Source organism: Proteus sp. fly-1067, assembly GCF_040139345.1.
In the GTDB taxonomy this organism is placed as follows: domain Bacteria; phylum Pseudomonadota; class Gammaproteobacteria; order Enterobacterales; family Enterobacteriaceae; genus Proteus; species Proteus vulgaris_B.
The window spans coordinates 1-55136 of record NZ_JBEEUL010000003.1 but is presented as its reverse complement, the minus strand read 5'-3'; the positions used below and the strand labels follow the sequence as shown (position 1 = coordinate 55136).

73 protein-coding genes and 1 pseudogene (1 of these 74 running past the window's edge) are annotated in these 55136 nt (G+C 37.1%); 44 read left to right on the top strand and 30 right to left on the bottom strand.

The window, feature by feature from the left end; genetic code table 11:
- The 4 genes from ABN217_RS06540 to ABN217_RS06525 form a co-directional block, all read left to right on the top strand.
- On the top strand, window positions 1-732 hold the 3' portion of the coding sequence (locus ABN217_RS06540; protein WP_196554905.1) for an IreA family TonB-dependent siderophore receptor. The gene continues 1305 nt to the left of window position 1, outside the view; 732 of the gene's 2037 nt are visible here — the last part of the coding sequence; its start codon lies off the left edge, out of view; the stop codon is at window positions 730-732.
- Window positions 733-846: 114 nt separating this feature from the next.
- Window positions 847-1704 (top strand): alpha/beta hydrolase, encoded by an 858-nt coding sequence (locus ABN217_RS06535; protein ID WP_349459240.1) that lies wholly within the window; start codon window positions 847-849, stop codon window positions 1702-1704.
- Window positions 1705-2101: 397 nt separating this feature from the next.
- Complete coding sequence (locus ABN217_RS06530) at window positions 2102-3271, top strand: MFS transporter (protein WP_349459239.1); 1170 nt, start codon at window positions 2102-2104, stop codon at window positions 3269-3271.
- 203 nt (window positions 3272-3474) lie between these two features.
- Window positions 3475-4062, top strand: a complete 588-nt coding sequence (locus ABN217_RS06525; RefSeq protein ID WP_231619272.1) for a DUF1287 domain-containing protein — start codon at window positions 3475-3477, stop codon at window positions 4060-4062.
- Between the two features lie 462 nt (window positions 4063-4524).
- Here the strand turns inward: ABN217_RS06525 and ABN217_RS06520 are convergent, their stop codons facing one another.
- Both ABN217_RS06520 and ABN217_RS06515 read right to left on the bottom strand, forming a co-directional pair.
- On the bottom strand, window positions 4525-4923 hold the full coding sequence (locus ABN217_RS06520; protein ID WP_349459238.1) for a YkgJ family cysteine cluster protein: 399 nt from the start codon (window positions 4921-4923) through the stop codon (window positions 4525-4527).
- A gap of 403 nt (window positions 4924-5326) precedes the next feature.
- Complete coding sequence (locus ABN217_RS06515; RefSeq protein ID WP_072069197.1) at window positions 5327-5671, bottom strand: DMT family protein; 345 nt, start codon at window positions 5669-5671, stop codon at window positions 5327-5329.
- 454 nt (window positions 5672-6125) lie between these two features.
- On the opposite strand from ABN217_RS06515, the gene umoC reads away from it, so the two are divergent.
- Window positions 6126-6530, top strand: a complete 405-nt coding sequence (umoC, locus tag ABN217_RS06510; protein WP_196554901.1) for a lysozyme inhibitor LprI family protein — start codon at window positions 6126-6128, stop codon at window positions 6528-6530.
- Window positions 6531-6653: 123 nt separating this feature from the next.
- Here the strand turns inward: umoC and ABN217_RS06505 are convergent, their stop codons facing one another.
- From ABN217_RS06505 to ABN217_RS06485, 5 genes are all read right to left on the bottom strand, one after another.
- Window positions 6654-7358: a LutC/YkgG family protein gene (locus ABN217_RS06505; protein WP_196554900.1), complete on the bottom strand. Its 705-nt coding sequence runs from the start codon at window positions 7356-7358 to the stop codon at window positions 6654-6656.
- A gap of 1 nt (window position 7359) precedes the next feature.
- Window positions 7360-8781 (bottom strand): LutB/LldF family L-lactate oxidation iron-sulfur protein, encoded by a 1422-nt coding sequence (locus ABN217_RS06500; RefSeq protein ID WP_340893475.1) that lies wholly within the window; start codon window positions 8779-8781, stop codon window positions 7360-7362.
- A gap of 12 nt (window positions 8782-8793) precedes the next feature.
- The gene (locus ABN217_RS06495) at window positions 8794-9513 is read right to left on the bottom strand and encodes a (Fe-S)-binding protein (RefSeq protein ID WP_196554899.1); all 720 of its coding nucleotides are present in this window, start codon (window positions 9511-9513) and stop codon (window positions 8794-8796) included.
- Window positions 9514-9633: 120 nt separating this feature from the next.
- On the bottom strand, window positions 9634-11160 hold the full coding sequence (locus ABN217_RS06490) for an L-lactate permease (protein WP_196554898.1): 1527 nt from the start codon (window positions 11158-11160) through the stop codon (window positions 9634-9636).
- A 1768-nt stretch (window positions 11161-12928) separates the two neighbouring features.
- The gene (locus tag ABN217_RS06485) at window positions 12929-14089 is read right to left on the bottom strand and encodes an MFS transporter (protein WP_197268979.1); all 1161 of its coding nucleotides are present in this window, start codon (window positions 14087-14089) and stop codon (window positions 12929-12931) included.
- Window positions 14090-14402: 313 nt separating this feature from the next.
- On the opposite strand from ABN217_RS06485, the gene ABN217_RS06480 reads away from it, so the two are divergent.
- The 3 genes from ABN217_RS06480 (at window position 14403) to ABN217_RS06470 (ending at window position 16756) form a co-directional block, all read left to right on the top strand.
- Entirely contained in the window at window positions 14403-14693 is a 291-nt protein-coding gene (locus ABN217_RS06480) for a putative quinol monooxygenase (protein ID WP_072068744.1), read from the top strand.
- Between the two features lie 252 nt (window positions 14694-14945).
- Window positions 14946-15845 (top strand): DNA-binding transcriptional regulator YafC, encoded by a 900-nt coding sequence (yafC, locus tag ABN217_RS06475; protein WP_196553832.1) that lies wholly within the window; start codon window positions 14946-14948, stop codon window positions 15843-15845.
- A 332-nt stretch (window positions 15846-16177) separates the two neighbouring features.
- Window positions 16178-16756, top strand: a complete 579-nt coding sequence (locus tag ABN217_RS06470; protein ID WP_349459237.1) for an NAD(P)H-dependent oxidoreductase — start codon at window positions 16178-16180, stop codon at window positions 16754-16756.
- Between the two features lie 189 nt (window positions 16757-16945).
- On the opposite strand, the gene ABN217_RS06465 is transcribed toward ABN217_RS06470, so the two are convergent.
- Window positions 16946-18496 (bottom strand): methyl-accepting chemotaxis protein, encoded by a 1551-nt coding sequence (locus ABN217_RS06465; RefSeq protein WP_197268981.1) that lies wholly within the window; start codon window positions 18494-18496, stop codon window positions 16946-16948.
- 450 nt (window positions 18497-18946) lie between these two features.
- Between ABN217_RS06465 and ABN217_RS06460 the strand changes: the two genes are divergently transcribed.
- The 3 genes and pseudogenes from ABN217_RS06460 to ABN217_RS06455 all read left to right on the top strand — a co-directional run bounded on the left by ABN217_RS06460 (window position 18947) and on the right by ABN217_RS06455 (window position 20096).
- Window positions 18947-19531, top strand: coding sequence for a histidine phosphatase family protein (locus ABN217_RS06460; RefSeq protein WP_349459236.1), 585 nt, complete (start codon window positions 18947-18949; stop codon window positions 19529-19531).
- Between the two features lie 145 nt (window positions 19532-19676).
- Window positions 19677-19961, top strand: a pseudogene (locus ABN217_RS20640) (phage tail fiber protein); the annotation flags it as partial.
- A 3-nt stretch (window positions 19962-19964) separates the two neighbouring features.
- Window positions 19965-20096: a hypothetical protein gene (locus ABN217_RS06455; RefSeq protein WP_349459235.1), complete on the top strand. Its 132-nt coding sequence runs from the start codon at window positions 19965-19967 to the stop codon at window positions 20094-20096.
- Between the two features lie 39 nt (window positions 20097-20135).
- Here ABN217_RS06455 and ABN217_RS06450 read toward each other — a convergent pair whose 3' ends face one another.
- The 21 genes from ABN217_RS06450 to ABN217_RS06345 all read right to left on the bottom strand — a co-directional run bounded on the left by ABN217_RS06450 (window position 20136) and on the right by ABN217_RS06345 (window position 30753).
- On the bottom strand, window positions 20136-20495 hold the full coding sequence (locus ABN217_RS06450; protein WP_340893465.1) for a hypothetical protein: 360 nt from the start codon (window positions 20493-20495) through the stop codon (window positions 20136-20138).
- Between the two features lie 427 nt (window positions 20496-20922).
- Window positions 20923-21300 (bottom strand): hypothetical protein, encoded by a 378-nt coding sequence (locus tag ABN217_RS06445; RefSeq protein WP_349459234.1) that lies wholly within the window; start codon window positions 21298-21300, stop codon window positions 20923-20925.
- On the bottom strand, window positions 21300-21794 hold the full coding sequence (locus ABN217_RS06440) for a hypothetical protein (protein ID WP_349459233.1): 495 nt from the start codon (window positions 21792-21794) through the stop codon (window positions 21300-21302). Before ABN217_RS06440 ends, ABN217_RS06445 begins: the two co-directional genes overlap by 1 nt.
- Window positions 21795-22032: 238 nt before the next feature.
- Window positions 22033-23208, bottom strand: coding sequence for a tyrosine-type recombinase/integrase (locus ABN217_RS06435; RefSeq protein ID WP_349459232.1), 1176 nt, complete (start codon window positions 23206-23208; stop codon window positions 22033-22035).
- Between the two features lie 153 nt (window positions 23209-23361).
- Window positions 23362-23685 (bottom strand): hypothetical protein, encoded by a 324-nt coding sequence (locus ABN217_RS06425; protein ID WP_349459231.1) that lies wholly within the window; start codon window positions 23683-23685, stop codon window positions 23362-23364.
- Window positions 23672-24070 carry a hypothetical protein gene (locus ABN217_RS06420; RefSeq protein ID WP_104836592.1) on the bottom strand — a complete coding sequence of 133 codons (399 nt, stop codon included), beginning with the start codon at window positions 24068-24070 and terminating at the stop codon, window positions 23672-23674. Before ABN217_RS06420 ends, ABN217_RS06425 begins: the two co-directional genes overlap by 14 nt.
- A complete protein-coding gene (locus ABN217_RS06415; protein WP_349459230.1) occupies window positions 24057-24308 on the bottom strand; it encodes a hypothetical protein in 252 nt (83 codons plus the stop codon). The genes ABN217_RS06420 and ABN217_RS06415 overlap by 14 nt, the downstream gene beginning before the upstream one ends.
- An 11-nt stretch (window positions 24309-24319) precedes the next feature.
- The gene (locus tag ABN217_RS06410; protein WP_349459229.1) at window positions 24320-24904 is read right to left on the bottom strand and encodes a hypothetical protein; all 585 of its coding nucleotides are present in this window, start codon (window positions 24902-24904) and stop codon (window positions 24320-24322) included.
- Window positions 24901-25599: a Rha family transcriptional regulator gene (locus ABN217_RS06405; RefSeq protein WP_349459228.1), complete on the bottom strand. Its 699-nt coding sequence runs from the start codon at window positions 25597-25599 to the stop codon at window positions 24901-24903. Before ABN217_RS06405 ends, ABN217_RS06410 begins: the two co-directional genes overlap by 4 nt.
- A 220-nt stretch (window positions 25600-25819) precedes the next feature.
- Entirely contained in the window at window positions 25820-26026 is a 207-nt protein-coding gene (locus ABN217_RS06400) for a hypothetical protein (protein ID WP_144063639.1), read from the bottom strand.
- Window positions 26013-26366, bottom strand: coding sequence for a hypothetical protein (locus ABN217_RS06395; protein WP_349459227.1), 354 nt, complete (start codon window positions 26364-26366; stop codon window positions 26013-26015). The genes ABN217_RS06400 and ABN217_RS06395 overlap by 14 nt, the downstream gene beginning before the upstream one ends.
- A 74-nt stretch (window positions 26367-26440) precedes the next feature.
- Window positions 26441-26863 carry a hypothetical protein gene (locus ABN217_RS06390; protein ID WP_161669481.1) on the bottom strand — a complete coding sequence of 141 codons (423 nt, stop codon included), beginning with the start codon at window positions 26861-26863 and terminating at the stop codon, window positions 26441-26443.
- Window positions 26860-27159 (bottom strand): hypothetical protein, encoded by a 300-nt coding sequence (locus tag ABN217_RS06385; RefSeq protein ID WP_349459226.1) that lies wholly within the window; start codon window positions 27157-27159, stop codon window positions 26860-26862. Before ABN217_RS06385 ends, ABN217_RS06390 begins: the two co-directional genes overlap by 4 nt.
- Window positions 27156-27560, bottom strand: coding sequence for a hypothetical protein (locus tag ABN217_RS06380; protein WP_349459225.1), 405 nt, complete (start codon window positions 27558-27560; stop codon window positions 27156-27158). The genes ABN217_RS06385 and ABN217_RS06380 overlap by 4 nt, the downstream gene beginning before the upstream one ends.
- A complete protein-coding gene (locus tag ABN217_RS06375; protein ID WP_349459224.1) occupies window positions 27550-27726 on the bottom strand; it encodes a hypothetical protein in 177 nt (58 codons plus the stop codon). Before ABN217_RS06375 ends, ABN217_RS06380 begins: the two co-directional genes overlap by 11 nt.
- A complete protein-coding gene (locus tag ABN217_RS06370; protein WP_349459223.1) occupies window positions 27707-27916 on the bottom strand; it encodes a hypothetical protein in 210 nt (69 codons plus the stop codon). The genes ABN217_RS06375 and ABN217_RS06370 overlap by 20 nt, the downstream gene beginning before the upstream one ends.
- 2 nt (window positions 27917-27918) lie before the next feature.
- Entirely contained in the window at window positions 27919-28125 is a 207-nt protein-coding gene (locus ABN217_RS06365; RefSeq protein WP_072065074.1) for a hypothetical protein, read from the bottom strand.
- Window positions 28126-28331: 206 nt separating this feature from the next.
- Complete coding sequence (locus ABN217_RS06360) at window positions 28332-28553, bottom strand: putative hemolysin (RefSeq protein WP_349459222.1); 222 nt, start codon at window positions 28551-28553, stop codon at window positions 28332-28334.
- 101 nt (window positions 28554-28654) lie between these two features.
- On the bottom strand, window positions 28655-29083 hold the full coding sequence (locus ABN217_RS06355; RefSeq protein WP_349459221.1) for a hypothetical protein: 429 nt from the start codon (window positions 29081-29083) through the stop codon (window positions 28655-28657).
- 7 nt (window positions 29084-29090) lie between these two features.
- Window positions 29091-29834, bottom strand: coding sequence for a hypothetical protein (locus ABN217_RS06350; protein WP_349459220.1), 744 nt, complete (start codon window positions 29832-29834; stop codon window positions 29091-29093).
- Between the two features lie 211 nt (window positions 29835-30045).
- Window positions 30046-30753 carry a LexA family protein gene (locus ABN217_RS06345; protein WP_349459219.1) on the bottom strand — a complete coding sequence of 236 codons (708 nt, stop codon included), beginning with the start codon at window positions 30751-30753 and terminating at the stop codon, window positions 30046-30048.
- Between the two features lie 95 nt (window positions 30754-30848).
- Here ABN217_RS06345 and ABN217_RS06340 point away from each other — a divergent pair, with 95 nt between their 5' ends.
- From ABN217_RS06340 to ABN217_RS06315, 6 genes are all read left to right on the top strand, one after another.
- Window positions 30849-31073: a Cro/CI family transcriptional regulator gene (locus tag ABN217_RS06340; protein WP_349459218.1), complete on the top strand. Its 225-nt coding sequence runs from the start codon at window positions 30849-30851 to the stop codon at window positions 31071-31073.
- Complete coding sequence (locus tag ABN217_RS06335) at window positions 31066-31314, top strand: hypothetical protein (protein ID WP_083629123.1); 249 nt, start codon at window positions 31066-31068, stop codon at window positions 31312-31314. The genes ABN217_RS06340 and ABN217_RS06335 overlap by 8 nt, the downstream gene beginning before the upstream one ends.
- 256 nt (window positions 31315-31570) lie before the next feature.
- Window positions 31571-33136 (top strand): DEAD/DEAH box helicase family protein, encoded by a 1566-nt coding sequence (locus tag ABN217_RS06330; protein ID WP_349459217.1) that lies wholly within the window; start codon window positions 31571-31573, stop codon window positions 33134-33136.
- Window positions 33133-34107 carry a DUF7146 domain-containing protein gene (locus ABN217_RS06325; protein WP_349459216.1) on the top strand — a complete coding sequence of 325 codons (975 nt, stop codon included), beginning with the start codon at window positions 33133-33135 and terminating at the stop codon, window positions 34105-34107. The genes ABN217_RS06330 and ABN217_RS06325 overlap by 4 nt, the downstream gene beginning before the upstream one ends.
- Window positions 34107-34889, top strand: a complete 783-nt coding sequence (locus tag ABN217_RS06320) for an antitermination protein (protein ID WP_349459215.1) — start codon at window positions 34107-34109, stop codon at window positions 34887-34889. Before ABN217_RS06325 ends, ABN217_RS06320 begins: the two co-directional genes overlap by 1 nt.
- 138 nt (window positions 34890-35027) lie before the next feature.
- Window positions 35028-35348 carry a phiTE_015 family protein gene (locus ABN217_RS06315; protein WP_349459214.1) on the top strand — a complete coding sequence of 107 codons (321 nt, stop codon included), beginning with the start codon at window positions 35028-35030 and terminating at the stop codon, window positions 35346-35348.
- On the opposite strand, the gene ABN217_RS06310 is transcribed toward ABN217_RS06315, so the two are convergent.
- Complete coding sequence (locus ABN217_RS06310; RefSeq protein WP_349459213.1) at window positions 35349-35759, bottom strand: cysteine peptidase family C39 domain-containing protein; 411 nt, start codon at window positions 35757-35759, stop codon at window positions 35349-35351.
- Between the two features lie 100 nt (window positions 35760-35859).
- Here ABN217_RS06310 and ABN217_RS06305 point away from each other — a divergent pair, with 100 nt between their 5' ends.
- The 27 genes from ABN217_RS06305 to ABN217_RS06175 all read left to right on the top strand — a co-directional run.
- Entirely contained in the window at window positions 35860-36129 is a 270-nt protein-coding gene (locus tag ABN217_RS06305; protein ID WP_036904926.1) for a bacteriophage protein, read from the top strand.
- On the top strand, window positions 36129-36599 hold the full coding sequence (locus ABN217_RS06300) for a lysozyme (RefSeq protein ID WP_349459212.1): 471 nt from the start codon (window positions 36129-36131) through the stop codon (window positions 36597-36599). The genes ABN217_RS06305 and ABN217_RS06300 overlap by 1 nt, the downstream gene beginning before the upstream one ends.
- Window positions 36581-36739 (top strand): hypothetical protein, encoded by a 159-nt coding sequence (locus ABN217_RS06295; RefSeq protein ID WP_349459211.1) that lies wholly within the window; start codon window positions 36581-36583, stop codon window positions 36737-36739. The genes ABN217_RS06300 and ABN217_RS06295 overlap by 19 nt, the downstream gene beginning before the upstream one ends.
- 2 nt (window positions 36740-36741) lie before the next feature.
- Window positions 36742-37203, top strand: coding sequence for a lysis protein (locus ABN217_RS06290; RefSeq protein ID WP_349459210.1), 462 nt, complete (start codon window positions 36742-36744; stop codon window positions 37201-37203).
- A 408-nt stretch (window positions 37204-37611) separates the two neighbouring features.
- Window positions 37612-37998: a hypothetical protein gene (locus ABN217_RS06285; RefSeq protein WP_349459209.1), complete on the top strand. Its 387-nt coding sequence runs from the start codon at window positions 37612-37614 to the stop codon at window positions 37996-37998.
- A 200-nt stretch (window positions 37999-38198) separates the two neighbouring features.
- Window positions 38199-38510, top strand: a complete 312-nt coding sequence (locus ABN217_RS06280) for a hypothetical protein (RefSeq protein ID WP_349459208.1) — start codon at window positions 38199-38201, stop codon at window positions 38508-38510.
- A complete protein-coding gene (locus tag ABN217_RS06275) occupies window positions 38500-38724 on the top strand; it encodes a hypothetical protein (RefSeq protein WP_349459207.1) in 225 nt (74 codons plus the stop codon). The genes ABN217_RS06280 and ABN217_RS06275 overlap by 11 nt, the downstream gene beginning before the upstream one ends.
- Window positions 38725-38767: 43 nt before the next feature.
- Window positions 38768-38890 carry a hypothetical protein gene (locus tag ABN217_RS06270; protein WP_349459206.1) on the top strand — a complete coding sequence of 41 codons (123 nt, stop codon included), beginning with the start codon at window positions 38768-38770 and terminating at the stop codon, window positions 38888-38890.
- A 3-nt stretch (window positions 38891-38893) separates the two neighbouring features.
- The gene (locus ABN217_RS06265) at window positions 38894-39232 is read left to right on the top strand and encodes an HNH endonuclease signature motif containing protein (RefSeq protein ID WP_349459205.1); all 339 of its coding nucleotides are present in this window, start codon (window positions 38894-38896) and stop codon (window positions 39230-39232) included.
- A gap of 127 nt (window positions 39233-39359) precedes the next feature.
- Window positions 39360-39827: a phage terminase small subunit P27 family gene (locus tag ABN217_RS06260; protein WP_064720837.1), complete on the top strand. Its 468-nt coding sequence runs from the start codon at window positions 39360-39362 to the stop codon at window positions 39825-39827.
- Complete coding sequence (locus ABN217_RS06255) at window positions 39781-41517, top strand: terminase large subunit (protein WP_349459204.1); 1737 nt, start codon at window positions 39781-39783, stop codon at window positions 41515-41517. Before ABN217_RS06260 ends, ABN217_RS06255 begins: the two co-directional genes overlap by 47 nt.
- Window positions 41517-42785, top strand: coding sequence for a phage portal protein (locus tag ABN217_RS06250; RefSeq protein WP_197269971.1), 1269 nt, complete (start codon window positions 41517-41519; stop codon window positions 42783-42785). The genes ABN217_RS06255 and ABN217_RS06250 overlap by 1 nt, the downstream gene beginning before the upstream one ends.
- Window positions 42786-42802: 17 nt before the next feature.
- On the top strand, window positions 42803-43471 hold the full coding sequence (locus ABN217_RS06245; protein WP_349459203.1) for an HK97 family phage prohead protease: 669 nt from the start codon (window positions 42803-42805) through the stop codon (window positions 43469-43471).
- A 3-nt stretch (window positions 43472-43474) separates the two neighbouring features.
- Window positions 43475-44647 carry a phage major capsid protein gene (locus ABN217_RS06240; protein WP_349459202.1) on the top strand — a complete coding sequence of 391 codons (1173 nt, stop codon included), beginning with the start codon at window positions 43475-43477 and terminating at the stop codon, window positions 44645-44647.
- Window positions 44648-44686: 39 nt separating this feature from the next.
- A complete protein-coding gene (locus ABN217_RS06235) occupies window positions 44687-44989 on the top strand; it encodes a head-tail connector protein (protein WP_064720832.1) in 303 nt (100 codons plus the stop codon).
- Window positions 44986-45315, top strand: a complete 330-nt coding sequence (locus tag ABN217_RS06230; RefSeq protein ID WP_064720831.1) for a phage head closure protein — start codon at window positions 44986-44988, stop codon at window positions 45313-45315. Before ABN217_RS06235 ends, ABN217_RS06230 begins: the two co-directional genes overlap by 4 nt.
- Window positions 45308-45778 (top strand): HK97-gp10 family putative phage morphogenesis protein, encoded by a 471-nt coding sequence (locus ABN217_RS06225; protein ID WP_349459201.1) that lies wholly within the window; start codon window positions 45308-45310, stop codon window positions 45776-45778. Before ABN217_RS06230 ends, ABN217_RS06225 begins: the two co-directional genes overlap by 8 nt.
- Window positions 45762-46124, top strand: coding sequence for a tail completion protein gp17 (gene gp17, locus ABN217_RS06220; protein WP_349459200.1), 363 nt, complete (start codon window positions 45762-45764; stop codon window positions 46122-46124). The genes ABN217_RS06225 and gp17 overlap by 17 nt, the downstream gene beginning before the upstream one ends.
- A 9-nt stretch (window positions 46125-46133) precedes the next feature.
- Entirely contained in the window at window positions 46134-46835 is a 702-nt protein-coding gene (locus tag ABN217_RS06215) for a hypothetical protein (RefSeq protein WP_349459199.1), read from the top strand.
- Window positions 46836-46843: 8 nt separating this feature from the next.
- Window positions 46844-47257, top strand: coding sequence for a hypothetical protein (locus ABN217_RS06210; protein ID WP_139654074.1), 414 nt, complete (start codon window positions 46844-46846; stop codon window positions 47255-47257).
- Window positions 47258-47259: 2 nt separating this feature from the next.
- Window positions 47260-47532 carry a phage tail assembly protein T gene (locus tag ABN217_RS06205; protein WP_231619365.1) on the top strand — a complete coding sequence of 91 codons (273 nt, stop codon included), beginning with the start codon at window positions 47260-47262 and terminating at the stop codon, window positions 47530-47532.
- Between the two features lie 42 nt (window positions 47533-47574).
- On the top strand, window positions 47575-50844 hold the full coding sequence (locus tag ABN217_RS06200) for a phage tail tape measure protein (RefSeq protein ID WP_349459198.1): 3270 nt from the start codon (window positions 47575-47577) through the stop codon (window positions 50842-50844).
- Window positions 50845-51441, top strand: a complete 597-nt coding sequence (locus ABN217_RS06195) for a hypothetical protein (protein ID WP_349459197.1) — start codon at window positions 50845-50847, stop codon at window positions 51439-51441. It begins immediately after the preceding gene.
- Window positions 51441-52022, top strand: coding sequence for a hypothetical protein (locus tag ABN217_RS06190; RefSeq protein WP_349459196.1), 582 nt, complete (start codon window positions 51441-51443; stop codon window positions 52020-52022). Before ABN217_RS06195 ends, ABN217_RS06190 begins: the two co-directional genes overlap by 1 nt.
- A gap of 20 nt (window positions 52023-52042) precedes the next feature.
- A complete protein-coding gene (locus ABN217_RS06185; protein WP_349459195.1) occupies window positions 52043-52510 on the top strand; it encodes a hypothetical protein in 468 nt (155 codons plus the stop codon).
- Between the two features lie 18 nt (window positions 52511-52528).
- Window positions 52529-52927, top strand: a complete 399-nt coding sequence (locus tag ABN217_RS06180) for a DUF6950 family protein (RefSeq protein ID WP_311750119.1) — start codon at window positions 52529-52531, stop codon at window positions 52925-52927.
- Window positions 52927-55136 (top strand): phage tail tip protein J-related protein (locus tag ABN217_RS06175; protein ID WP_349459194.1); only part of this gene is annotated, 2210 nt, incomplete at its 3' end. The genes ABN217_RS06180 and ABN217_RS06175, both read left to right, overlap by 1 nt.

Here is a 55136-nt window from a genome sequence, read left to right as displayed (position 1 = left end):
TTTAAAGCACCAAGCTTACGTGAGATTAGTCCTGAATACGGCACTTCAACTGAAAAAGGCCGTGCGATTATGTACGGTAATCGTGACCTAAAGCCTGAAACGTCGGTTAGCCAAGAAATTGGTGTAGGTTATGATAATGGGGATGGTTTTACCGCAAGTTTGACTTTCTTTAATACTGATTTTAAAGATAAGTTAACAAACTACGACACGGGTGAAATAGATCCAATTACAGGTTTAAAACTGTATCAATACGATAATGTCGGTAAAGCAAATATTAAAGGGATTGAAACTGCAGTGGGATTCCCTATTGCAGAAAGTTGGCATGTGAATGCAAACTACACCTATATTGATTCAGAACGTAAAAGTGATGATGAAAAACTAGGCTCTGGTGAATCACTAAAAGGCTACCCATTAGATTTAACACCTAAACACAGTGCTAATGCGCGTGTTGACTGGCAGTTTGATGAAGCTACCAGTTTTTATGCCAATACGGCTTATACGGGTAAACAAATTTGGGCGGCTCAACGTAATGGTTACACAGGCGCGCGTTATCGTAGTGGCTACACAACCTTTGATTTAGGGATGACCTATAACTTTAATAAAAATACCATGTTTAACTTAGCGGTATTAAATATTACAGATGAAACAGGTCCTGCTGTGAATGATAAAGGCGGTAACTGGGTGGTTGATGAAGGACGTCGTTATTGGGCAAACATTAAATATAGTTTCTAATTGAGCCTAAATTGAAATAAACCCCGTATTTATATGGGGTTTATTTTTTATCACTTTCTATTATTTTCAGTTTAACTATTCACCTTTTTATATTACTGACAGAGTATCTGATTTATGCGAATACTAATGTTATGTGGAATGATTATGTTATCTGGGGTTGCTCAAGCAAGACCTAACCAAGAAGTGCCTAAAATTGAAGCTCAAGCACAATCTTATTATCAAATCACACAAAAAGAAGTCGCTTATGAAGGCAAACAATATCGCCTCTTTCTTGCTGTACCTAAAAATACAACAAAGACCACATTAATTTATGGTGTTGATGGTAATGCGCAATTCCCACTGATGGTCAATGAAGCCATAAAACAAAAAAATAGCCCATTACCTGCGATTATTAGTGTGGGCTATGTGGGAGATAAAGCCTATTTTATTACAGAAAGAACGCATGATTATACGCCAAGTGTAAAAGGTGAGGCATTTAGTCGTGGGGGAAATGCAGAAAATTTTTATCATTTTATCCTAACGCAAGTCAGGCCTTATGCGTTTGAACAACTCACAAAAGAGAATATTTCAGTTACCCAACAATCTCTTTTTGGCCACTCTTTTGGTGGTGTCTTTTCATTGTATGTTTTATTTAATCATCCAGAAACATTTCAACGCTATATAGTAGCAAGCCCTTCTTTATGGTGGGGAAACGGTGAGTGGGTAAAAAAAGAACAATGGCAGGCTATTCCTAATGATATTTCTATTGCAATAACACTAGGTGAAAAAGAAGAAAATCCAGATTTAAGTAAATTAAGTGAAGAGCAACAAAAAAATTATCAAGAGCGCAGTAGTTGGTTAACGCAACGCCAGTTATGCCAATATTTATTGGATGAAGGAAAACAGTGTGAATTTTATCTATTTGAAGGTAAAGGCCATGGTGGTTCAATTCCTGATGCCATAAATATTGCTTTAGAAAAAAGCATGAAATAAACACCATACCTTCTTTAATTTTAGCTATTCTATTCGTTAACAATAGGATAGCTAAAAGTATTCCTTATTCTTTATTTTATTGAATACGTACTTATCCGTAGCAAACTTAATAAAAAATTTATCTCTTTATAAAAAGAAATATCTTAATCAAGCTATTTCTTTTTTACAGGAAAAGACGATAATCGTGATTGATATAAATAAAATTGTTTTCTGGCATTAGATTTTATAATTTTATTTATGGCAATTTAAGCGCTATATTCGCGTCTCCTGAATTTAGGGACGCCATCCACTGTTTTCACCTTAGTTTCTTTTATCTTTCCTAGATAAAAGAATTGCCTCTATCAGGCATCGAGAAAACAGCACATTATTAACCGTTTTGATTGTGGAGACGAGGGTAGTGAAACAGAACACTACTTTGGTACGCCAAGGCGACAGTACATTAGTACCTGTAGCTGGGTTAACGGTATTTGCTATCGCGTCAGGCTATTTAATGAGTTTAATTCCACTGTCTATGGACAGTTTTGGAATGGATACGCTCTATGCTAGCTGGTTAGCAAGTATTTATTTTATCGGATTATTAATAGGTTCAGTGATGATAGAACCTATTATTGCAAGAATAGGGCATCGTCTTTCTTTCGTCGTATTTTTATTATTACTGGCAGTGACTGTCGGTATATTACCTTTAATGCCTTATTTATCAGCATGGATGGTTTCCCGTTTTATCGGTGGTATGGCGGTTGCTGGTATTTTTGTTGTGGTCGAGTCATGGCTATTAATTGGCGATAATCCTAAAGAGCGAGCTAAACGCTTAGGCTTTTATATGACCTCGCTTTATGGCGGCACAACATTAGGACAATTGGCGATTGGTGCAATTGGTACGCAAGGCGCTATCCCGTTTATGGCGATATTAGTTTTATTACTCATTGCCGTGTTACCGCCTCTGCTTTTTAAACAAGGGCAACCCCAAGGGCATGTACATAAAAGTTTATCACTTAAACAAATGCGCCGTTTAAATAAAGCCGCTTTAGTGGGCTGTATGGTCTCTGGTGTGGTGATGGGCAGCATTTATGGCATGATGCCATTAGCATTAAACCAAGGGCAATTTACAACAGACCAAATAGGTGTGTTGATGGCAGCTATTATTTTAGGTGGAATGGTAGTTCAGCCTATTATTAGTAAGTTGTCTGTGGTGATAAGCAAAACGTTATTATTAGCGATGATGTGTTTAGTCGGCGTATTTGCCATGGGACTGACTTATCTTTCTAACGATTATATGGTGCTTATAATAGCACTGGCGTTATTGGGAATGTCTTCTTTTGCGCTTTATCCTATCGCTATTACTTTGGCGTGTGATCATGTTAATGCAAGCTATATTGTCGCAATTACACAAGTAATGTTATTAAGTTATAGCATTGGTTCTGCCATTGGACCTTTAGGTGCAGGAATGTTTATGGCACAAGCTGCTAATAATGGCATTATGAACTTCTTCTTTGTAGTGTTATTAGTAACGGCGATTTATATGCTTTTTGCCAGCTTACGACGCAAAAGCCATATTGTGTTGAACTAACAATTTCTCTTACTTTGATCTCTTTCTCTTTCATTTTATTATCAGCCGAGTTTACTGTAAGAAGTAGCTCGGTTTTTTTATGTCATATTTAAAAATGAATTAAGATCCCTCTTATATTTTTATACTGTGCTTTATCAGTATAAACAGAACACTCAATCCCTTCTTTAAAGATAATGGATTTAACTTTTCATGGAGATTATATAATGAAAATAACGGTACCCAGCTTTTTTCTTTTATTGATTATTCCTTTTTCAAGTGCCAAAGCAATAACGGCAGAGCAAAATAAAAAGCTGGTGGAATATGCCACTGATTTACCAAGAGCCGTAATTTATGACTCTGATTATCGTAAAATAGATTATCCAAATGGTGATGTTCCTGCTTATAAAGGGGTTTGTAGCGACGTTATTATTCGTAGTTATCGTGGAATTGATATCGATCTACAAAAATTACTGCATGAAGACATTAAGGCAAATTTTTCAGCTTACCCGAGCAAACGGATGTGGGGCTTGAATAAGCCAGATACAAATATAGATCATCGTAGAGTGCCTAATTTGGAAGTTTTTTTCTCACGAAAAGGCAAAGTAAAACCCATTACTAAAAATGCAGAGGATTATGTACCTGGTGATATTGTGAGTTGGCGTTTAGACAATGGTCGGCCTCATATTGGTATTGTGGTAAATAAAAAAAGTTGGGACAATCAACGTTATCTTGTCATGCATAATATTGGTTTTGGACAAGTTGCCGAAGATGTTTTATTTTCATGGAAAATAACGGGGCATTTTGCTTATTAGGTAAAGACAGGTATTAGGGAAAATAGAAAGCTGTAGTTTTTTAGAAAAAATAAAATAGAAGTAATAACTGCAAAATAAATCTAAAAACCAAACGATAAGTAAAATAATGCCCATACTGATTTTATGTAAAGTATGGGCATTATTTCTGGGAAAGAATATTTTCATCAGAAATATTCATAATTATTCCTCTAAGCCACCGAGTAACATACTAACGACAGCAGTAGAACAGATAAAAGAAAGGAAAAGGATAAAAAAAGAGCTACTGATCATAATGCCCTCCAAATTTATTACTATTTTTAAATAAAAAACCTCACAAAATACACGTTATTAATTCATTACTTTATATACTAGGGTATTTAAAAATAAAGTCAAATTAACTTATTATTTAATAATGATTTTTTGTGCTCTAATTTTATTTTTTATAAAAAACGTATCGGATAGTGTTAAATGATCAGGAGGGGCTTAACCCCTCTGATGTCTTACGCAGAGTGAGGCAACGTGGTGTGTTAATGGTGGTAGACCATAAGCGGCTCTAGCACGATCACATGCTTCATTAGGAATACCATTTACCCAAGATTGCTGGAACTCACGACAAGGAGAAGGGCGTTGTTCGTAAATAGAACAACTGACACACTCACCCACGTCACCAATAAGTTTGTCACAGCGCGGTTTTTTAGAATTTGTTCCTTTCATACAAGAGAGGAAAGGAGTGAGTGGCTCTGTTAACTCATCAGGAACAACTCCTCCTCCACTCACCATTTCAGCCCAATAGAACGAAACTCTAAAATAGGCACAACAAGCGCCACAATGCATACAGGGATTATCCTGCATATAAATAAAATCGTTAGAATGTTTGCTCATACCAGATACCATTTTATCTGACGTTAAAATGACAAAAAGCACGTTTTAAAGGTGCCGTCGTTTAAGAGAAGCAAAAATAAAGGTAGAGAAACGATGCTTCTCTTAGAGCAATCATTATGCGCCGAATGAAAAATATTTTTCAAGAGATTCTATATCTAGAATATTTTTATTACAAAACAGACTATTATTTTGGAAAAATTACATGAGTAGACTATATAACTTAATAATAAGTGATTATGTTATTTAACCCTCCGTAAATACCACACTATAAATAGTATTAAAAGTAATCAAAAATTGAGATTTTGAATAAAAAAAACCTTATCAATCTTGATAAGGCGATAATAAAACAAGTGTCGATAACATGTTGAAAAAATGAGCTAATGATATCTATTAATCGATTTTTCTAAAAAGGGCCTTTAAAAATAAATAAAGCGCCAGCCCCAATTAAAAGAAAACCAATAAAGTGATTTAATGTGAAATTTTCACCCAAATAAGTGACAGAAAAAATGGCGAAAATAGTTAAAGTGATCACTTCTTGTATGGTTTTTAATTCTGCTGCACTGTAGTAATTATGACCAATGCGATTTGCGGGAACAGCAAAACAATACTCAACAAATGCAATCAACCAGCTTAAAAGAATGACGATGATAAGAGGTTTATTACCATATTTTAGATGACCATACCAAGCAAATGTCATAAAAACATTGGAAATAATGAGAAGAATAATGGGAGTAAATTTGTAGAACATATTGGTGACACCACCGGTCAATTTTAGGCAAAAAATTGCCAATAAGAATTGGTATGAGATTACTGCAAAAAAAGTGAGTTTTCTATTGCTATGCTAAGAAAAAAACAGTGAAAATTGAAATAAAAAGACTTTTCTCGTCATAAGAAAATTTGTAATTTTATCAATTAAAGACAGAATTAAAGTAATAAATGACTATTTTTAAAATTATTGGTTGAGTTTTAATCTATTTATATTGTGTTAAATAATGTTTATTTGATAAATAATAAATAAAACACGTTTAAGTCAAAAAGAAATTAATAATGTTTTCTTATTATTAATCAATTGAAATTTAAATTTATCGAGTAGATACGATATATCCTAAAATGATGCTGTTCGCACTAATAGATGTGATATTAATTATTTTATACATTATGTTGAACATAAATCTTATTATAAACTTCTATAAGGAATCCGCGTGAAGATAAGTTTATTTCTGATCTCTTGTAGTTTACTTACAGTTAGCTTTTTTTCTTCGGCACAAGACAAATACGATCCTTTAGCAAAATGTTATGGCGTGACTGCAAACGAGCCGAGAACAGCAGTACAAGCTTGTTTATTGGATGAATTAAAACTGACTGAGCAACAAATGAAAGTCATTTATGACAAAAGTAAGAGTGATCTTGAAGATACTGATTCTGTTGCAGCGAAAAGTGCCATTGATGCATTAGTCAGTTCTCAACAGCATTTTATTCAATTTAGAAGCGCTGAATGTCAACGACAATCCGCATTATTAATGGGTGGATCAGGGACTGGTGATGTTTTACTTGCATGTGAAATTAAATTAAATCAATGGAGAGTAAAAGTTTTATTGAATAATTAATTGGCAAATAAGAGAGAAAAACCCAAAAGCCATTAACTTATCTTTTGGGTTTAATTTAGGTGTCGATGATCGACTCTGACTGTTAGCTATTTTGTTATCGTTTTAACGTTATTTTATCTTGAATTAGCAATCTTCAATAATCAAATAAGCTGCATGAACAGGGCCATGAACTCCCCATACTTTAATCAATTCAATGTCTGCTGTAGAACTTGCACCACCAATTAAATTGATACAAGACGGCATTCTTACGCCTTCTTGTGCCATTTTATGTAAACGCTCAGCAATTTGAGCCACACGAGGCAAAATATCGCTTTTACGTAGGATCACAATTGAGGTTTCAGGTAATAAACTAACAGAACGTCCTTTTTCTGGTGAAGAAAATAAGACAATCCCTCCAGATTCAGTTAGGCCCGCTTCAGCAAATACAATTCCAATTTGAGAACGTTCAGCATGAATAATATTTTCATGACCAATTTCTGGGTTCCAAATATAGGTTTCGTATTTTTCACTGATAGCTTTTGTCACACCTAGTGCATCTAGGCGATCATCACCACTTATTACCACCGAGCCTTTACAATCATAACTTTCACAGAGCTCAATTAAGCTATTGATGAGCTCTTCTGGTTTACTAACAACACATTTCACCATTTGAGTTTGTGCAAAATCAGTAAATTCTTTGCACAATTCATCTTGAGTCAGATTAGCTAAACGTGTTTTAGGTAAATTATTAACCGGTGTTGGCTGTGGTTGTGGTTTATGCGCAATAGGGCGCCCTAATTTTTCAGCAATAGTTTGCAGAAATTCATTACGGTTTTGTTCGTTTAACATATTATTTTTTTCCTTCTGCTTTATGGCGTTTAAACCAGCTACGGAAGCTATAACCATCTGGTTTTGGTAGATCACGCGATTCCATCCAATCATTTAGAACACTGATTTTGATTGGTGTAGAACCATTTTTGATCATTAACCCCGCCATTTTTGCACCTACATTCATTCCCACTTTCCAAAGCGTAGGATGTGAATTTAGGTAGTTAAACATACCTGTGACTCGACGTTCTGCTTTCGGTGTTAAACCGGTTTCAGCCATCACTCGACGATGTTTTAATATCAACTGAGCTAAAGGAATTTTGACAGGGCAAACCACATTACATGCATTACATAATGAACAAGCGTAAGGGAGATCATGGAAATCTTTATAGCCCCCTAACAGTGGTGAAATTACCGCACCAATTGGACCTGGATAAATTGAACCATAAGCATGTCCACCAATATTACGGTAAGCAGGACACGTATTAAGACAAGCACCACAACGGATACAGCGTAAAATATCTTTAAATTGTGAGCCTAAAATTTCAGAACGGCCATTATCCACAATCACTAAATGGAACTCTTCAGGACCATCTACATTACCGGCTTCACGAGGGCCAGTTACCCAAGTGTTATAACTGGTTAAACGAGAGCCAACCGCGCTACGACATAACATAGTGATTAATGGATCAACTTCTTCAAATGTCGGTGCCACACGCTCCATCCCCATGACTGCAATATGGGTTTTAGGTAACGTGGTAGTCATTCTGGCATTACCTTCGTTGGTGACTAAACAGACGGTGCCTGTTTCAGCTACCGCAAAGTTACAACCAGTAACGCCAATATCAGCAGACAAGAAATCTTGTCTTATACGTTGTCTAATGAAAAGCGTCATATCTTCAGGCGTTTCGCTGCCTTCATAATTGAGTTTTTCATTTAGGACTTTACGAATTTGATAACGATCTTTGTGGATTGCTGGAACGACGATATGAGAAGGTGGATCGTTATCTAATTGAAGAATATATTCGCCAAGGTCAGTTTCGATGATCTCAATGCCTTCATTTTGTAAGGCTTTATTCATCCCAATTTCTTCGGTGACCATTGATTTAGATTTTACGATCTTCTTCGCGTTTTTCTTTTTTGCAACGTCGCAAATATAACGAGAGGCGTCTTCTGCTGTTTTAGCAAAATAAACATGACCTCCATTTTCTGTTACTTTTTCAGATAATTGATAGAGATAAGCATCTAAATTTTCAAGAACATGGTTACGGATTTGTTCAGCGCGATCTCGCCATTCTTCCCAATTTCCCAGTTCTTTGACCATGATTTGACGGTTAGCCCCAATGCGTTCTTGTGCCATAACGACCGCATTACGCATGATAGTGTCTTTCATTTCATGTTCTAGGCGAGGTCTGAAATCGATATCACTGGTTTTGATAGACATAAGTAGGCTCCCTTATTGGCTCATTAAAACTTGTGCAATGTGCAACACTTTTACAGGGCGCTTTTCTCGACTCAGACGGCCTTGTATGTTAATTAAGCAACTTGTATCTGCACCAATGACATAATCAGGACTTACATCCATAATATGTTTTACTTTTTCGGTTACCATTTCTCCTGAAATTTCAGACATTTTCACAGAGAATGTTCCACCAAAACCACAACAGGTTTCTGAGTTCGCAAAAGGTAACATTTCAAGACCTTCAACGTGGTTTAATAGTGTCAAAGGCTCACTAACAACACCCAGTTTTCGGGTTAAACTGCATGATGGGTGATAAACTGCTTTACCAGGAAGGCGGGCACCAACATTGACAACACCCAAGGTATTAACAATAAAACTGGTTAAATCTATAAGGCGGTCTGCGACACCTTGTGCACGTAATGCCCATTGTGGCTCATCAGCAAGATAAGTTGGGTAGCCTTTTATGGCATAAGTACAGGAGCCTGCAGGGGAAATAATCGGGTAGTCATTTACTTCTAATGTTTCAATTAACGATTTCATGGCAGGTTTTGCATTATTAACATAACCGCTATTAAGTGCGGGTTGACCACAGCAACCTTGGCGCTCTTGAAATAGTACTTCGCAACCCAATTTCTCAAGTAACAAGACGGTGTCTCTGGCTGAATCTGCTTTCAGCACATCACCAAGACAGGTCGCATAAAAATTAACTTTCATTAATCGAACTCCAAAACATCGCTCAGATGTTGTCATTTTTACTAAAGATAAAATTCTTTTTATTGATTCTTTATAAGTTAAAAGGAAGTGAAATAAGCTCATTCCCTTTTTCTTAATTACTTAATTCATTAAGTGATAAATAATGCCAATTTTTGCGCCAAGAATAATTATATAAGCAATACAATATTTTAAGGTTTCACGCATAATGGCACTACTTTGCCCATCCATTTTGGTGGCTGAAACAGCGATAGCGATACTTTGAGGTGAGATCATCTTACCGCCTGTCGCACCAGAGGTATTCGCTGCTGCCAAAATAAAAGGGTCAATATTAAGTTTAGCGGCGGCACTGGTTTGCAACTTACCAAATAGTACGTTTGAGTTAGTGTCACTGCCGGTTACAAATGTTCCTAAAGCACCGATCACTGGGGCAATAAAGATAAATCCTGCACCTGTAAAATCGACCAAGGTTTCAGCAATACTGCCAATCATGCCACTGAAATCCATGACGGTTGCCATTGCCACAATTGCTGTGATGGCAATAATCGAGTTTTTCAGTTGGATAGTTGTTTTAACAAGTACAGAGATAAGGGTTGAAACGTTTGCACCTTGAATGGTGCCTCCCACAAAGCTAGCTAAAATAATCAACACACCCGGTGTGCTTAACCAAGCAATTGTTTGATATTCAGTTTGCGTTTCACTTAATACAAATGGGATTTTTGTTGAAATCGATCCCGCCATGCTTTGGATAGCAGGAAATAAAGGTGAACAGGCCAAAATAAAGATAAAGGTAAACAGATAGATAGAGCTTGCAACTAAGAGTTCTTTACCCGAGTGTTTTTTAGCGGCTTTTTTCGTATCACTCGTATTTTTCATACGTTTAGCAAGGAAAATAACCACAACCAAACTGACTAAACTTCCCGCAAATGCAGGTAATTCAGCACCTAAATTAGCTGCAACAATGTATTGAGGGATAAGGGTACTTATACCACACATTAAAGTAATAAATCCGACACCTTTAATTGCTTTAATGCCACCACCTGCAATGGCAACAATGACGAAAGGTAACAGAATATTGAATAGCCCCAACTGGATAATGATGGTTTTACTCAACACTAATACATCAAGTCCAGTGTTTTGCGCCAAAATAGAGACTGGGATACCAACAGCACCAAAAGCAGTAGGAACGGTATTGGCAACTAAAGAGGCAACAGCTGCTTTAAAAGGATCAAATCCAAGTGCAATTAAAATACCGATAGGAATAGCAACCGCAGTGCCATACCCTGCAACCGCTTCAAGAAATCCCCCAAAGCACCATGAGATAAGCAAAACTTGCACTCGTTTGTCATCACTTATTCCTGCAAGAACATCTTTAAGTACTTCCATTCCCCCAGTTTTTAACATCAGGTTATAACTATAGATAGCGGCAAGGATCACGATAATGATTGGCCACAATCCTTTTATTGCGCCATAAAGCACAGAAACAGAGGCAAATTGAATGGTGTTGTTCCAATGGAAAATAGCAAGTGCAACAGTTATCACTAAAGACACTAGCACTGCATGGTGAACGGCTGATTTCATTTTTAAGATCATAAAAATCAAAACCGCTAAAGGTACTATACCTAATAAGAATGAGAGATAGTCTGACATGATTATTTTTATCCTTAAGTTTGCAATTTTTATCGTTTATAACTGCGTTGGCAAACCTATAAGTTGGTCATTATATAATTGTGTAGGGTACTAGGTTTTATTAATGCTCTACTTTGCTGAAACGATAAATCATAAATAAAAAAAGATAGTTACTAACCTAAACAATGAAAGATATCATTACTTAGGAAATTGTCAGGTTAGATTAGTTGGCTATTGTAGGGAATATTTATTGAGATGTAATAGATTAAAATCAATTGTGTGACAAATATAAAAAAATTCCTTTTTTCTCATTATTTGCTTGTTAATTGTCGAGTTTTTTGATGTTCATCAATGTAATTGAGTTGCTAATGTTGTTATCAAATTGGTTTTTGATGAAAAAAAGAACGATATCGATGGTTCCAGTCATGTAACAGAACAGTAAAAGTAGACAGCAAATGTCATTTTTCATGATAAAAACAACTATAATAATTACATTAAATGTTTAAATAAATTAATGTATTTTGGTTGTATTTAATTTATTAGAAAATAGAATAAAAATTATTTTTTATTTATTTTTTATTTTTTAATTTTCTTTTTTTAATTACTTTTAAATATATAAAGATTATTAATTATAAATTAATAATTACTTTTTTATTTTTATTTTTGTTTTTTTTTGTTAGTGCTGTTAAATTGAAATTAAATAATTATGTTTTTTTGTTTTAATTCTATTTTTATTTCTGTTTTTATTGTTTGTTTTATTTTTAATTTTTAGTGTTATTTTATTTGTGTTTTTTTGTTTTATATTTATTTATTTTTCACTCGAAAATTATTTATATTATTTTTTTTGATTTTAATTGTCTTTTATTTTATTTTTTATTTTTAATTATACTTATTTTATATTTTTATATTAACTGTTTAAATAAAATTTAATGTAAATCCATCATCAATGATTAACTTTTTTTTGATGCTTAAGTCGCATGGTTGTTAGATTTTATGTATTTTCTATTTGTAATACAAATCATGAGGATAACGAATTTTTGACGAGGATGAGTAATTGATAAATGAGAATGGTTCTTTTTAAATTCACTTACATAACACTATGCATAGAGTGATCTTGATCATATAGGAAAAAAGGTGTAATTATATTTTTTCTTTTTCTCATTACAAAAAATAGACAATATATTTATTTTTAATAATAGAAAATGTCTTATTAAACCAGTTTGTTTACCATTTTAGAGTGTTTTAATGGATTTTTAAAGGAAAGGGAAAAAGTGAAATATTTTTGAAGTCGTTGGGCTCATTTTTAGAAGAGATATAAATTTCGCCTTAGTAATTGTCATACAAATAATTAAGGTGAAAAAAGATGGCCGAAAATGAGTGTATAGATAATCATTGTAACGTTAGCTACGTAATAACCTCTAAAGAGGTATTTTCTTTTGATGAAAAGTAACCGTTGCTTCTTTTTTTCTTTTTCGTTATCAGGATTTGTTTCGCAACTAATGGCATTATTATGGATAAATAATTGTGGGAATATTAATGATGAAAAGATTATTTTAATCATTAAATAACCTAGTTTTGATAACGGAATTCATCGTTTATGTTAGCAATGTTTTAGGATTTAACATTTGATGTTGTATTTATTTTCTAAAATAAGGTGAGGTTTGTGAACGGTTTATCTAACTTTAAATAAAATGTATGTATTTCATTGTTAATGTTACGGTGAGAAAAAAAAGAGATCAAATTGTGAACTTGATCCCTTTTTTCTAGCCTTGATTGAGGTGTTAATAACCTATGCAATACTCTTTTCCGGTTCTCTTTTGATCTTAAATTGTGAGAAAACTAGTAATAAACCAATAATCCCCACTAAAGCCGCACTTAAAGGTACGATGTTATAGCCATATTTTAGTGCAATCCCCCCAATGACTGCGCCAATAGCATTACCTAAATTAAATGCTCCGATATTAACAGAAGACACCAGACTTGGTGCATCATGAGCTATCTGCATTGTTTTTATCTGTAATGGTGGTACAAGTGCAAAACTTGCTAAACTCCAAATAAAGAGGGTGATCACAGTGAGATACAAATTATTTGAAACTAATGGTAGTACAAGCATAGATAAAATTAGCAAAGTAAAAAATATCACCAATGTTCTTTCGATACCATTTGCTGATAATTTACCACCCAAGTAATTACCTACAGTAAATCCTAATCCAATAACCACCAGTATTATGGCAACATCTCCTTCACTGATATGGACGATGTTAATGAGGAATGGTGCGATATAAGTATAAAGCGCAAACAGTGCCGAGGCGCCAAATACGGTTGTGAGTAATGCCAGCATAACAGGTAAACGAGTTAGTACTTTTAATTCGTATTTGATATTGGGCTTGTTTCCTTTTGGAATAACAGGAAGAAATAGCATTAAGCCAATTAAAGTGACAAAGCCTAATCCAGAGATCAGTATAAAGGCTAAACGCCAACCATATTGTTGACCCATCCAAGTGATGAGTGGCACTCCCACTAAATTTGCAATAGTTAATCCCATAAACATGGCTGCAACTGCAGAAGCTTGTTTATGTTTTTCAACAAGACTTGCGGCAACGACGGAACCAATACCAAAAAAAGCGCCATGATTAAGGCTTGTTATTAAACGAGCCATCATAAGGCTCCAATAACCATTTGCTTGAGAAGCGAATAAATTGCCAGCAATAAAGAGTAATAAAAGAAAAACTAAAGCATGACGTTTTGTTAATCGACCTAAACCTAATGTCATGATGGGGGCGCCAACCATAACACCAACCGCATAGCCTGTGATTAATCCACCTGCTGTTGTTATTGAGATATCTAATCCTGAGGCTATGTTAGGTAACAGGCCCATAGGTGTAAATTCTGTTGCACCGATAGCAAAAGCACCGGTGGCGAGTGCTAATAAAGGGAGAAAGGCTTTCATCATTATTCCTAGCAAAATGGGTAAGGGCTTAAAAATTAATATGGCGGTAGTTTAGTTAGATAACTCAAAGCAATAAATAAGGTAAAAAACAATAGACTATTGCTTTAATCGCAATAATTAATGTTGGGTTTTGTACTAGTGAGTTGATTTTTAATAATTGAATGTACTATCGTGATAATAGCAATATCGACAATTTACTTTTGCTCAAATGTAAATAATGAAATGAAGAATAGTGCTGAAATTATGTTAGAGTAATTTCAGTTTGTTATTTTACTTATTACTTGTATTTTTGTTGGATTATAGGATTTTTTGTATGAACAATATCAGATTAATTGCCACGATTGTGGCGAAAGAACACCATGAAAATGAAGTATTATCTGCTTGCAAGGCAATGATAAAACCAAGTCATCAGGATGAAGGTTGTCTTCAGTATGAATTGCATAAAGATACCACACAACCAAGAGCGTTTATTTTCTTTGAAATTTGGGAAAACCAAAGTGCCATTGATAAACACAATGAAACGGCACATATGAAAGCATTTGTTGAAAATCTAAAAGATAAAATTGATCTGTTAGATATCAAATTTATAGAGAAAATTGCTTAATCCTATTTATCCTTCGTTAATGTGTCGCAGTATTTTTAAATAGAGCGTTGTATATTTAAGCTTTAATTTGGGTAGATATACTATTACGTATATCTGCTTGTTTTTTTTTTAGGTATTATAATTATCGTCTGAGATTAAATTATTCACAATAACTCACCATTATCTTTCTATTGTTAACTTAATTGCAATAATGAAAAAATATCCGTATTCTTAAATCTCAATGTGTTATCTAATTCTACCGAGATTTATAATATGAAAGCAACATCAGAAGAAGCCCGTGTATTCGTTGAAGTTGTTGAACATAAAAGTTTTACAAAAGCGGCAGATAAACTGAACCTTGCTAATTCAGCTGTAAGCCGTACTGTAAAAAAATTAGAAGATAAATTGGGCGTAAACCTTCTTAATAGAACGACTCGTCAAATTGATCTCACCGCAGAAGGTGAACTTTACTTCCAGCGAATGAAAGTCATTTTGCAAGAAATGCAAGCCGCTGAAAATGAATTACATGGTACACAAAGCTCGCCTAAAGGTTTATTACGTATAGATGCGGCAACACCCGTCGTATTACATCTTTTGATCCCTTTTATTTCTATTTTTCGCCAGCAATACCCTGATATTATTTTATCATTAGTTTCATCGGAAACATTTGTGAATTTAATTGAGCGCAAAGTGGATGTTGCGATACGTGTTGGGCAGTTAACTGATTCAAGTTTACGAGCTCGCCCTTTATTTAATAGTTACCGTAAAATTATTGCATCACCAAAGTATATTGAGCGTAAAGGTAGCCCTAAAACAACAACTGATTTGGATGATCATACCTGTTTAACATTTACTGAACCGACTTCATTAAATACATGGCCATTAGAAATTGAAGAGAATGAGTTAGTCACAGTTACCGATGGGATTTCTTCAAATAGTGGAGAAACATTAAGACAATTATGTGTAAATGGTGAAGGGATTGCGTGTTTATCTGATTTTATGGTGAATAAGGATATTCAAGAAGGTAATTTAGTTGCGTTATTTAGTGATGAATTAAAACCTGTACCATTACCTTTTCATGCTGTCTATTATAGTGACAGGGTAGTGAGCCAACGTATTCGGGTTTTTATTGATAGTTTAACGCAATATTTGGCTGATACTTTAAAACTGTAGTTTTGTGCAACTTATCTTAGTGTTGCTATGATCATAAAAACCATGGGTATAAATAATACTCTTATTAAGCCTACAACAACCCAGTGTTTTAAAAAATAGCCTAAGTAACAATAGACTTTTACCTAAAAAGCAATAATCACCATTATTAATACACTTAATCGTAAAAATCAACTTATTGGTTTTTTATATTTTAATGGTTATAATTTTATTAACAATACAGTTGATAATTTTGTTTTGATTGTTTTTTCAAGATTTGTGGTTGAGCGCCATTCTTTCTATTTTCTGCTAAATTAGCGTCATTAAATATCGTAATAGAAAATTTAGGAGTAGATATGAATATTTTATTGATTAATGGCGGTCAAAATTTTGGTCATTCTGCAGGTCGATTAAATCGCACATTACATGACATGGCTGCAGAACATTTAGTGACATTAGGTCATAGCGTTAAAGAAACACAAATCGAAGAAGGCTATGATATTGATGAAGAAATTGAAAAGTTTCTATGGGCTGACACAATTGTTTATCAAATGCCTGGCTGGTGGATGATGATGCCATGGAAAACGAAAAAATATATGGATGATGTTTACACTCTCGGTCATGGTAAACTCTATGAAAACGATGGCCGTACCCGTCGTGATCCTAAAAAACAATACGGCACAGGCGGTTTACTGCAAGGCAAAAAATACATGATCTCCGTAACATGGAATGCACCTATTGAAGCCTTTAATGAGTTTGGTAATTTCTTTGATGGAAGAGGGGTTGACGGTGTTTATTTCGCTTTTCATAAATCGCAACAATTTTTAGGTTTGTCTCAATTACCAACCTTTATGACAAATGATGTGATTAAAGAGCCTAACGTTGATAAAGATATTATTGAATATAAAGCACATTTAACACATGTATTTGGCTAGTATTTATATTTTTCATCATGCTTTACTTTCTATTTACCTGCTTTAGCAAAAAGCGTTTAAGCAGATAAATAAAATCAAGTATTAATATTGATGGCAGTTCTACAGCTTAAAATAGCTTTTTATTTTTATCATTAAGGTCACCCGATTATTTTATTGGTGACCTTAATGTTTACAATCAACAATGATAAATTAATGGTTCTTTAATTGAAAGTAATTAACTAATTGATTGAGATTTAATGCTTGCTCGTTAAGTGAGCTGGCTGCTGCGACAGATTCTTCGACTAGCCCCGCATTCTGTTGCGTAGTGGAATCTAACTGGCTTATTGCATTATTGATTTGTGAAATGCCATCGCTTTGCTCATTACTTGCTTGCCCAATCTCACGTAATAGCGCACTAATTTCTTCCACATCGGTGATCATTTTTTGAATTTGTGCTCCGGCTTGTTCGACTAATTCCATACCTTCTTGTGTTTGTAGCGATGAGTTTTCGATTAAGGTACGTATATCGTTTGCTGAATCTGCACTTTTTTGCGCTAATAACCTGACTTCACTTGCTACAACAGCAAAGCCTTTGCCATGTTCTCCTGCTCTTGCGGCTTCAACCGCAGCATTGAGTGCCAGAATATTAGTTTGGAATGCAATAGAGTCAATTAAATTAATTATATCGGTCATTTGAGATGAAGAGCTATTCATTGCTCTCATTTTTTCTGTTAACTGAAGCATCATTTCACCATTATGGTGTACTGCAATTTCTGTTTTTTCAGCAACATTGATAGCATCATGTGTGTGCTCTGTGGTATTTTTCACCGTCGAGGTCATTTGCTCCATTGAGCTTGCTGTTTCTTCTACGGATGTTGCCTGTTCTTCCGTCCTTGCTGCTAAATTCTGGCTTCCTGCCGTAATTTGTTCGGCAGCAGATGAAATACTTTCAGCACCATTTTGTACATTTTGTACGACATCCAATAGATGGGTTTTCATCTCAGCAAGTGCTTGTAATAACATTCCTGCTTCATCATGGTAATTTGTATTCACCTCTTGTGTTAAATCACCTTTAGCTATCGCTTTGGCGAAATTAACGGCTTGATCTAACGGGAGAGTAATACTCTTAGTAATAAACCACCCTAAAATACTACCTACAACAATACTGATCAGCGTTAATAAAACTAAAAAGAATCTTTTCTCAGTAAAATCCTGCTCAACATGATCACCTGCATCATTCATTTTTTGATTTTGTAATGCAATAAATTCCAAGAGTTTATCGCGATACATAAGTTGAATATCTGCTGTTTTGGTGATTAATTCATTAACAGCAGCATGCCGATTATTTTCGTTAAATGCTTTTACTACAAAATTTTGAGAAGTGATATATTTCTGACGAATCTCATAAACTTCAGCGAGTATTTTTTTTGACTCATCATCGTGAGTTGTTTCTTCTAACTCTTTTAGTAATTGAGCAATCTTGGCGGTGATCTCAGCTTTTTTACTCTCTTGTTCGGCGGCTAAATTTCCTTGTTCATCTAGCATGGTGAGTTGCTGGAAGATAATAAATTCATTGAAATTATTAATTAGCAAATTGGCTTTTACTGTGGCTGGATAGATATCATCAACGACATCATGAATATCTTGATTCGCACTATTCAGCCCCATTAATGAAAAACTAGAACCCAACACAATTAACATTACCAATGTTGTAAATGCGATAGTTAACTTTGTACGAATTTTAACGTTTTTAAAGAACATGCTTAACCCTGGATAAATAATAATTAATAAGCATTAGTAACTTATTGAAGAAAAGACAGTATCGGTAAGCAGTGATAGAACTTTAGTCATTAAACGAAATAAAGGCAGATAAAAAGGCTTGTATTGATTTTTAACACACTATTTTTAGTGTAAAAAAGAGATTTCTTCCCTTTTTTTATCTAAATGTGCTTAGTATTTAATATTCATTCAATTTTATAAAATTGATAGTTAAGTAATGAAAGTTCAAGATATTCTTTATTTTTTGTTAACAATTGTTTGTCTTGTTTTTATATATGTTAATTTGATTTTGAAGATTAAGAAGATACGGCCTCTGAAAAAATTTTGGCTATGATAAATTGAGTAGTCTACAACCTGTGGGTTTATGGCTAGTGTTAAATATACTTAACTCTCCATATTTATTATACTAAATTGACTTAAAGGTCACGCTGTATGCGCAGTGTATTTATATTTTTGAGCGTATTTATTTTAGGGTTTAGTCATATGGCGTATTCAGAACAAACACTCGTTTTTATAAGGCATGGTGAAAAACCTGATAATGAAAGTGGGCAACTGACCTGTAAAGGATTAAATAGATCTCTCGCTTTACCGGATGTACTTATCAATCAATTTGGTAAGCCTGACGCATTATTTGCTGCTGCGCCTAAACAAAGTAAGTTAGGTCATTCATTACGTTCACTTCAAACGCTTTCACCTCTCGCTATTAAAATGTCGCTGCCTATTCACCTTAATTATCATGCCAAAGAGATAAAAAAATTATGTGAAGACCTGTTAAGTCAGCAATATGAAAACTCAGTTATTTTTATTGCATGGGAGCATGATAATTTAGTTAAAGTAGCACGAGATATCATGAAGAAAGAAGGAGGAGATCCTAAATTAATCCCAAAATGGAAGAGCAGTGATTTTGATAGTATTTATATATTAAAAATAATCCGAGAGGGTGATAAAAAAAACGTCATATTTGAGCAAAGGCAGCAGGGATTAAATGGTGTATCGCCAATATGTTTGGATAAATAGGTATATTATAGAGAATAACTTATTTTTAAAATTTATTATGAACAGATATACCCTATTAAATTGAATATAAATCAGAATTTATTCTGATAATAAAAATAGCCGTGATGTAATGTTATTTTTAACGGCACATCCACAACTATGACGAATCAAAAGGCACTTTCGGGATGAGTATCTCATTGAAGGAGTTCTTGGGTTTAACGCTGACGCAGGCTGGGGTGGTGTTGATGGTAGTATTGAAATTCCACTCGATGTTAATAAACAACCACTGATTTGGGTTAACTCTAAAATTAACAAAGATGGTTCTATTTTTGTTAAAACCTATCACCGCACTCATCCAAATGCGCCTAAATTTGCACGTAATGCAATTGAGGGTTTCAATGACGGTGACCCGATTGATATTCCTGATGGCCGTTTTATTTCCGTTCGTGTACAGATGCCAGAGCAAGCAATCTATAACGTGAGAATGCGTGAGATGGAAGAAGTGCAGAAAGCGGAAGAGGAACGCAGACAAAAAGAAGAGGAAGAAAATCAGGACACCAATAAGACACCAGGAATCGATAACTGATTGATTATATAACTCGGTCGGTTCCATCGAGCATCGGCACTACTTTGTGTCTTTCAATAAATTAGCCATTTCTAACATCTGTTTAGATCTGATATTTAATTCTTTTATTATATCTAATGCTGTAATAGATGGGTTGGACTCTATCATTTTGACTACATCATCAATTGCGTTCGCTCGTGCTGATAGCTCAATAATAGATGTTCGCCTATTATTTTCCTGCAGATTTTCCCACATCTCATCTGTATCGTAGGAGTTAAATTGAATGTATGTATTAGGCGGTGCGTGGTAAACATTTTCAACACCACAAGGCAGCCAGTCATCACCAGTAACAATGTCAGCATCAAAAGGCACGGTCTTATCTATTTCTTGTAGCTTCTTAATTAATTCTGATGTTTTCATTTTTCACCCGATGGCGATCTTAATAAAAAGGCCCACCGAAGTGAGCCTTTCTAAACTTTAAATGATCCGCGTGTCATTTGCGTGTCATTTATAGTCCTTTTGTTGTCAGTGTGTAGTCTTGATGATTTCGCTAACTTCTTGTTTTTAAAACCGTTGTCCTATCACTGACCCACCAAATTTGGTGGAGCTGGCGGGAGTTGAACCCGCGTCCGAAATCTTTTAATTTATTGATTATCAAATGGTATTCTAAAGAGACATTAACCATGTGTACTAGATGTGCATATGGAGGCTCGAAATTAGTCATCCTTGCATTATAATGCTCTGTTATCAATGATATAAATAATTTTAGCAAGTTACATAATCTAAAGAAGATTTGTAACTTGCTAAATATGTATATTTTAAAATTAAGAGTATTCAATGTGGTTGTTTATGGTTGAGGTTCTTCTGGCTCACGATGAACAAACAGCCAATTGGATATATCAAATACAACAGTGGTTTTGTCACTTTCATCATAAATGGAACTATCCATCCCAATGTAGAAAAAGTAGCTAGATGAATTAGTCTGATTTTTTCTATTACTCTTTTGCCCGCTTTTTGTGTAGACAATAACTAAATCACCTTTTTTTACATCTTGGTCTGGTATCCAATAAGGGTTGCTTATTCTTGGAGAAACAGAGCTGTCATCAGTTTGGATAGTAGATGCAACAAGCAATTGCCCCACATTTCCATCCTCTAAGATTTCAATTACAACGCGTTCTTTTTCTATATCACCGGGGTTTTTTAGTCCTTGTAGATTAAACTTCATTATTTGCCTTCCCCTTCGTTGTCTCTTCCTTTATTCTCTCGGAATGCTACCACTATAGCAATTGCAGCGAGAACTAACCCAATACCACCAACTGCTATTCCTCCCACTAAAGAATCAGTTGATTTTATCGATAATGAAAGCCCGACCAAGCAAGTTCCTGCACCTAAGCACACAGAGAATAGAAATTCTATAGACTTTTTCGTTGTTTTAAGATGGTGTAAATCAGCTTTTGCCGATGCGTGCTCTGCTTCAAGTTTTCTATGCTCAGAGTCTTTTTTTTTCAATTCATAATTTTCGTACTCAAGTTCACTATTTTTTGCAAGTATTAATTTATACACTCCGGGTGATTTTAAATCTTCCTCAGAAAGGTCTGTAAGAAGTTTATCGTATGGACGCTTAGGTTTGGGTTGGTAGTTGCCATCGGTCTGTGGTGTTGTTTTTGCAGGTAAAAGTTCTTCATCTGCAGGCACAATAGGATTAATATTTTTAGTCATTGATAGATACCAATACATAATGTTGGTCAAATAATTTGCATGTTAAATTTTTACGTTTACAGATAATATTGCCGATTATACACGGAATAAAAGAGTAGTAATTAATTTATGCCTTCTCATTAGAGAGATGTAGTGTTTTTTATTATGGTTTATCAGGTATCATTAATGAGCGTTTTTACATGTTGGCTTTATGCTTAAAGTTGAATTTTGTAGAAAATATCATTCAATAATATAGAAGTCAGGATTTTGTTTTTTTAGTATTCACCGTCTCCCCATCATACTCCTTAAGATATCCCCCATAGTGTCTAAATAGCATTTCGGGTCCTTTATGCCCCATTTGCCCTGCGAGCCAAAATAGATTAACTCCTTGGCTAATATTTCGGGTGGCGAACGTATGTCTTGTTTGATAGGGGTTTCTATACCTTACGCCAGCTTTTTTTAATGTTGGAACCCATGCTTTTTTTCTAATTGCATCAGCACTAGTCCAAGCTTGATTAGTTTTAGGATCTTCAAAAATGACACCATCTTTCATAAAGGTAAATTGTTTTTGTTCCTTTAGTGACTTCATGGCTTCATCATTTAGCTCAACTTTTCTTGTGCCTGCTTTAGTTTTTGTTTCTTTGATAACACCCACAACACTTGCTGATTGAACGTGGGCTGTGCGCTCAATGAAATCTATATCACTCCACTTTAAGGCACATAGTTCAGAGCTTCGTAACCCCGTATTAATTGCGAACCTAAATAAGTTTTTCCATTGCTCATATTTAGTGGCAAGAAGTAGTGCAGACACTTCTTTTGGTGATAGTGGATCAACAATATAACTACTTTCTGTGGTGCCACCTTTTGATTGATACCGAGAAGCTGAAATTAAACTAACAGGATTAATAGATATTGCCCCATCAGTAATTGCTTCATCTATTGCACTCCGTAAAAATGAAAGCTGATTTCGTATCGTTTTTAATGATGTAGATTGTTTTTGTATCCAGTTTTTCACGATCGCAGGTGTTAATGATGTTACTTGTAATTTATGCAGGTCAGATAGGGCGCTCTTGCATTTCTTATACCCACCAATAGTTGATGGCGATAAATTTCTTGTCTCACATATAACGAGATACTCGTCTAAATAATCAATAATGGTTTTTATTTTATTATTAATCCCAAATAATGGGAGTTTTTTAGATTCAGGGAAATACTTGGCATAATTAAAAGTTGATCGTTCAATATTATTTTGAATTTCAGCAAGTAATCTTTCGGCATATTTAATATTTTTGTTATCAACAGTTAGTCTAGATAAGGGCTCTCGACAGAGAACCCCTTTATAGGTAAACGTGATGACAATAGTTTGTTTGGTTTTATTATTACGAACAGTTACTCCTCTTGGTAATGAGAATTCTGCTTGTTTTTGCGAGCCCATTTGTTCACCTCTGCAATATCGATCCATCGTTCTTTTGAGCCTTCCACTTTTAAGACATGTACGCCCTCAACCCAAAATTGTCTTTGTAAGCGTTTGTTAATGGCCTCAGGTGTTTCTCCATATAAATTGCAATATGCCGAAATGGGTAAACATTCATATAGCATCATTATCTCCCTTCCTATACCCGTTCTCCATAATAGCCTGCGCGATAGTCGCTGAAGGGTTATCCCAATGAGCATCAAAAATGATATCGTTTAAATGATATTTGCTAATGTCATCTAATGTCTTAGGCAAGGTGTCATGGGGTAATTTTAAATAAATAGAATCACCCGTCATACTCACCGTAATATCAATGATCTGCTCAGTGGTAAAATCTGTTTTACGATAACCAGTTTTCCAGACTGCGTCAGTTATATCACCAGGATCAGCAATGTTGTCTGAAATTAATTTAATTAAAACGGGATCAGTCGTAGTCATGATCTACCTCCAAGACAGAGACTAATTGCGCGCTAGCTTCTGTTTCGGCCTTATTAACAAGTTGCATAAACTCTTCGTGAGTAATGAGCTTTTTAAGTTCAGCAACTAAAATTTCATTTCTGAGTATTCGGCGTGAATAATCGACCTCTTTACGTTGGCGTTTTAAGATAGCCAGCTGATCGCAAATCGCTCTACGTTGCCAGTTCAAATATTTACGAGCTGTTCTTGCACGTATCGCCCAATCTGAGTCACTTTCTTGGTGTCTATCTAAACTGGCATCGATACGCATAATAGAAGAGTTGCAGTAAGCCAAAGCTCGCAGATAGTCCTCAAGTGTTTTTAGTTCATCTAAAATTAATCGGTTATCTTTATCAAATTTCAGCATGGTGAGCTCCTTTCGATTTGCGTTTTTTCTTTTTAATGTTCGGCGTTAACTTTGGCTTAGTAATTTGTTTAGGGTTAGGGCGGGGCTTATATACCCCGTCATGGATAAACCGCCTAAAATTTAAGTCATGAAGATAAGGTTCGACGTAATAGCAACCATCATCAAAATGGTGAATGGATTTAATAAGCGGTTCGTCATATTCATTAACTTCATGCTTAGCACTATTCTGCTTGACCATTTTGACCGTCCTTAGTGCATAGTTGGCATAGCTAGAAATCCGTTATTAGCTTCTAACTCACGAATATAATCGTCATGAAGAATACAGAGTCCTTCACGTCCTTTTTCTGACAGGCGAGGGCCATGCTCAAGAGAGATATCCAGAAAGTCGATATAGGCTTTTATGATGAAGTCAGGACTATAATCTTTATAGATACCCCCTAACTCTTCGATAAGAATGCTTTCAAAATGGCTTGCAAGACAAAGGCGCAAAGAAGCTGGGTAAATGGTTAAAGCGTTTTCTCCGTTACTGTAAATAGTGGCAAGATCAACACCGCCTTCTTCATTACGAATTTCAGTGGTGCCATTTTTTTCTTGCAGTTCGCGGATAAAGCAAGTTGCTACCACCCAGCGCCATACAGAAATTCGCTGTTCAGGTGTTAATGTTTCAGGTTCATCAGCTAACTTACCCATGACTGCAGCGGCTAAATATAAACCTTTCAATAACTCTTTATCGTATTTACCTGATTCAAGAGCTGTTACAGCTTCAGAGTAAGAAATTAAAGCACCATCATCAGAAATAACGCCATTACTAGTATCAGTAAAATAAGCCATCATTTATCCTCCCAGCCAATTGCCTGAAATAATCCCATTTTAGGATGATGCCAGCGAGTGCCACGTTTCTCGGCTTCATTCATCATTGTCTTGAATGCAGATATAAAATCAGCCTCATGAATAATGGCCATCGGTCTAGGCATACCTTCGGGCGTAAGAATAGTTATTGTATTTTTGCGAACATTGAACTGTTTGGTGAGTGTTTTGCATTTATCCACCGTCATGCCTGATTTAGTTCTAGCCAGAGAGTACCCGATCCAGCCAGTAGGGATGGTTCCTTGTTTTATTTGCTCAACGACTTCATTTACTTGTTCAACTTTTTGCTCTACATGAGATATTCGGCGTTCACTTTCTAAGTTAGCTAGTGCCATAGCAGCAATAATTTCTGCCTGTGATTTAGGTTTGACTCGTTCATCTTCAAGTTCTTTCCAGCGATCAACTAACCGAGCTGTAAATTCAGGTGATAATTGAGCAACTACAATAATGCTGTCACGCTTACCTTCTTCACCTGAAAAAACATAGTGTTTTGGTATTACTCCGTTAGCTGATTTAGCTCCATCCTCCAATGGAGGGTGGGAAATCACACCGCTATTAGTTAGTCTTTCAATGGTTCTTTTTACATTGTCTTCACGGGCGCCGACTAAATCAGCGATTTCTTTTGAGGTCATTGATAATTCTGTATTGATTAAATATTGCATAATTAAATGTCCTTATTTATTTTGTTTATATGTCGCCGCATAGATCTATTTAGTGGCATTTCTACGAAATCAATATTGGATTGAAATGTTGATACGTATTTAGATATGTTTGGATGAAAGAGGTTGTTTTCTTGCTTCATTCTCAACCAACAGTCAAAATCTGTGCCTTTATGTCCTTGTTTAGTTTTGCTTCCGCCTCTTCTACTTTTTATTTTCTTACTCATAACATGCCACCCGGTATTTTAATTTTGGCCTTATCTAAACAGCGCTTTGATGATTGATTACTTATTTTTTGTTGATAACTCATTGCACCTTTGGCTGGTGGATCTGCAATAATGAAAGCTTGGTTGTAATGTTCTAATGCGCGTCTATAAAATCCTTTGCTCTCTAATTGTTTGCCCTTGCTCATGAATTCAGAATACGTCATGATATTTATATTTCTCTCCATTTAAGTAAGGCGGTAAATACTCAACAATATAATCAATCATGTATTTACCCATATCGGAAATTGAGCCATTTAGGTTATATAACCACTCATAAGTATTGTAGATATCTTTATCACTCCACTTACAACGTTGACGGCAATCTTTTTCTTCATAGACATCACGGAAGAAGTTATTTAAGTTTTCAAAGTTAATTTTTGTAATAACAGTTTTATTATTTACCTTTGATTTAAATTTAGCTTTCTTTCCATTTTGTTTAATGTAAATAAGTACCGAATTGATAAAACGCTTTCTTCTTATTTCAAGTAAATTAACTTTATCCATGTTGCTTACTCCTAATTCAGAGCGTAGCAATCCCTAGCATGAACGCTATAATTAATTTTTATTTAGTAGATGATTTATTTATTGGTCAAAGCGTTATTTAATTCATAATATAATCTATCAGCTTCTTTTTCTGCATCATCATATTTAGCGACAGCTTTAGCATATTCTTTTTGTAAGCGTTCAATATTACGCTCTTGCTTTAATCGTTCTTGGAGCTCAGTTAGTTTGGCTTCTTTGCGATCCATAAAGTGTTCAGTCGGCTCGCCACGTTTGAAAGCAATTGTACCATCCTCAAGTTCACACTGTTCACCTTCATAGTTAGTCTCAATGCCTTCTTTATGGAATTGACGTTCAGTTAGAATATTTGCCAGTTTATTTAGTGCAGAACGCTCACTTAAGTAAGCACGATTGGCACCTGCGATAATATAGACAGGGCGTATGGCAATAGTAATTTGGTTATCAGTTGCCTTCTCAATAGCTTCGTGTTGTTTACTCATTTTTTTATTCCCTTTATTCTTCGATTTGATATTTCATATTCAATTCCGCCAAACCTTTCATTTAATATTGATATTAATAACGACATTTGGCTTATAAATAATCCCACATCACTAATATGATTTTTCCCATCCTCATAATTTTCATTGTTATCAGCCCAAAACATAAACTCACCAAATATATTCATTCCCGTAATGAGTGAATCAATAGATAAGTCTAAGTTTGCTCTTAATTTCCCTAGTTCACTTTCTGGTAATTTACTTAAATCAGGAAGAACAATTAATTCATCGATATTCATTGCGCCTCCGTGAAACTTACTTTTTCATAAACGGTTTCTAAATTTAATTTTGCTGATTGGATTAAATTTGTAATTTGAATATCGTAATTTTTAATGTGACCGCTTTCTTCAGCTACTTTTAAATTAATTGCAGTTTCTAATGTATTTAAAATACACCCAACAGCCGTTTCAATTGTATTGTTATCACTGATTTTAATTTCACCGATAGGCTTTGGTGATTTATCAGTATTAATATTTGATACACTTTTTTTGGCTCTATCTATATTGGCTACTGCTGACTCAATCGCATTAAACATATTATCGCTAGGTGTTACGTTATCATTGATAATGAGGTTTAAAATAGAAGTTGCATAAAGTAATTCATCACAAGCGGATTGCTTTAATTCAGTGTTATTCATCATTTAAAACCTCATTAATTTCATATTCTGCTTGAGATAATAAACTAAGTTGAATTTCTTGTTCTTCACCATTGCGAGAAAGAAACTGAGCTGAAATTAAAAATGCTTTTACTCGATGTAATGTATCTAGCATTTTTCCGCTATCTACATTAATTATTTCTTTTGCCATGATTATTATCTCTCTGTGCATTTTCTTCAAGAATCCAGTTAACAACATCACCAGATAATTCATGCGCTAGTTCTATTAAAGTTTCAACATCAGGGCTTTCAGGAATTCGAAGATTATTTAGTTGAAATAACAGTGCATTTAATTGAGAGCTTTTTTTTGCAACAGATTCTAAGTTGAGTTCGTGAGCCATAATTAAGCCTCGCAAGGAAATTGAGCAGAGAAAACAACATTGCTACCGAGTAACTCTTTAGCTTGTTCAGCACTGGTAGCCATAACTTCTTTTTTCTCTGGATTCTCAGTTTTAGTCCAGAAACGAAACAAGAACATAGGTAATATTACGCCTGTATGTACGTCAGGTTTCGGTAAATTAAGGATTGCGGTAGAATGTATAGTGGTCATATTTAAACCTTTATTTTCAATCGACACTATAAATAATAGTTTAAGTATTATTTTATTTCAATACCTAAACTATTGAATGTTGTTTTTAGTATAAAAGCTATTGATATTTCAGATAATTTATTTTCAAATAAATCTCAGATTGGAATGCAGATCACTTCTTTGGCGGGGAGAGGGTACAAAAAAGCCCCGTTAGGGGCTATAGGGTATTACTTATGATCTCTTCGATACAAAGTCCACTCTTCAATTCTTTCACCAGAAGGTAATGTACAGTATCCTACTTGACCTTTATCTGTGTTAACTATTTCCAGCTTTCCGCCTATTTCACCGCAGTACACAGAGGCAGGGTTTGCCATTCCTACCTGTTTATTTCCCGTAGTAGAGCACCCAGCGAGTATAATGGTAGCTGCCAAAACTGTTAATTTTTTCATTATTCCGTCCTTACAGATGCGAATGGCTATTGTGAATAATATATTTTTAGCACAAAAAAGCCCTCGCGGGGAGGGCCTTATAATACTTTATAAATTACTACTCATTTTTCTATACCAGAGACTGAATTCTCTCTGTCAGCTATGCATGTATTTACTAAATTAATCAGCCTTTCTGAATCATTAATTACTTGAAGTGCTTTTTGTTTAGTGTAGGTAAGACCCAAATTGTAATCTGCATCATGTCTTTTTATTTTTAATATATTTAAATTATTTCCAATTTTAGCAACTAATTTTTTAGGGTAGGATTCTTTACATCCATTAAACTTTATCAACGAGTCAATAAGTTTCTTATGTTCACCGAATGGCATCAAAGACCACTCTTGACTTTGTTTATATCCTATCTTTAACAACTCACCGGCATGATAATAACAAGAATAATATGAACGACTAATAGATGTTCTAATCGCAACTTCACTATTATTATTTTCTATTATATTTTTCGCATAATTAAAGTAATCACACTTTTCCATGTCTAAATCATTCCTTAGAGTCAATGTAAACACAGATGTCGCTTGATAATAGATCTTTTTCATATAGTTTATCAAAAAGTCTATCATTTAAAGTTGAAACCATATCTATACTTAAATCAGCCATGAAAACATAACATATTGTGCCATCAGGATACTTTTTTATAGATGATAGAATAGTACCAGTATATTGTTTATCGACCACATCAAGCAGGCAACTTACCATTGGTTTAAGTTTTGCTATTTTTTCTGGATTTTCATATATCAAATTAAGGGTGGCTATATTGCTATCATCTAAACCGATATCGCTTAATGATATATCCATTTTATCTAATGTAGATATAGCAAATTCAGATAAATCTGTACGTAGTAAAAAGATACCAGACATAAATAACTCGTAACCAACTCTCTTAGGGGAAAAGCTCATTAAATGAGAAGTTTCCTCTATAAATTCATAGTGTTTTTTCAAAAAACCAAAGTTTCTTAATGTAACTATGTAATTACTCCAATAAAAAGATGAAGACTTATCCATGTTAATGGCTCTTTCACATAGTGACATTGACTCTGTTAAATTCTTACCCGTAAGAATACCGATAGTACCTTTTAGATAAAGTTTAAAAATAGGGTCTGGTAATTTATCTATCTCTTTCTTAATCCTCATAACCTCTAAAGGTAGAAGATTTAATTTACCTGTGAGCATAGAATCTACTAACATCTCTAATAATTCATTTGCCTTAGATTCTGGTTGTAACATAGCTTACCATCTCACTTTTTATAAATTAGAATAGTGCAAAATAAAAGATAATTGTGTCCATAATGAGAGTTTAGCTTTTGCAAGTCAACATTTTTCCTTGCTCCCCATACTTTTGTATGTATAATACGCCCCCCGGTAAAACACTGAGGTTATATTCAGTATATATCACCACTAAGGCGTATCGAATTTACCAACCACACATCTTAAAGCATCACACAAAACGCATCATCATCTGAACAACAACACCAATGATCTTACAGTTGCCATTGATCGTAATAACTGGGTAAGCTGGGTTCAGTGCTTTAAGATATTTGGCGCCATCCATAACAAGTTTTTTGAATGTTGCTTCATTTGTTTCAGTCAATTTAGCTATCACCAAACTTCCATTTATAGGCTCTCTTCCTGTATCAACAAGAACTAGCGATCCCTCTGGAATACTTACTCCAGCTGGGGCTGTCATTGAATCACCTTCAACTTTAAGCCAAAAAGCAGATCCCTGAATAGCAACTTCAGACTCATACCATTCGTCAATCTCACTCAACGTATATGGTTCACAAGCCTCAGTCCAATTCCCCGCCTGAACAAAGCTAATAACGGGGTATTTAGGAGCTGGTCTATAAGGTCTTGGATTACTAACATTTGCATCAAATCCTTTTGATAACTCTGTTATTTCTTTAGCTAAGGATGGGCTAAACTCAGATATTGATACTTGTAGTTTTTTAGCAAAAACAGAGGCAATTTGTAAGTTAAGAGCATTTCGCCCATTAAGATAATGGCCAACGGCTCCTTGACTAATATCTAGTTCATCAGCTATTTGCTGCTGAGTTAGATTAAGCTCTTTTTTCTTTAACTCATACAAAGCTTTCAACCTATAGCAGTCTTCAAGCTGTTCTGTCGTCAGTTTTTTCTCTAATTTCATGAATACATCCTAATACTATTAATATTAATATTCCAATACTGTAGGTATTGATTATAATAATATCTATAGTATTATTCTGTTTGTGGAGGTATTAAATGCAAAAAGAACTTTTATCCGAGTTTGTTAGAAAAAATGGGCAAGGAAGAACTGCAGAGCTACTTGGCGTACATCAAACTGCAATTAGCCAAGCTTTACGAAAAGGGCGAATTATTTACATTTCCACTAATGGCTTAGGAGGGTATGAAGCTGAAGAAATAAAGCCATTTCCAAACAAAATCAAGGAGCAATTAGGTGCACCAAGTCAACATGCCGATGCCTGAACACTACTTTCCTGATGATGCCAAGTGGATTCAGGAACAACTTACGAAGTTAAGTCCAAGCATGAGACAGAAGGCATTAGTTAAATATTCAGAAGTGTATCAAACGGAATGGGAACGAGAACAAGTTCCCTACCGTAAAGACAACAAAGCTCGTCATGAAGCTAACGTCAGATTAAGAGAGTTCATAAAGCGTTATCAGAGAGCAATGCAAGGGTATACAGCAAAGCCGTTATCGATTTAGCAGTAATTAAATTTAGGAGGTATCGGAAGTTAAGACGTTTAGCCGTCTAGATTGTTTTCTGGGGAAGAGGGGAAAACTTTCTAGGGGGGAAAGGGGGGTGATCTTTAAAAGGGGTGTTAGGGAAGGCACAGCCAAGGGAGTGAGTAGATCTTAAATATAGATCTCTATAGGAGTTAAAAGACCAACAGCCGTTTAGACGTCCAGATAAAAATAAATCCCTTCCTTTGGCAGTGCTAATTATCAAATGAGGAAACCGATGTTAACAATCACACCAAATTTTGCACAGGAACGCGGATTGACGATGTTACGTCAGGCATGGAAGCAAAATAGAACATTCATGATTTATAGCCCAACAGGAAGCGGAAAAACGGCATTAGCTGCGTTTATTACTGATGGACATATTCAGCGTGGAATGAGAGTGATGTTTCTTGTTCCTTACACAATTTTGATTGATCAAACAGCCAGTCGCTTTATTGAGTATGGTTTGCCAGCAGAAGAGATTAGTTATGTATGGCGTGATCACCCTAATTATGATCCGACTCGTTTAATTCAAATCACATCAGCAGATACCGTTATTCGTAGAGATTTTCCAGACAGCATCGATTTACTCATTATCGATGAGGCGCATTTACGCCGTAAGAAAATATTAGAAGTGATCAGTGAAAGTGAATTCAAGGTAATTGGTTTGTCTGGTACGCCTTTTGCGCCATTCCTTGGTCATTACTACGAAACACTAATCAAGCCTACCACGATGAAAGAGTTAATAAAACGTGGTGATTTAAGCTCATACGAGTTTTACGCACCGACTAAACCCGATTTATCAAAAGTGAAATCGTCCAGCAACGCAGAATTCGGCAGTGATTACAAAGAAGCTGAAATTGCTGAAATTATGAGTGGTGCTGATTTGGTGGGGGATATTGTTGATAACTGGCTTGTGAATGGACGAAATCTACCTACGATTTGCTTTTGTGTCACAGTCAGTCATGCCAATTTTGTCACCGTCGAGTTCAACCGTGCAGGTGTGAATGCTGAGGTGATCACCGCAGATACGCCACATGATGAGCGTCAGATCATTATTCATCGGTTTGAGCAAGGCGCGACCAAGGTGCTTGTAAGTGTGGGAACATTGATTGCCGGCTTTGATAGTGATGTCCGTTGCATTATTTACGCTCGCCCAACTAAATCAGAGATTCGTTGGTGTCAGGCGATTGGAAGAGGATTGCGTACTGCACCAGGGAAAGAAACTTGCCTTATTTTCGATCACTCCGGTTCTGTTCACCGTTTAGGTTATCCCGACGATATTGAATATGACGAACTGCCTACCAAAAACGACGGTATGAGTGAATCTTCGTCTAGCAGGGAGCAAGAAAAGCGCGAGAAGAAACCGAAAGAATGCCCCTCTTGTCACTACATGAAGCCAGCAGGTGTTTATGTTTGCCCTAAATGCGGATTCAAACCTTTAGTCGGTGAAGATATTGATGTTGATACTAGCCGAAACATCAAAAAGTTGAATAAAAAAGAGCGCACTTATACCCGTGAAGATAAGCAAAGCTGGTGGTCTCAATTGAAATACTACCAGAATCAGCGTGCGACACAGGGCAAGCCGATCAGCGATGGTTGGGTATCCAATACTTTCAAAGACAAATTTGGTGTATGGCCACAAGGTTTTCATGACACACCACAAGAAATTACACCCGAAGTGAGCAACTTTATTAAATACAAACAAATCGCCTTTGCTAAATCTCGCAAGAAGGCGCAAGTCAATATTCAAAATCTACGTACCCAAATTAGCCACCAGCCACAGCAAGGAGGTTTACTGTGAATACAATTGATGCCGTAAAAGGGCTATGGGAAAAAATATTTGCACATTATGGATTACCTCCTATAACGGGGCGTAAGCACTTTAAAGGCAAGTGCCCTATCTGCGGACAAAAAGGAAAGTTTCGTATCGATGATAAAGATGGGCGAGGAACTTACATTTGTACGTGTGGTTCGGGTAACGGTTTTCAATTACTGGAAAGAACACAAGGTAAAGACTTTAAAACATTAGCAGATGAAATTGATGTATTGATTGGTAATCACCGAGAAAAAGAAATACCGACAACAAAAGAAAAACCAAAAGGAAATTTATTTCAACGTATCACGGGTTGTTATTCCAAACTACCCATACTGAAAAACACACCCGCCATGCAGTATTTACAGAATCGAGGTGTTTTTGAATTACCTACGGATAATGTTCGTTATTGTGATCATCAACCTGTTCGTAATAGTTCTGACAAATTTCAAGCTATTTGGTCACTAGCTACTGATGCTAAGGGGCAACTTTGTTATTTACACAGAACATATTTACAAGGAGACAAAAAAGCCCCTCTTGATGTTGTGAAGAAAATGACCGCGGTGCAGGAAGATAACTATTTAGAGTATGCAGAATCTGTCGCGATAAGAATGTTTCCTGTCGATACCACACTTGGCATTGCTGAAGGTATTGAAACCGCACTCTCTTGTAAGCAACTCTATGGTGTCAATACTTGGTCGGTTATCAATACCAATTTTATGAAGAAATTCAAAGCACCAAAGGGTGTTACCCATCTTGTTATCTTTACAGATATGGATTGGAATGCAGCAGGTCACGCAGCCGCTATGGAGTGTGCACATAAAAACCTACTTTCTAATAATGATGTAGAAATGGTCAGTGTGAGATGGCCAGATCGAGGTGACTTTAACGATATGCTTACCGAAGCCTGTGAAGTAAGAGAGTTAGTATTTTCAAGACAACATAAGGAAGTGGCGTAATGAAACTCGAATCAGCACTAAAACAATTTTATCCTAAGTCACCTACATTCAGTGACAGTTCTTGCTCTACTTCTCCTGACAGATTGAAAGGAATGGATAGCGCTGGGGCATTAGGAATGACAGAACATCGCGCTAAATTTGGTATGTCTGCTTTTTTTGCTAAGAATGATGTGAGCGAAGAGGACAAGTTCAGCACCGTAGAGCAGTTAACACGGTATGCACTTAAAGTTACCCCTAAGCTGGTGGCAAAATCGGCGGGTAATAAATTGGGTTACTGTTTAGTAATCCTCTCAAAAATGGCCTTTGAAGATTATGCCCGTTCAGCGGGTTCGGTTTGTGAGTGTTCAGCGTGTGCAGGAAAAGGGTTAATTTACAGTCGCAAGGATGTAGTCAAATATCAGGGGAAAGCAAGTATTGATGGAACTGTCGTCATTGAGCCTTGGACTGAAAAAGAAAAAGTTGGTGAGTTATGCAAAACCTGCAATGGAAAAGGAAAGTTAACTTATCGCTGTCGCTGTAAAGGGCGCGGAAAGGTTTTAGATGAAAAGCAAACGGAGTTACAAGGTGGTATTCCTGCGTTTAAAAATTGTCCTCGTTGCTCAGGTCGTGGTTATAAGAGAATGCCTTCTTCAGTAGCATATCAGGCAATAAGACACATAGTACCTGAGTTAACCCAACCAACATGGTCTCGTAACTGGAAACCGTTCTATGAGAAGTTAATCAGCAAATGTTTTAGTGAAGAGAGTAGCGCGGATGCAATATTCAACAAGGTTACAAAATAACTGGTTATACAAACAGTGAAAAGTTGCGTTTTGAATAAGATTGCCTTATTATCTTTAAATAGTGGGCGATTTATTACTCAACCACACTAAATTTTATCAAGACCTCACTTTTGCAGGTCTTTTTATATAGGATTTAAGATGGATTTAATCAGGTTGCAGGAGTTATTTGAAAGAGAAGTAAAAAGAAAGGTGAAGACTATTGATCTGGAAAGAGAAAAAGATACATCTCTCCAATTTCTTCTAGAGCGTGAAACCGTTTCTAAATATTCAAATCCTGGTACTCAGTTACTCTGGGAAATTTACTGCGCTGGCGCTACTGATGCTAAGAAAAAAATGAAAGTAATCCTTCCTAATCTTAAAGAAAAACCAGATGGTTTTTATGATGCGGGTTATAACGAAGGCATTGAAGATTGCCGTAGGCATATAATGGCTCAACAAGTAAGTATATCTGAAAAATAGTTACTTTATCTTTATATACCATTTTGTATTATTTAAAACTCTATCAATATCTTTTCTAACTTCATGTTTTGAATTTGGGTCAAGAATGAAAATTTGACCATTATGTTTGAAATATACTACCCAATGCCAAGTATCTGTATTTTCTTTATAGTTTATAGCAAGAATAGCTCTTTCTGGCAAAGAGCTTCTTCCGTGAGTGTATGGAACCCTTTTTTTTCCTAATGTTATATGCAATTTTTCTGCTAAATGATTTAGATCACTAGCTTTAGTGTAAAAAGGACCATTGATATTAAAACTAAGTGAGCATACAGCGAGGGCTTTAATTTCTGAATATGTTTTATTTGATATCATTGCTATACAGGCAATGCCACAGCCTGTGCTGTCTTCTTGTTTTACTTTTGTATACATCATTATGGATATTCCAACCTTTCACATCTCATTATTACTAGATTAGCATTTTTTATATTTAACCTTCAAAATAATTAACTCGGACACTCCGTAGGGGGTGTATATGCGCATGGAAAAATTAACCAATGCTACCTACGGAACGGCTGGCTTAACTGCCTTTTTTGCAAGCCTCTCACTTTATGAATGGGGATTTGTAATAGGGATGGGATTCAGCATGCTCCTTGGGTTAGCAACTTATTTTATGACACAGCGAGAACAGAGGAAACGAACAGCGTTATTTGCTGAATTAGTTCATCGAAATTGTTCTAGCGATCCACAAGACATAGAAAAGATAGTTGGCGAGATGCTGACTAAAGCTAAAAAGGACATTTAATGAATCTAAAACAGAAAGTAGCAGCAGTTGCGAGTGCCGGTGCGGTAAGCATTGCGCTAACAATGATTGGTTACTTTGAAGGTGTTCGTTATGAACCTTATCGTGATGTGGCAGGTGTTTTGACGGTTTGTTATGGTCACACTGGAAACGACATCATTCAAGATAAGACATACACACAGCAAGAATGTGATGAATTACTGCAGAAAGACTTTATCAGAACGCAACAGCAAGTTGATGTCCTGGTTAAAGTGCCAGTAGATGATAAAACAAAAGCTTCTCTATATTCCTTCGCTTTCAATGTCGGCACCACAGCTTTTGCACGCTCTACATTGCTAAAGAAATTAAACGCAGGTGATCAGTATGGCGCTTGTGAAGAAATGAAACGTTGGGTTTATGCGGGTGGAAAGGTTTGGCGAGGGCTAGTCAGTCGTAGAGATGCGGAGTCAGCACTATGTCATGGAAACCTTTAATTATCGTTATCAGCTTTATCCTCTCATTACTAATCACAGTCGCTGGTGGCATTTATCTCTCAATTGATAATTCATGTGTTAACGATAAAGCCAGTTTAGAAAAACGCTGTCAGATAGCTCTCTCACATCATCGGTACTAATTATGAAGCATTGGAAACTTTACATTGTCATTGTGATAGTGGGGATTGTTGCTAGCGGTTGCGTTCTGATTAATACACAAGCTGAAAAAATTAACACGCTGGCAGAAAACAATAAAAAGCTTACTGCAACACTTGAAGAGCAGAAGGCTATCAATACTGACTATCAAGTGCGCATAGAGCGACTAAATCAACTTGATACAAGACACACACAGGAGCTTGTTAATGCAAAGAATGAAATTAGTCGCTTGCGTGATATTAGTGAGCGTAACCCTAAGCGGGTGTACATCAAAGCCGAGTGTCCAAAATCCGAAGGCGTTACCACCCCCAGCGTGGCTAATGCAACCACCGCCCGACCTACTGACACCGCTATCAGAAATTATTGGTTACTCAGAGAGCGAATTGCAGAATCAGAGCAAGTAATATTGGGATTGCAGGATTACATTAGAATGGAGTGTGTGAACTAAAAAAGCCCAGCATGGGTGCATGGGCAAACTAGCAAGATATTAATCAAAGTATAGTGATGCTTGCTTACTATAGCTTAAGTAAGAATATATACCAGATTGATAATTCTGATTAACCTATTTCTTACCTAAATAAAAACGCAAGATAAAAATAACCCTGTGAGTTTGGGCTCCCACAAGGCTTTCACTAGTATGTGTGAAAACATTAGATTACCAATATCCAGTAAACCAATCTGTTAATAATCAACGTAAATTTTTAGAAAAAACATAGAAAATAACATTCCCTATTGAGAGGATTCTTAGATTTATAAAGAATAATTACTGTATATTTAAACAGTGCTCTTAAATATTCAAGAGTATAAAAATGTGGAGCAAGATGGCTTCATTATAAACACTAAAGGAGTAGTGAATATGTTAGTTATTAAAGATGATGGAAAATATGCACAAGAATATATTGAATTAACTTCAGACCAAATTAAGGGGATGGTACGTACTCCGCTTGGAGAATATTATCAAGGTGCTTTACTTATTTCTGTTATTCGACGTTCATTTCCAAAGTCTGTTGGTCCTGTTGGTCATTGGCAACAAGATCCTATTTTAGGTCGAGACAATTATTTCGTGGTTTTTTGTTTGGAGAATAAATTATTTTTGTATAACTTTATTCCTGTGATTAATTCCACGAGAGACGATTGGTCAACAGACGATACTTCAGCATATCCTATGGATGTAGCGCAAGATGAAGATTATATGATTAAAATGGTTCAAGGTATTGAATTCCCATACGCTAATGAATTTTAGTTTATAAAACCTATCTATTCAAATAAATACAGCCTCGCTTAATAGTGAGGCTTTTTAATTCGTCGCATTATCACCGTTTCTTATTATGGAGAGACATAAACATATTTAATTCTACAAACGTCATTCATTGAGTGGCGTTGATAGAGTTTATATAGATAGCCATCAGTTAATAGCTGGTGGCTTTTTTATTGGAGAACATTATGTCAGATGATCAGATTAACTATGATGCGATAGGTCGTGATGTGTATCTATCCAGAAGAATACATTCTTTAATTAAAATCAGACAATGTGAGTTAAAACATATTTCCGTTTTAATAAATGAATATTGGGATCCTTACAACGATCAGCGTAATGAATATATGCTCTTTGATTGCAATGAATTTCCAGTGTTAATTGAATCAATTCAATACATCGATAATCAGCTTAAAGAATTGCTTCCAGAGCAGAATAAGTGGGCCAAGATTGCAGGTGGTGAACCTATTGTTATTGAGGGATTAAACGATGTTAGATAACACTATTCAATTAAAAGTCTCAGTAGATACAAGTGAGTTAGATAAGTTAGAAGAGCAACTCACTCGCATTAAGCAACTGATACAAGATGTGGGTATCAAGGTCAATATCAAACCAGAGCAAGTCAGTGATTACTTTATTGCATGCTTAGGTGATTGTTTTATTAAAGATGCCCTTATTAATTCGGCTGTGTTCAAGGGGGGTACTTGTCAGTAATAAGCTAGAGCAGGACGCTAAGGCTGAGCTGGCAGATTTACGCATGCGAGCTAATAGTCAAGATATTGCTATCACTGAGCTAAAAAGAGTAATGGAAACTCAGCATCAAGCATGGTCACAAGCGGTGAGTGAACTAAATAACAGAACGTGGTGTAGTCAGAAATAAACCATGAAAAAACGCAATGTCTATGGTGGTCGCTGGGCTAAAGTGCGATTAGCGTTTCTTAATGAACATCCGCTCTGTGTTATGTGCAAAGAGCAAGGGCGCATTACTGCAGCCACAGTTGTTGACCATATTATTCCGCATCGACTTAGAGATGCAATCCAATCTGGTGATAAGGCCCTTATCACAAAAGCACAAGCCCTATTCTGGGATAAGAAGAACTTTCAAAGCTTATGTGACCTTCACCACAACTCAACAAAACAGAGAATGGAAAAGAGTGGAAAAGTTGTTGGTTGTAATGCTGACGGCATTCCCCTTGATCCTAACTCTCACTGGAATAAGTAAGGTAATATCAATTGTAATTATAACGGTGGGGGTGGGTAAAAAGTTCAAATCTTTTTGTTTGGATTACCTAGCCCCGTCATTTGTGTGCACAACCGCGAAATGAAAAGTTTTTTTCTGGGAGGTTCCGATGGCAGGACGACGCCCGAAACCGACCCACTTGAAGGTGGTCACCGGTAATCCGGGGAAAAGAAAACTTAACGATAAAGAACCACAACCTAAACGTGAAATTCCAAGCCCACCTGAACATTTGACGGACTGGGGAAAAATGGCATGGGTAAAGTTAACGCTATTGTTGGATGGGATGGGCGTTCTGACTATTGCTGACGTATTTGCGTTAGAAAGGCTGTGTGATATTTATGCCGATATTCTTCAGTTGCGAGACACCATCGCCATTGAAGGTCGAACATATACAACAAAAACCCAATTAGGGGATTTTTTAATTAAAGCGAATCCCGCAGTGGCGATGCTGGCTGATGCGGATCGACGTTTCAAAAGTTATTTAGTCGAGTTTGGTTTAACGCCAGCATCTCGCTCAAAGGTGAAAGTAGATGGTGGAGAAGAAGAGGAAGACCCACTCAACCAATACTTCGGTTGATCCTGCAACTCAATATGCTCAAGACGTTAATAGTGGAAAGATACTGGCTGGCCCTGATATCAGAAATTCTTGCGCAAGGCATCTCAAAGATCTAAATGAAGCTAAAAAGCGCGGTTTAGTCTGGGATGTTGATGCTGTACAGCGAGCCATTGGATTCTTTGCCAAGGTGTTAAAACTTAATGGTGGTGAGCATGAAGGGAAGCCATTTATCCTATTGCCTTGGCAATGTTTTGTCATCGGCTCCATCTTTGGGTGGAAAATGGAAGATGGTACACGTCGATTTCGCATGGCGTATGTTGAGTCAGGAAAAGGCTCAGGCAAGTCTCCATTAGCTGGTGGGGTTGGCCTTTATTGTTTAGTTGCTGATGGTGAACCTCGCGCCGAAGTTTATGCTGCAGCAACAAAGAAAGACCAGGCTATGATTTTATTTCGTGATGCAGTGGCAATGGTTGATCAGTCACCAGCACTTAGTCAGCGTATTACTAAATCAGGCGGTGCAGGTAAAGAGTGGAATTTGGCTTTTTTAAAGACAGGCTCATTCTTTAGGCCAATTAGTTCTGATGATGGGCAATCAGGCCCTCGTCCACACTGCGCCCTTATCGACGAAATTCATGAACATCGCAATAACACTGCTGTTGAAATGATGCGTGCCGGTACAAAAGGTCGGCGACAAGCATTAATATTCATGATCACAAACAGTGGTCATGATAAAACAAGCGTATGTTATGACTACCATGAGTACGGACGAAAAGTTGCTGAAAGCACCATTGAAGATGACAGTTTCTTTTCTTATATCTGTTCTCTTGATGAAGGCGACGACCCGTTTAAAGATGAATCGTGTTGGGGAAAAGCAAATCCTTCTCTAGGTTATACCTTCACGGATCGCTATTTACGTGAGCAAGTCACACAAGCCCAAGGCATGCCAGCAAAAGAAAGTATTGTTCGGCGTCTTAACTTTTGCCAATGGGTAGATGCAGATAATCCGTGGATCAATGGTGACACATGGATGAATAGAGAGAAACTCTTTACTTTGGGAGATCTACAAGGTGAAGAATGCTATGGCGGATTAGACTTATCAGGAACACGAGACTTAACTGCGCTCGCGCTCTATTTTCCTCGCATCAAACACTTATATGTTGAATTTTGGACACCCAAAGACACTTTAGTGGAAAGAGCTAAAACTGACCGGGTTCCTTATGATGCATGGGTTAGACAAGGCTTTGTTCATACAACACCGGGTAAAGCAGTTAAATATGAATTTGTTGCAGAGCGTCTCTCTGAAATAACTCACCACGTTAATTTGCTTGCAATTGGATTTGACCAATATCGCATTAAATATCTTGAGCCTGAGCTAGATGAAGCTTCAGTTACTGTGCCTCTTATTCCTCATGGGCAGGGATATTACAAAGCTAAGGACTCAGGATTATGGATGCCTCACTCAATAGAATTATTTGAAGAACTTATCGATGATGAAGAAATTGTCATTCATGCGAATCCTTGTTTGAGGTGGAATGCAGCTTCTGCTGTTTTAGAAGCTGATCAAAAAGAAAATCGTATTTTTGCTAAAAAGAAAAGTACCGGACGAATTGATGGTGTTGTTGCATCAGCCATGGCAATTGGTACTGCTGAAGGTGAGGTTACTGATGATGGTAACCTTGATGATTTTTTCTCTAACCCTCTGAGTATGTGATGACAGATAAACAATATTCAATAGATTTGCGCACTAATCATGGTTGGTTTGCGCGTCTGGCTTCTTTCTTTGTTGGTGGAAGGCTAGTAACACCTGAACAAGGTTCACAATCAGGCGTTATTTCTGCACAAGGATCACTTGGTGATTCCTCTGTAAATGATGAGAGAATATTACAAATATCAACGGTTTGGCGTTGTGTTAGTTTGATTTCGACGTTAACTGCCTGCTTGCCATTGGATGTTTTTGAAACGGATAAGCAAGGAAATAGAAGTAAAGTTGATTTAAGTAACCCATTGGCTCGATTACTGCGATATTCACCCAATCAATATATGACTGCTCAGGAGTTTCGAGAGGCAATGACCATGCAGCTTTGCTTTTATGGTAATGCTTACGCACTGATTGAGCGAAATAAATTTGGTGACGTGATCAGTTTGCTTCCTTTGTTGTCTGCCAATATGGATGTCCGCATGGAGGGGAAAAATGTTATTTATAAATATCAGCGAGATCATGAATTTGCGAAATTTAAACAACACGAAATTTTTCACTTAAAAGGGTTTGGTTTTAATGGGTTGGTAGGGTTGTCACCCATTGCGTATGCGTGTAAGACAGCAAGTACGGCAGTTGCGATGGAAGATCAACAGCGTGAATTTTATGCCAATGGAGCGAAGTCCCCTAAAATCCTGACAACGGGTGATAAGGTATTAAATAAAGAGCAACGTGGCCAACTTGAAGAGAATTTCAAAGAAATCGCAGGTGGTCCCGTTAAAAAACGATTGTGGATATTGGAGGGAGGGCTTAAAGCCGAAGATATTGGTGTTAGCCCTCAAGATGCAGAAACAATGGCATCGCGTAAGTTTCAAGTCAGTGAGTTAGCTCGTTTCTTTGGTGTTCCCCCTCATTTAGTCGGTGATGTTGAAAAGTCAACGAGTTGGGGAACTGGCATTGAACAGCAAAACTTAGGGTTTCTTCAATATACCTTACAACCCTATATCTCTCGATGGGAAAATTGTGTTTCAAGATGGCTTTTAAAACCGAGTGATATTGGTAAATACCATGCAGAGCACAATCTTGATGGGCTATTGAGAGGGGATTCTGCTTCTCGCGCGACCTTCATGAAAGCGATGGGAGAATCAGGTCTAAGAACTATTAATGAAATGAGACGGCTCGATAACTACCCGCCACTTGAAGGAGGGGATGTTGCATACCGACAAGCGCAATATTTACCAATAAATCAACTTAGCAAAGAGCCTCACGAAAGTGGGGCTTAATTATTTATGGGGGCAAAATGTCCGACATTAGAAAAACACTCGCCTTTGATGATGCAGAGATTAAATTCACCGGTGATGGAACCCAAGGCATTTTTGAAGGGTATGCATCTGTATTCAGTAATACCGATTCAGATGGAGACATTATTTTGCCCGGTGCTTTTAAGGGGGTTTTAGCCAATCAGAAACGCAAAGTAGCTATGTTCTATAACCATCGAGCATGGGAGTTACCAGTAGGTAAATGGGAACACATGGAAGAGGACTCAAAAGGATTGCTTGTTCGAGGGCAACTCACGCCTGGTCATAGTGGCGCTCAAGATTTAAAAGCAGCAATGAAACACGGTACCGTGGAAGGTATGTCAGTTGGTTTTGGTTGCGTTCGTGAGGGTTTTGATGTGACTTCCTCTGGACGTATTTTTAAAAATATTTCTATGCTACGGGAAATCAGTATTTGTACTTTCCCTGCAAATGAACAGGCTCAAGTTTCGTCACTAAAAAGTGTCGATGGCCTATCCACTATTCGTGATATTGAAGATTGGCTGAGAGAGTCAGTAGGTCTGTCAAAATCAGAAGCGATTGGCTTCATCTCCCGCTTCAAATCAGCTATTCGGAGTGAGTCCGATGGCACTCAAAAATCTCAAGTAGATTCCATTATTAACCAAATTAATTCATTTAATCTGAAAGGATAAATTATGTCTGATTTAACCCAAATTCAAAAAGCCATCGAAGACTCACAAACTAAAGTTAAAGAGTTATTTGATGAGCAGAAAAAGCAAATTGAAGAAACGGGAACCATTTCAAAGCAATTACAGACTGATTTAACAACCGTGCAAGAAGAACTAAAAAAAGCGGGTGAACGCCTGTTTGATTTAGAGCAAAAAGGTGCGACAAGTGCTGATGACCCAAATGCTAAAAAGGATTTCTCAGAACGAGCATCAGAAGAGCTTATTAAGTCGTGGAATGGTAGTGCAGGGTCTTATGAAGTGAAAACATTCAATAAGTCACTGGGTAGTGATGCAGGTTCAGCGGGGCCGTTAATCCAACCGATGCAAGTGCCTGGTATTGTCATGCCAGGTATGCGTCGTCTCGTTGTTCGTGATTTATTAGCGCAAGGTCGTATTTCTAGTAATTCACTAGAATATGTTCGCGAAAAACTATTTACCAATAACGCTGCTCCAGTGAAAGAAAAGGCTCAAAAGCCTGAATCTGACCTGACTTTTGAAAAGCAAACCACTAACGTGATCACTATCGCGCACTGGATCCAAGCGTCACGCCAAGTTATGGACGATGCGGCACAACTGCAGTCTTACCTGAACACTCGTTTATTATACGGTTTAGCATTAGTTGAAGAAAATCAACTGCTTAATGGTGACGGTTCAGCTGATAACCTGACAGGTGTTAACCAAGTCGCAACTGCGTATGACATCACGCTAAATGCCACTGGGGACACGCAAGCTGACTTAATCGCCCACGCTATTTATCAGGTAACAGAATCTGAGTTTAGTGCATCAGGAATTATTTTAAACCCGCGTGACTGGCATACCATTGCACTAATGAAAGATAAAGAAGGGCGTTATATTTTTGGTGGTCCTCAAGCATTTACTTCAAATGTCATGTGGGGATTACCAGTTGTACCAACAAAAGCACAAACACAAGGTGAATTTACTGTCGGTGCATTCGATTTAGCTTCTCAAGTTTGGGATCGTATGGATGCAACCATTGAAGTGAGTCGTGAAGATCGCGACAACTTTGTGAAAAATATGCTGACTATTTTATGTGAAGAACGTCTAGCGTTAGCACACTATCGCCCACAAGCACTTATCAAAGGCTCTTTTGCAACAGCGGAAGGTAAGTCAACAAAATAAATAACAGGCAGGGGGAGGCAACTCTCCCTAATATTGCTTATGGATATCTTAGATGTAGTCTCACTTCCATTGTTAAAACAACATATTGAGTATGACGATAATGATCGCGATGAACAAATCACATTCTATGCTCAAAGTGCTCTCGATTATTGTTTGAGATGGTGTGATGAGCCAGCATGGAAATTACCTGAAGATATTCCTCATCCAGTTAAGTCGGCCATGCTCTTAGTGCTCGGAGATATGTTTGAACATAGAACTAGTCAAAGTGAAATTCAATTATATGAAAATAAAGCGGTAGAACGGTTGTTATTTCAATATCGGAATTGGCGAGGTGCTGAATGAATCCTGGTCGATTACGTCATAATATAAAAATACAAAAACCAACATTAGCACCCGATGCAATTAGCGGTAATGAAGTGATTTGGGAGGATTTCTTACCAAAAATACGAGCATCTATTGCACCTTATCAGGGGCGTGAATACTTTCAGGCACAGCAAGTCCAAAGTGAAGCCAGCACACGTATTCTTATTCGTTATGTGTCAGGAATAAACACGTCAATGCGTGTCGTTTATGGTGAAAGGGTATTCGATATCATCTCAATTATTGATCCGAAAGAGCAACACAGAGAACTACAACTGATGTGCAAGGAAGGAGTTAATGATGGGTGAGATTAAAATCAGTGGATTGCCTGAAATACAACGAAAAATGCAAGAAGTTGCGCGCAAAGTTAGAAACCGTAGCGCACGCAAAGCAATGAATGCAGGGGCATCGACATTAAAAAAGGAAATTAAGAGCCGTGTCCCTATTTTAAAAGAAGATGTTCCACATCGACGCAAGGGAACAATTAAGCGTAACGTTCGCTCTAAAACAAAGGTACAGCGTAACGGGCAAACAAAAACACGTATCTGGGTAAAGTCTTTACCGGGTAAAAAAATCACTGCATTCAAACAAGCGACAGGAAAAAGTGCAGCATTGAACCCGAATGATCCCTTTTATTGGTGGTTTGTTGAGTTTGGTACTTCAAAGATGCCGGCTCAACCTTTTATGAGACCGGGTTTTGAAGCTAAAAAAGAAGCCACCGCAAAAGTGATTGTTCAAACGTTAAAAGAGGAAATTGAGAAAACAAGGTAATAATATGATTTATCAATTAAAGGAAGCCCTTTCACCGCTAGTCGATGAAAGGGTTTTTTTTCAGGTATTGCCTGAAGGTAAATTGGTTTACCCCGCATTAGTGATCCAGTTTTCCAGCATCACACCGAATAACGCGCTTGCTGAGATGGATCTTGATAATTATCGCGTCCAGCTCGATGTGTACGACTCTAACCCAAAAAACCTCACCGTAATGCGTAAGAAAATAAACTCAGTTATGACTGAAAGCATTCCTTTTTCTCAACGCATTAACACGTTTTTCGAATACGAATCCGATGTCAAATTACATCGGCTCATTCTGGAATTTATTATCTCATCAGATAAATAGGATATTGATATGGCAAAGCAAAAAAGTCATAAAGCAACTCCCTTCCTTGGCACGAAGTTGTTTGTTCAAACAGGATTAGGTGAAGAGGTTAGCATTACTGCTGCGACACTCTCTCCTGCCTCGCTCACTATTGAAGGAAGTAAATTAAAAGCTGATGACATGATTGTGTTATCAGGTTTAGGCGAACTCGATGGGCGTTTTCCTGTCGCCAGTGTTGAAGGTGATAAGGTGACGTTGTGTGATGAAGTGGATTGGAGCGAGAAAACATTACCCACCGATTTTACCGAAGCAAAAGCACAACGAATTCAATGGTCAAATAATTTCTGTGCCGTAAAAAGCTTCAGTAAAGATGGCTCAACAACTGAACAAATTGATGTGACGACAATTTGTAGTGACGGCAAAGAATATGAGTCGGGTGACACTGAATACGGCTCAATTAAATTAACGTTCTTCTTGCAGTATAGCTCTAGCGCTGTTCAGCGATTATTACGGAAGTATGAAAATAGCAAAGAAAAATTTGCTGTAAAAATGGTGCTCACTCGCGATGAAGGCGCCATGTTCTACTTCGGTTCAATAGAAACAGGGATGAACATTGAGGGGAGCGTTGGACAGATGATGGACTCAGGTGTGTCGATTAAATTGTCTGGTCGTGACTATTTAAATGTTCCTTTAGCTTCTGTACAAAAAACTAATCTTAGCAAAACGAAATAAGGGGCACTATGTCAAGCGCATTATTACGTGAGTTGGTGTTAAATCAAGCACTTAAAATTACTCCTTTTACTTATCTAGATAATACCTTTTATGTTAAAGAACTGGATGTTGGCACCATGAATTACATTCAGCGAAAATTACGTCAAATAAAGATTAAGCTTGCAGAAGAGCAAGATATTTATTTAGACGAAGAGGATGCTGATCAATTCAATGAAGCAGTGAACCGTGTTTATGACGAGTTTGATGTGGCACGTATGCTTGCCTTTAAACTCTGTGATGAAAAAGGGGAACTCCTTTTTGATGCTGAAAATGAAGAGGACCTAAAAGGTCTTAATCGCTTAGGGCAAGGGTTCTCTAATGCTGTTTTTAATGCGGAGGGAGGTAACGAAAAAAACTCACCGACCGACGACAATTCCAAATAATATTGTCGTTGGCATTAGGTAAAACCCTTTCTGAAATAGAACAAATGCCCGAAAGCCATTTGTGTGAATATGAAGCCTTTTATCGCAAACAACCCTTTGGTTTATGGCGAGAGGATTACCGAATAGCACAAGTGGCTCATCTTTTAGCAATAGCAAATTGCGATCCGAAATCTACCCCACCTCAATTAACTGACTTCATGCCCATGTGGCAGAAAAAGCCCACAGAAGCTGAAGAGTGGGATAGTGTGACTCAGAATGTTTTAGCTCATCGTTAGCCCCTTAGCGGGGCTTTTATTTTATTGTTTTAAGGAGTTTCTATGGCTGGCGCATTGGGAACATTAAATATTGATTTAACGCTGAACACGGCTAGTTTCACCAATGCAATCAACCGTAGTCAGCATCAAACAGAACGATTCAATCAAAGTGTTCGCGTGAGTTTGCAATCTATTACTGTTCAACAAGAACGCATGGCATCACAAACAGCAAAATCAGCCTCGTCATTTGCTAACTTTGCTAAAGTAGTGACAGGCGCACTTTCTGTTCATCAGGTGATCAGTTATGCCGATGGTTGGACGGACTTACAAAACAGATTGAAGTTAGTTACAAAAAGCACTCAAGAATTAAATAAAGCAACCAATGACGTCTATACCATCGCTCAAAAAACTTACCAATCTTTGGATGCTACGGCACAGGTTTATCAGCGTTTTTCTGATAATGCAGAACGATTAGGTATTAACCAGCAAAAAGTCGCTGAACTGACTGAAACGGTATCTAAAGCCGTCTCTCTTTCTGGAACCAGCGCAGCAGCTGCAGCAACGGGTTTAACACAATTTGGTCAAGCATTGGCGGCAGGTCGGTTACGTGGGCAAGATTTAAACTCTGTTATCGAACAAATCCCCGGTTTAGCACAAGCTATTGCCGAAGGCATGGGGATCAGTATGGGAGAGTTAAAACAAAAAGCTCAAGATGGTGAAACCTCGATAGATAAAATTATTGAATCATTAGAACGAGTGAAAGCCTCTGTTGATCAAAAGTTTGCCACTAGCATTACTACTGTTAGCCAATCCTTTACTAATTTACAGTCTGCAATGACGAGGTTTGTTGGTGAAACAAATCAAAGCACTGGTGCAACTCAATTATTAAATATGGGGTTATCTGCATTATCTAATAATTTTTCTGAAGTAATGAAAGTAGTCGAAACATTAGCGGTTACGGCTATTGTGATAAAAATAACAAAATGGACTCAAGCTACTTATGCGCAAACTACAGCAACAAAATTAAAAGTCCAACAAGACCTGATTGCAGCTAAAGCGACGCAAGCAAAAATGACAGCAGAGTTAGAATTGGCTCGTGTTGAGATGCGTTCTTTGCAAGCACAACTTCAATTAGCTCAGACAGAAGCTCAGCGCAGTAGTATTAGAATGCGAATGAAAGCGCAATCTTCAATTATTGTATCGGCTACAAATGCCGAAACGTTAGCAATACAACGATTGAATGCAGCACAAAGAGCCAGTTCAACATTAGGACGTGGATTTGGAGGCGCGCTTGCTTTTCTTGGTGGTCCATTAGGGATCGCAACAGGCTTATTGACTGCAGGTGCAATGGCTTATTATGAGTGGCAACAACAGGCAGAGCAATCAAGGCAAAAGGCTCTTGAGTATGCTGAATCATTAGACGTTGCGACAGAGTCATTGAAGAAATTAAGTGATGCTGAGCGTCAGGCGTCAATGGTAAAACTTGCAGAAGGTTTAGATGCAAGAGCCACAAAGATTGACGAACTTACGCAGAAGCAAAAAGAGTTAATCGAGCTTTCTAAGGTAGATCTAGCCGATAAAGGATTACAATTTTACTATACTAATGATTTTGATTCTTACTCTTCAGGAATGTTTAAAGCGCAAAAAGAGGAAATTCAAGTTACAGCTGATCTTGAGGCTGAAAAAAGAAAATTAGGTATAGAACGAGGAAAGATGGCGACATTGATGGACGCGGAAGTCCAAAAAAACGGCATGGTTTCTAATGCTTATGCACTTTATGCAAGCCGTATTTATGATGCTTCCGTAAAATCTGATGAATTGGTTGGTAAGCTCCATCTACAAGGTTCTGCTTTTGATAATTTAGCGCAATCTATTCGCTCAGCCACTCAGGAGCAACAACAGTTTTCAGCGAACTCTTTAATTATCGTATCTGCTGATGCTCAAAAATCAATAGATGCCTCTCTTCGAGCCATTGAAAAAGCCAAAGCTACTGGCGAAGCATTGGCTAAGCTTAATGCAGAGGATGTCCTCGCTAGCAGAAAAGTAACGCCTGATATGCAAGGCTATGATAAAGCGTTACAGGCTGAAATTGACGCACAACTTGCCTCACAATCTAAAAAAATCAAACCACCTAAAACGCCAAGATCAAGCATTGATTATGCCAAACAGTACACAAAACTCCTTTCTGATTTACAAGAAAAACAAGCCTCATTAATTGCAGATGGACAGAGCATTCAACTGTATGGCACGACATCTTCATTTAATGAATATAATTCTGCACTTGCTGATATCAAAAAGAATAAAGAAAAATTCGACGAAATATTAAAGATTGATCCAAAGGCAATCGAAACTATCAAAGAGAAAGCTAAAGCCATTGATGATATGGCTCGCGCGAATTCAGTGGCTCAATTTGCTTATGATCGCGGTAAAGAAGTTAAGCAAATGCAGTTTGAAACCTCATTAATAGGAAAATCAAGGGCAGAACAGGAGCGCTTAAATGCTTTGAGGGAAGTTGATCTGCTGTATAAGCAAGCCAGTGTGGATTTAGGAGATAAAGAACTCGCAAACTTACAGCGCAATGTCGAACTTACAAAGCAAAAAATTGATGCCGAATTACAAAAACGGGAATTAATGAAATTAGATCCTGTTGAAGGTTTAAATCAGGGGCTTTCAGATTTTAGTGATTCCGTTACCAATGTGATGGAAAACGTTAAAAATGTAACCGCTAGTGCTCTGAATAATATGTCTGATTCTTTAGCTGATTTTGTTTTAACAGGCAAAGGAAGCTTTAAAGATTTTGCGAATGCTGTGATATCTGATATTACTCGGATGGTGATGAAAATGCTGGTTTTTAAAGCGATTGAAGCCGGGACTAGCTTTTTTATGGGCGGAGCTTCTGGCGGTGGTGATGCTGGTGGAGGACCAGGAGGACTTTTTGCGTATGGTGGGTATACGGGGCATGGTGGAAAGTTTGAGCCAAAAGGCGTTGTTCATGGTGGTGAGTTTGTTTTCACAAAAGAAGCGACAGCAAAATTAGGGATCGGCAATCTTTATCGCTTGATGAATTCGACACAGGGCTATGCTTCTGGTGGTTTTGTTGGTTCATTAGCTGGAAAAGTGCCATCAACACCAGTCACAACATCATTTTCATCAGGAGTTAATATCACAGTGGTAAATCAAATTACTGTTACAGGTAACGGTGATGCTGTTCTTGCTCAAGCAATGAAAGAAGCGGCAGAGCAAGGCACAGAAGCTGGAGCACAAAAAGCAAGGGCGATTATATTGCAAGATTTTCAGAGTAATGGAACTGCACGTAGAACATTAGGAGTGTAGATGAACATTTTAGCATGGCCAGAAGATGTATGCCCTATTAATGAAGATTGGCAATTACTCAGTAATAGTAAAACGTTCACCTCTCCGTTTAATGGTAGTAGTCAAACAGTTCGTTTCCCAGGAAGCCGTTGGCGCTGTGAGTTAACGTTTAGTAATTTAAGCGAAGAAAAATCACGTAAACTTGAGGCTCTTGTTGCTGCACTTGATGGTATGTCAGGAAGAGTGAGAATATCGAGCTGGATCAGAAAAGGGAAAGAAGGGTACGGAACTCCTAAAGTTGCTTTAGCCGGTCAGTCTGGGGTCTCTTTACAAACATCAGGCTGGAAGCGAAATATGCGCGTTTTACAGCAGGGTGACCGCCTCACGATTGGGAATGAGTTGAAAATGGTAGTAGCCGATGTTGTTAGCGATAACGAAGGGCGAGCTGTCATTTCAATTTCTCCCATGCTCAGAACTCCACCTGCATTGAACGAAGATGTGATCATTAAAGCCCCTTTTGGGGTTTTTCGATTATCAGATAATGAGCAAGGGAGGTTTCAACATCGCCGACTAGGATACTCTAATGTTACCCTTTCTTTTGAGGAGGTACTGTATTAATGCAATATCATCCATTTTCTGACAGCATGGTTAAAGCAATTAACGAAGGCGCTTATATCGTGCTTGCAGCTCGACTGGATTTAAAATCGGGTATAACTTGTGCGCATACTGGTGTTGGTCAACTTATTATTGCTGGAGAGACTTATTTAGGTGTTGGAAGTCTTGGTGAAATCAGCCAACTTAATGAAAATAAGACAACAAGCCCGCCTCAATTACAGCTCAAACTAGCTGGTTTTGACAAGTCCCTTGTCGGTATGGTGATGAATGAACAAAGCCGAGGGAGAGAGGTGCGATTAATGATAGTGGCAATTGGAGAAGATGGTAAGCCACTATTAGCGGAAATATTGTTTGCTGGGCAGATCTCATCAATTAGTGTTGTTTCTGGTGAAGAGAACGCTGTTTGTGTTAATGTTTCTAATCGATTTGAACGATGGTCAATTGGTTTACCTGATAGATTTACTGATGAATCATGGTCATCTCGAAGGCATGGCGATCGTATCTTTCGCTATGTAGCTCAAATGGCTGAGCGGGCTATTTATTGGGGTAGTAAGAAAGACGCGCCTGCGTTTATTTATAAATAATTTTCATAAGGTAATGAAGTATGTATAAATATTTTTTTTGTATATTTTCTATTTTTTTCATGACGGGGTGTGCTAATCAAGAACCATTAAAGAAAGTAACTTCATCAGGTAAGCCGGAAGGCGTATACAGCAATACGACTAAATCATCAGTAAAAGATGCGTTAAGCACCTACTGTAATGAGAGAGGTTTTATAGTATTAGAATCAACGGACTCAGGAGTTTTGTGCTCAAAGAAAACTGAAGCCGGTACAGCTGTTATGTCACAACTTGCTATTGGCAATTCTTATTCGACAACACCAGAAGTAAAACTAAAGTTTTCGATAAGTGAAGTAGGTGAAGTTATTAAAGTTTGGGCTGATGCTTGGTTTGAGACCCAAATGGCTATGGGGCAAGTTAATAGAATGGATATTAAGAACAATTCAGATATTAACCAAATACAAGATAGGTTAGATAATTTATCTCCTAAAAAAATTCAAGAAAAGAAATAAAAAAATTATCGAGGGTGAATGAAACAACCAAACTGGACACTCCAGTTACCAGAAACCATAAGGGCGGCCATGAGTCGCCCTTTTTCATGGGGTGAATTTGATTGTTGTGTTTTTGCCTCTGAATGTATCAAGGCTCAATGCGGATTTTCTCCAATAAAACCCTTTCTTGGAAAATATAAAACCAAAGCCGAAGCCTTCAACTTTATCAAATCTAAATTTGGCTCACTTGATAGAGCAGTTTCCCACTATTTTAAATCTATTTCTGTTGATTCTGTACAGCGTGGGGATCTTGTCATGTTCAAAGGTGATGATGGTGACAGTATGGCCGTAGTATGGGCGGGTAATTATTGGGGCGTTACTTCTATTGGTGTTAGGCCGGTGCAAATTAACCCTATCAAAGCGTGGAGAGTGGAATAATGGGCGGTAGTGGTGGATTACTTACAAAAGTGGTTGGTGCTGGGTTGATGATCGCAGGGTTATTCAATGGCGGGATCACCGCGCCGTTAGGTATAGCGTTAATGTCGGCAGGTATCGCTGTTCAAGTTGCCGGCTCTTTAATATTCAAACCGAAAATCCCCTCAATGAATTATCGTGACACTAGCGAACGAAAGCAAATGTTACGCTCTCCTTCTGCGTCAGAAACGGTCATTGTTGGCAAAACCGTTGCTTCTGGATTGCTTTTCTTTGCTGAAGAAGAATCAGGAGAACAAGAGGAAAATGAAAAAATCACACTGGCACTTGCTTTGGCTGGGCATCCTATCGATAGGGTGGGAAAAATTTGGCTTGGTGATGATCTCATTGAGACTTTTGGTGACAAGGCTTCGTGGGAATTACATAACGATAGGGAAGATGCAGATCCCTTTATGCTAAAAAACTGCCCATCATGGAAAGAGGATATGATTGGGCGAGGTATGGCTTGGTTACGTGTGACACTCACATTTGACCAAGAAAAATTCCCTTATGGTTTACCCAATGTGAAATGTGAAATTTGGGGTAAAGAACTCTTCGATCCGCGTACAGGGGAAACACAATGGTCGAATAATGGTGCTCTAGTTATTCTTGATTATTATAGAGATTATTTAAAGGTTCCTGATAGCGATATTGATTTTGAGAGCTTTAAGCAATCCGCAGATTTATGTGATGAAAGCGTAAGTGATGCTGAAAATGGCTCTGAGCGTCGATACACATTAAACGGTGCTTATGATCTAAATGAAAGCCCATCTAGTGTATTGGAAGCAATGCATAAATGTATTAATGCGGAGCCTACATTTACAGCAGGAAAACACGGCATTCAAGTTGGTGCATATTATGGGCCAGCATTGAAAACTATTACAGAATCACAACTTATTGATACCGTAACTTGTACTCCTGAAACGGGGCTAAAAGATGCCACTAATGCGGTGTACGGTACTTTCATTGACGCTGAGCAACTCTATACCAAGACAGATTTTACGCCTGTTATTGTCAATGAATGGATAGAAGAGGATGGTTTAGAAATCAGGGAAAATGTTGATTACCGCTTTGTTACCAGTCCTTATCAAGCACAGCGACTAGCACGACAATACTTGCGCAAAAAGAAAGCTGGTAGAAGTATTCAACTGACAATGAATTTGGATGGTTATGCGTATCGCCCCGGTGAAGTTGTTTTATTAGATTTACCTTCTTTAAATATTAGTGGGCTTGAGTTTCGTATTGCTGAATGGACCTTTCATGCTTTAGAGGGTGTTTCTCTTACATTAGAAGAAGATGGCGCTTATTTATATGAGGATGTGATTGGTAAACCCTTTGTTAGACCTCCATTCACTAAACTACCTACAGGTGGTGTAGCAGCACCCATTAATCTGGCCTTTGTTCCACTTTCTGTCACAGACATTGTTCAGGGATATATCTCATGGCAGAACGTGGCATCTGATATTCGTTATAACACAGTTAATATTCTCCAGAATGGCAAGGTTATACAGTCTATTCAGGTACCGGGGGAGCGTGTTGATATAAACGGTTTAACTCGAGGCACTTATCGTGTCGAAGTGAGAGCAATTAATGTCGCTGGTGCTATGTCTGCGCCTGCTATTAGTGATTTTGCAATTCAGGCACCGCCAGCACCAATCAGTGTTGAAATAACGCCAGGTATGTTCAGTTTAACGGCATCACCTAAACAGGGCGATAGTACTGTCTTTGGTTATACCTTTGAGTTTTGGTTTAGCGAGAAAAAACTCGCCAATCTCTCTGAAAATGAGGTGATCACCAAAACAAACAAAGTTGGCCAAGGAAACTTCTGGACGCAAGAGAATTTAAAAGCAGGACATACGTATTATTTTTATGTTCGGACAATCAACAGCTATGGCAAATCATCGTTTGTGGAAGCTTCGGGTATTCCAGTTTCATTGCCAGACGACATATTTGATGATTTAGATAACACAGTTAGAGAAACGGACGCGTTTAAAGAGCTCGATAAAAAGCTTGATTGGAATGCTGAGACAGCGATTATTTTAAGTAATACGAGCCATCGTAATCTTAGACAGCTGTTAGTGAAACATGCCGAATCTCAGGCCGGCATTAGTGAGCTATGGCAAGCTAACGCAACTCAAGAAGAAGCATGGGCGCAGGAAGTCAAAGAAATTTACTC

What these genes read in the sequence shown, in the direction of transcription:
- ABN217_RS06535 (WP_349459240.1), top strand. Translation starts at nt 847, where the DNA reads ATGCGAATACTAATGTTATGTGGAATGATTATGTTATCTGGGGTTGCT.
- ABN217_RS06525 (WP_231619272.1), top strand. Translation starts at nt 3,475, where the DNA reads ATGAAAATAACGGTACCCAGCTTTTTTCTTTTATTGATTATTCCTTTT.
- ABN217_RS06520 (WP_349459238.1), bottom strand. Translation starts at nt 4,923, where the DNA reads ATGAGCAAACATTCTAACGATTTTATTTATATGCAGGATAATCCCTGT.
- ABN217_RS06515 (WP_072069197.1), bottom strand. Translation starts at nt 5,671, where the DNA reads ATGTTCTACAAATTTACTCCCATTATTCTTCTCATTATTTCCAATGTT.
- ABN217_RS06505 (WP_196554900.1), bottom strand. Translation starts at nt 7,358, where the DNA reads ATGTTAAACGAACAAAACCGTAATGAATTTCTGCAAACTATTGCTGAA.
- ABN217_RS06500 (WP_340893475.1), bottom strand. Translation starts at nt 8,781, where the DNA reads ATGTCTATCAAAACCAGTGATATCGATTTCAGACCTCGCCTAGAACAT.
- ABN217_RS06495 (WP_196554899.1), bottom strand. Translation starts at nt 9,513, where the DNA reads ATGAAAGTTAATTTTTATGCGACCTGTCTTGGTGATGTGCTGAAAGCA.
- ABN217_RS06490 (WP_196554898.1), bottom strand. Translation starts at nt 11,160, where the DNA reads ATGTCAGACTATCTCTCATTCTTATTAGGTATAGTACCTTTAGCGGTT.
- ABN217_RS06485 (WP_197268979.1), bottom strand. Translation starts at nt 14,089, where the DNA reads ATGAAAGCCTTTCTCCCTTTATTAGCACTCGCCACCGGTGCTTTTGCT.
- ABN217_RS06480 (WP_072068744.1), top strand. Translation starts at nt 14,403, where the DNA reads ATGAACAATATCAGATTAATTGCCACGATTGTGGCGAAAGAACACCAT.
- yafC (WP_196553832.1), top strand. Translation starts at nt 14,946, where the DNA reads ATGAAAGCAACATCAGAAGAAGCCCGTGTATTCGTTGAAGTTGTTGAA.
- ABN217_RS06470 (WP_349459237.1), top strand. Translation starts at nt 16,178, where the DNA reads ATGAATATTTTATTGATTAATGGCGGTCAAAATTTTGGTCATTCTGCA.
- ABN217_RS06465 (WP_197268981.1), bottom strand. Translation starts at nt 18,496, where the DNA reads ATGTTCTTTAAAAACGTTAAAATTCGTACAAAGTTAACTATCGCATTT.
- ABN217_RS06460 (WP_349459236.1), top strand. Translation starts at nt 18,947, where the DNA reads ATGCGCAGTGTATTTATATTTTTGAGCGTATTTATTTTAGGGTTTAGT.
- ABN217_RS06455 (WP_349459235.1), top strand. Translation starts at nt 19,965, where the DNA reads ATGCCAGAGCAAGCAATCTATAACGTGAGAATGCGTGAGATGGAAGAA.
- ABN217_RS06450 (WP_340893465.1), bottom strand. Translation starts at nt 20,495, where the DNA reads ATGAAAACATCAGAATTAATTAAGAAGCTACAAGAAATAGATAAGACC.
- ABN217_RS06445 (WP_349459234.1), bottom strand. Translation starts at nt 21,300, where the DNA reads ATGAAGTTTAATCTACAAGGACTAAAAAACCCCGGTGATATAGAAAAA.
- ABN217_RS06440 (WP_349459233.1), bottom strand. Translation starts at nt 21,794, where the DNA reads ATGACTAAAAATATTAATCCTATTGTGCCTGCAGATGAAGAACTTTTA.
- ABN217_RS06435 (WP_349459232.1), bottom strand. Translation starts at nt 23,208, where the DNA reads ATGGGCTCGCAAAAACAAGCAGAATTCTCATTACCAAGAGGAGTAACT.
- ABN217_RS06425 (WP_349459231.1), bottom strand. Translation starts at nt 23,685, where the DNA reads ATGACTACGACTGATCCCGTTTTAATTAAATTAATTTCAGACAACATT.
- ABN217_RS06420 (WP_104836592.1), bottom strand. Translation starts at nt 24,070, where the DNA reads ATGCTGAAATTTGATAAAGATAACCGATTAATTTTAGATGAACTAAAA.
- ABN217_RS06415 (WP_349459230.1), bottom strand. Translation starts at nt 24,308, where the DNA reads ATGGTCAAGCAGAATAGTGCTAAGCATGAAGTTAATGAATATGACGAA.
- ABN217_RS06410 (WP_349459229.1), bottom strand. Translation starts at nt 24,904, where the DNA reads ATGATGGCTTATTTTACTGATACTAGTAATGGCGTTATTTCTGATGAT.
- ABN217_RS06405 (WP_349459228.1), bottom strand. Translation starts at nt 25,599, where the DNA reads ATGCAATATTTAATCAATACAGAATTATCAATGACCTCAAAAGAAATC.
- ABN217_RS06400 (WP_144063639.1), bottom strand. Translation starts at nt 26,026, where the DNA reads ATGACGTATTCTGAATTCATGAGCAAGGGCAAACAATTAGAGAGCAAA.
- ABN217_RS06395 (WP_349459227.1), bottom strand. Translation starts at nt 26,366, where the DNA reads ATGGATAAAGTTAATTTACTTGAAATAAGAAGAAAGCGTTTTATCAAT.
- ABN217_RS06390 (WP_161669481.1), bottom strand. Translation starts at nt 26,863, where the DNA reads ATGAGTAAACAACACGAAGCTATTGAGAAGGCAACTGATAACCAAATT.
- ABN217_RS06385 (WP_349459226.1), bottom strand. Translation starts at nt 27,159, where the DNA reads ATGAATATCGATGAATTAATTGTTCTTCCTGATTTAAGTAAATTACCA.
- ABN217_RS06380 (WP_349459225.1), bottom strand. Translation starts at nt 27,560, where the DNA reads ATGATGAATAACACTGAATTAAAGCAATCCGCTTGTGATGAATTACTT.
- ABN217_RS06375 (WP_349459224.1), bottom strand. Translation starts at nt 27,726, where the DNA reads ATGGCAAAAGAAATAATTAATGTAGATAGCGGAAAAATGCTAGATACA.
- ABN217_RS06370 (WP_349459223.1), bottom strand. Translation starts at nt 27,916, where the DNA reads ATGGCTCACGAACTCAACTTAGAATCTGTTGCAAAAAAAAGCTCTCAA.
- ABN217_RS06365 (WP_072065074.1), bottom strand. Translation starts at nt 28,125, where the DNA reads ATGACCACTATACATTCTACCGCAATCCTTAATTTACCGAAACCTGAC.
- ABN217_RS06360 (WP_349459222.1), bottom strand. Translation starts at nt 28,553, where the DNA reads ATGAAAAAATTAACAGTTTTGGCAGCTACCATTATACTCGCTGGGTGC.
- ABN217_RS06355 (WP_349459221.1), bottom strand. Translation starts at nt 29,083, where the DNA reads ATGGAAAAGTGTGATTACTTTAATTATGCGAAAAATATAATAGAAAAT.
- ABN217_RS06350 (WP_349459220.1), bottom strand. Translation starts at nt 29,834, where the DNA reads ATGTTACAACCAGAATCTAAGGCAAATGAATTATTAGAGATGTTAGTA.
- ABN217_RS06345 (WP_349459219.1), bottom strand. Translation starts at nt 30,753, where the DNA reads ATGAAATTAGAGAAAAAACTGACGACAGAACAGCTTGAAGACTGCTAT.
- ABN217_RS06340 (WP_349459218.1), top strand. Translation starts at nt 30,849, where the DNA reads ATGCAAAAAGAACTTTTATCCGAGTTTGTTAGAAAAAATGGGCAAGGA.
- ABN217_RS06335 (WP_083629123.1), top strand. Translation starts at nt 31,066, where the DNA reads ATGCCTGAACACTACTTTCCTGATGATGCCAAGTGGATTCAGGAACAA.
- ABN217_RS06330 (WP_349459217.1), top strand. Translation starts at nt 31,571, where the DNA reads ATGTTAACAATCACACCAAATTTTGCACAGGAACGCGGATTGACGATG.
- ABN217_RS06320 (WP_349459215.1), top strand. Translation starts at nt 34,107, where the DNA reads ATGAAACTCGAATCAGCACTAAAACAATTTTATCCTAAGTCACCTACA.
- ABN217_RS06315 (WP_349459214.1), top strand. Translation starts at nt 35,028, where the DNA reads ATGGATTTAATCAGGTTGCAGGAGTTATTTGAAAGAGAAGTAAAAAGA.
- ABN217_RS06310 (WP_349459213.1), bottom strand. Translation starts at nt 35,759, where the DNA reads ATGATGTATACAAAAGTAAAACAAGAAGACAGCACAGGCTGTGGCATT.
- ABN217_RS06305 (WP_036904926.1), top strand. Translation starts at nt 35,860, where the DNA reads ATGCGCATGGAAAAATTAACCAATGCTACCTACGGAACGGCTGGCTTA.
- ABN217_RS06300 (WP_349459212.1), top strand. Translation starts at nt 36,129, where the DNA reads ATGAATCTAAAACAGAAAGTAGCAGCAGTTGCGAGTGCCGGTGCGGTA.
- ABN217_RS06295 (WP_349459211.1), top strand. Translation starts at nt 36,581, where the DNA reads ATGTCATGGAAACCTTTAATTATCGTTATCAGCTTTATCCTCTCATTA.
- ABN217_RS06290 (WP_349459210.1), top strand. Translation starts at nt 36,742, where the DNA reads ATGAAGCATTGGAAACTTTACATTGTCATTGTGATAGTGGGGATTGTT.
- ABN217_RS06285 (WP_349459209.1), top strand. Translation starts at nt 37,612, where the DNA reads ATGTTAGTTATTAAAGATGATGGAAAATATGCACAAGAATATATTGAA.
- ABN217_RS06280 (WP_349459208.1), top strand. Translation starts at nt 38,199, where the DNA reads ATGTCAGATGATCAGATTAACTATGATGCGATAGGTCGTGATGTGTAT.
- ABN217_RS06275 (WP_349459207.1), top strand. Translation starts at nt 38,500, where the DNA reads ATGTTAGATAACACTATTCAATTAAAAGTCTCAGTAGATACAAGTGAG.
- ABN217_RS06270 (WP_349459206.1), top strand. Translation starts at nt 38,768, where the DNA reads ATGCGAGCTAATAGTCAAGATATTGCTATCACTGAGCTAAAAAGAGTA.
- ABN217_RS06265 (WP_349459205.1), top strand. Translation starts at nt 38,894, where the DNA reads ATGAAAAAACGCAATGTCTATGGTGGTCGCTGGGCTAAAGTGCGATTA.
- ABN217_RS06260 (WP_064720837.1), top strand. Translation starts at nt 39,360, where the DNA reads ATGGCAGGACGACGCCCGAAACCGACCCACTTGAAGGTGGTCACCGGT.
- ABN217_RS06255 (WP_349459204.1), top strand. Translation starts at nt 39,781, where the DNA reads ATGGTGGAGAAGAAGAGGAAGACCCACTCAACCAATACTTCGGTTGAT.
- ABN217_RS06250 (WP_197269971.1), top strand. Translation starts at nt 41,517, where the DNA reads ATGACAGATAAACAATATTCAATAGATTTGCGCACTAATCATGGTTGG.
- ABN217_RS06245 (WP_349459203.1), top strand. Translation starts at nt 42,803, where the DNA reads ATGTCCGACATTAGAAAAACACTCGCCTTTGATGATGCAGAGATTAAA.
- ABN217_RS06240 (WP_349459202.1), top strand. Translation starts at nt 43,475, where the DNA reads ATGTCTGATTTAACCCAAATTCAAAAAGCCATCGAAGACTCACAAACT.
- ABN217_RS06235 (WP_064720832.1), top strand. Translation starts at nt 44,687, where the DNA reads ATGGATATCTTAGATGTAGTCTCACTTCCATTGTTAAAACAACATATT.
- ABN217_RS06230 (WP_064720831.1), top strand. Translation starts at nt 44,986, where the DNA reads ATGAATCCTGGTCGATTACGTCATAATATAAAAATACAAAAACCAACA.
- ABN217_RS06225 (WP_349459201.1), top strand. Translation starts at nt 45,308, where the DNA reads ATGGGTGAGATTAAAATCAGTGGATTGCCTGAAATACAACGAAAAATG.
- ABN217_RS06215 (WP_349459199.1), top strand. Translation starts at nt 46,134, where the DNA reads ATGGCAAAGCAAAAAAGTCATAAAGCAACTCCCTTCCTTGGCACGAAG.
- ABN217_RS06210 (WP_139654074.1), top strand. Translation starts at nt 46,844, where the DNA reads ATGTCAAGCGCATTATTACGTGAGTTGGTGTTAAATCAAGCACTTAAA.
- ABN217_RS06200 (WP_349459198.1), top strand. Translation starts at nt 47,575, where the DNA reads ATGGCTGGCGCATTGGGAACATTAAATATTGATTTAACGCTGAACACG.
- ABN217_RS06195 (WP_349459197.1), top strand. Translation starts at nt 50,845, where the DNA reads ATGAACATTTTAGCATGGCCAGAAGATGTATGCCCTATTAATGAAGAT.
- ABN217_RS06190 (WP_349459196.1), top strand. Translation starts at nt 51,441, where the DNA reads ATGCAATATCATCCATTTTCTGACAGCATGGTTAAAGCAATTAACGAA.
- ABN217_RS06185 (WP_349459195.1), top strand. Translation starts at nt 52,043, where the DNA reads ATGTATAAATATTTTTTTTGTATATTTTCTATTTTTTTCATGACGGGG.
- ABN217_RS06180 (WP_311750119.1), top strand. Translation starts at nt 52,529, where the DNA reads ATGAAACAACCAAACTGGACACTCCAGTTACCAGAAACCATAAGGGCG.